Annotated in this window: 50 protein-coding genes, 2 pseudogenes and 1 CRISPR repeat array (2 of these 53 only partly in view); of the genes and pseudogenes, 22 read left to right on the top strand and 30 right to left on the bottom strand. The window is 70.6% G+C overall.

All coding sequences use genetic code 11. The features are described from left to right. Positions 1-446: the 3' portion of a hypothetical protein gene (locus ACZ6CL_RS22350; RefSeq protein WP_468937921.1), read on the top strand. The gene continues 358 nt to the left of window position 1, outside the view; only the last 446 of its 804 coding nucleotides appear in the window; its start codon lies off the left edge, out of view; the stop codon is at positions 444-446. A gap of 125 nt (positions 447-571) precedes the next feature. Here ACZ6CL_RS22350 and ACZ6CL_RS22345 read toward each other — a convergent pair whose 3' ends face one another. The 3 genes from ACZ6CL_RS22345 to ACZ6CL_RS22335 all read right to left on the bottom strand — a co-directional run bounded on the left by ACZ6CL_RS22345 (position 572) and on the right by ACZ6CL_RS22335 (position 2746). Then, positions 572-802, bottom strand: coding sequence for a chaplin (locus ACZ6CL_RS22345; protein WP_468937920.1), 231 nt, complete (start codon positions 800-802; stop codon positions 572-574). Positions 803-939: 137 nt separating this feature from the next. Further along, positions 940-1596 carry a response regulator gene (locus tag ACZ6CL_RS22340; RefSeq protein ID WP_468937919.1) on the bottom strand — a complete coding sequence of 219 codons (657 nt, stop codon included), beginning with the start codon at positions 1594-1596 and terminating at the stop codon, positions 940-942. Continuing rightward, the gene (locus ACZ6CL_RS22335) at positions 1589-2746 is read right to left on the bottom strand and encodes a GAF domain-containing sensor histidine kinase (RefSeq protein WP_468937917.1); all 1158 of its coding nucleotides are present in this window, start codon (positions 2744-2746) and stop codon (positions 1589-1591) included. The genes ACZ6CL_RS22340 and ACZ6CL_RS22335 overlap by 8 nt, the downstream gene beginning before the upstream one ends. A gap of 447 nt (positions 2747-3193) precedes the next feature. Here ACZ6CL_RS22335 and ACZ6CL_RS22330 point away from each other — a divergent pair, with 447 nt between their 5' ends. Beyond that, complete coding sequence (locus ACZ6CL_RS22330; RefSeq protein WP_468937915.1) at positions 3194-3961, top strand: transglycosylase SLT domain-containing protein; 768 nt, start codon at positions 3194-3196, stop codon at positions 3959-3961. Positions 3962-4050: 89 nt separating this feature from the next. Here ACZ6CL_RS22330 and ACZ6CL_RS22325 read toward each other — a convergent pair whose 3' ends face one another. After that, positions 4051-6714 (bottom strand): ABC transporter ATP-binding protein/permease, encoded by a 2664-nt coding sequence (locus ACZ6CL_RS22325; protein ID WP_468937913.1) that lies wholly within the window; start codon positions 6712-6714, stop codon positions 4051-4053. A 276-nt stretch (positions 6715-6990) separates the two neighbouring features. Here ACZ6CL_RS22325 and serB point away from each other — a divergent pair, with 276 nt between their 5' ends. Next, the gene (serB, locus tag ACZ6CL_RS22320) at positions 6991-8226 is read left to right on the top strand and encodes a phosphoserine phosphatase SerB (RefSeq protein ID WP_468937911.1); all 1236 of its coding nucleotides are present in this window, start codon (positions 6991-6993) and stop codon (positions 8224-8226) included. A 131-nt stretch (positions 8227-8357) separates the two neighbouring features. On the opposite strand, the gene ACZ6CL_RS22315 is transcribed toward serB, so the two are convergent. From ACZ6CL_RS22315 to ACZ6CL_RS22300, 4 genes are all read right to left on the bottom strand, one after another. After that, positions 8358-8876 (bottom strand): SixA phosphatase family protein, encoded by a 519-nt coding sequence (locus ACZ6CL_RS22315; protein ID WP_468937910.1) that lies wholly within the window; start codon positions 8874-8876, stop codon positions 8358-8360. Positions 8877-8973: 97 nt separating this feature from the next. Continuing rightward, entirely contained in the window at positions 8974-9189 is a 216-nt protein-coding gene (locus ACZ6CL_RS22310; RefSeq protein ID WP_468937909.1) for a hypothetical protein, read from the bottom strand. Positions 9190-9363: 174 nt separating this feature from the next. Further along, the gene (locus tag ACZ6CL_RS22305) at positions 9364-9480 is read right to left on the bottom strand and encodes an SGM_5486 family transporter-associated protein (RefSeq protein WP_468937908.1); all 117 of its coding nucleotides are present in this window, start codon (positions 9478-9480) and stop codon (positions 9364-9366) included. 23 nt (positions 9481-9503) lie between these two features. Then, entirely contained in the window at positions 9504-10802 is a 1299-nt protein-coding gene (locus tag ACZ6CL_RS22300; protein WP_468937906.1) for a CynX/NimT family MFS transporter, read from the bottom strand. A 154-nt stretch (positions 10803-10956) separates the two neighbouring features. On the opposite strand from ACZ6CL_RS22300, the gene ACZ6CL_RS22295 reads away from it, so the two are divergent. Next, positions 10957-11637: a FadR/GntR family transcriptional regulator gene (locus ACZ6CL_RS22295; protein WP_468937905.1), complete on the top strand. Its 681-nt coding sequence runs from the start codon at positions 10957-10959 to the stop codon at positions 11635-11637. A gap of 49 nt (positions 11638-11686) precedes the next feature. Here the strand turns inward: ACZ6CL_RS22295 and ACZ6CL_RS22290 are convergent, their stop codons facing one another. From ACZ6CL_RS22290 to ACZ6CL_RS22235, 12 genes are all read right to left on the bottom strand, one after another. Beyond that, on the bottom strand, positions 11687-12022 hold the full coding sequence (locus ACZ6CL_RS22290) for a hypothetical protein (RefSeq protein ID WP_468937903.1): 336 nt from the start codon (positions 12020-12022) through the stop codon (positions 11687-11689). A 229-nt stretch (positions 12023-12251) separates the two neighbouring features. Continuing rightward, complete coding sequence (fabI, locus tag ACZ6CL_RS22285) at positions 12252-13022, bottom strand: enoyl-ACP reductase FabI (protein ID WP_468937901.1); 771 nt, start codon at positions 13020-13022, stop codon at positions 12252-12254. Between the two features lie 5 nt (positions 13023-13027). Next, positions 13028-13732, bottom strand: coding sequence for a 3-oxoacyl-[acyl-carrier-protein] reductase (gene fabG / locus ACZ6CL_RS22280; RefSeq protein WP_358623479.1), 705 nt, complete (start codon positions 13730-13732; stop codon positions 13028-13030). A gap of 385 nt (positions 13733-14117) precedes the next feature. Continuing rightward, positions 14118-14432, bottom strand: coding sequence for a type I-E CRISPR-associated endoribonuclease Cas2e (cas2e, locus tag ACZ6CL_RS22275; protein ID WP_468937900.1), 315 nt, complete (start codon positions 14430-14432; stop codon positions 14118-14120). 21 nt (positions 14433-14453) lie between these two features. Further along, entirely contained in the window at positions 14454-15443 is a 990-nt protein-coding gene (gene cas1e / locus ACZ6CL_RS22270) for a type I-E CRISPR-associated endonuclease Cas1e (RefSeq protein WP_468937898.1), read from the bottom strand. Positions 15444-15451: 8 nt separating this feature from the next. After that, positions 15452-16171, bottom strand: a complete 720-nt coding sequence (locus ACZ6CL_RS22265) for a type I-E CRISPR-associated protein Cas6/Cse3/CasE (protein WP_468937896.1) — start codon at positions 16169-16171, stop codon at positions 15452-15454. Then, a complete protein-coding gene (cas5e, locus tag ACZ6CL_RS22260) occupies positions 16168-17052 on the bottom strand; it encodes a type I-E CRISPR-associated protein Cas5/CasD (protein ID WP_468937894.1) in 885 nt (294 codons plus the stop codon). Before cas5e ends, ACZ6CL_RS22265 begins: the two co-directional genes overlap by 4 nt. Next, positions 17049-18212 (bottom strand): type I-E CRISPR-associated protein Cas7/Cse4/CasC, encoded by a 1164-nt coding sequence (gene cas7e, locus ACZ6CL_RS22255; protein ID WP_468937893.1) that lies wholly within the window; start codon positions 18210-18212, stop codon positions 17049-17051. Before cas7e ends, cas5e begins: the two co-directional genes overlap by 4 nt. A 54-nt stretch (positions 18213-18266) precedes the next feature. Then, entirely contained in the window at positions 18267-19034 is a 768-nt protein-coding gene (gene casB / locus ACZ6CL_RS22250; protein WP_468937892.1) for a type I-E CRISPR-associated protein Cse2/CasB, read from the bottom strand. Further along, on the bottom strand, positions 19031-20707 hold the full coding sequence (casA, locus tag ACZ6CL_RS22245) for a type I-E CRISPR-associated protein Cse1/CasA (RefSeq protein ID WP_468937891.1): 1677 nt from the start codon (positions 20705-20707) through the stop codon (positions 19031-19033). Before casA ends, casB begins: the two co-directional genes overlap by 4 nt. 280 nt (positions 20708-20987) lie before the next feature. Beyond that, complete coding sequence (gene cas3, locus ACZ6CL_RS22240; RefSeq protein ID WP_468937889.1) at positions 20988-23960, bottom strand: CRISPR-associated helicase Cas3'; 2973 nt, start codon at positions 23958-23960, stop codon at positions 20988-20990. Between the two features lie 565 nt (positions 23961-24525). After that, entirely contained in the window at positions 24526-25623 is a 1098-nt protein-coding gene (locus tag ACZ6CL_RS22235; RefSeq protein WP_468937952.1) for an IS4 family transposase, read from the bottom strand. Positions 25624-25900: 277 nt separating this feature from the next. Between ACZ6CL_RS22235 and ACZ6CL_RS22230 the strand changes: the two are divergent. Next, positions 25901-27101 (top strand): annotated as a pseudogene (locus tag ACZ6CL_RS22230) (IS110 family RNA-guided transposase). Between the two features lie 150 nt (positions 27102-27251). Beyond that, positions 27252-29476: a CRISPR direct-repeat array (repeat unit 29 nt; unit sequence GTGGTCCCCGCGCAGGCGGGGGTGGTCCG). A 402-nt stretch (positions 29477-29878) separates the two neighbouring features. On the opposite strand, the gene ACZ6CL_RS22225 reads toward ACZ6CL_RS22230, so the two are convergent. Then, positions 29879-30139: a nitroreductase/quinone reductase family protein gene (locus tag ACZ6CL_RS22225; RefSeq protein WP_468937887.1), complete on the bottom strand. Its 261-nt coding sequence runs from the start codon at positions 30137-30139 to the stop codon at positions 29879-29881. 617 nt (positions 30140-30756) lie between these two features. Between ACZ6CL_RS22225 and ACZ6CL_RS22220 the strand changes: the two genes are divergently transcribed. The 5 genes and pseudogenes from ACZ6CL_RS22220 to ACZ6CL_RS22200 form a co-directional block, all read left to right on the top strand. Next, a complete protein-coding gene (locus ACZ6CL_RS22220) occupies positions 30757-31395 on the top strand; it encodes an HAD family hydrolase (RefSeq protein ID WP_468937886.1) in 639 nt (212 codons plus the stop codon). Positions 31396-31465: 70 nt separating this feature from the next. Beyond that, positions 31466-32638 (top strand): helix-turn-helix domain-containing protein, encoded by a 1173-nt coding sequence (locus ACZ6CL_RS22215; protein WP_468937885.1) that lies wholly within the window; start codon positions 31466-31468, stop codon positions 32636-32638. A gap of 165 nt (positions 32639-32803) precedes the next feature. After that, complete coding sequence (locus ACZ6CL_RS22210; protein ID WP_468937883.1) at positions 32804-33172, top strand: hypothetical protein; 369 nt, start codon at positions 32804-32806, stop codon at positions 33170-33172. Next, positions 33169-33369 (top strand): hypothetical protein, encoded by a 201-nt coding sequence (locus ACZ6CL_RS22205; RefSeq protein WP_468937881.1) that lies wholly within the window; start codon positions 33169-33171, stop codon positions 33367-33369. Before ACZ6CL_RS22210 ends, ACZ6CL_RS22205 begins: the two co-directional genes overlap by 4 nt. Positions 33370-33915: 546 nt before the next feature. After that, positions 33916-34074 (top strand): annotated as a pseudogene (locus tag ACZ6CL_RS22200) (HAD family hydrolase); the annotation flags it as partial. A 110-nt stretch (positions 34075-34184) separates the two neighbouring features. Here the strand turns inward: ACZ6CL_RS22200 and ACZ6CL_RS22195 are convergent. From ACZ6CL_RS22195 to ACZ6CL_RS22185, 3 genes are all read right to left on the bottom strand, one after another. After that, positions 34185-36587, bottom strand: coding sequence for an Orn/Lys/Arg family decarboxylase (locus tag ACZ6CL_RS22195; RefSeq protein ID WP_468937880.1), 2403 nt, complete (start codon positions 36585-36587; stop codon positions 34185-34187). A gap of 502 nt (positions 36588-37089) precedes the next feature. Next, the gene (locus tag ACZ6CL_RS22190; protein WP_468937878.1) at positions 37090-38352 is read right to left on the bottom strand and encodes a CynX/NimT family MFS transporter; all 1263 of its coding nucleotides are present in this window, start codon (positions 38350-38352) and stop codon (positions 37090-37092) included. A gap of 5 nt (positions 38353-38357) precedes the next feature. After that, positions 38358-38531: a hypothetical protein gene (locus ACZ6CL_RS22185; RefSeq protein ID WP_468937876.1), complete on the bottom strand. Its 174-nt coding sequence runs from the start codon at positions 38529-38531 to the stop codon at positions 38358-38360. A 73-nt stretch (positions 38532-38604) separates the two neighbouring features. On the opposite strand from ACZ6CL_RS22185, the gene ACZ6CL_RS22180 reads away from it, so the two are divergent. The 4 genes from ACZ6CL_RS22180 (at position 38605) to tyrS (ending at position 44103) form a co-directional block, all read left to right on the top strand. Continuing rightward, entirely contained in the window at positions 38605-39543 is a 939-nt protein-coding gene (locus ACZ6CL_RS22180) for a LysR family transcriptional regulator (protein WP_468937874.1), read from the top strand. A 124-nt stretch (positions 39544-39667) separates the two neighbouring features. Continuing rightward, positions 39668-41194 carry a TldD/PmbA family protein gene (locus tag ACZ6CL_RS22175; protein ID WP_468937872.1) on the top strand — a complete coding sequence of 509 codons (1527 nt, stop codon included), beginning with the start codon at positions 39668-39670 and terminating at the stop codon, positions 41192-41194. Beyond that, positions 41191-42576 carry a metallopeptidase TldD-related protein gene (locus tag ACZ6CL_RS22170; protein WP_468937870.1) on the top strand — a complete coding sequence of 462 codons (1386 nt, stop codon included), beginning with the start codon at positions 41191-41193 and terminating at the stop codon, positions 42574-42576. The genes ACZ6CL_RS22175 and ACZ6CL_RS22170 overlap by 4 nt, the downstream gene beginning before the upstream one ends. Positions 42577-42684: 108 nt before the next feature. After that, a complete protein-coding gene (gene tyrS, locus ACZ6CL_RS22165) occupies positions 42685-44103 on the top strand; it encodes a tyrosine--tRNA ligase (RefSeq protein ID WP_468937869.1) in 1419 nt (472 codons plus the stop codon). 66 nt (positions 44104-44169) lie between these two features. Here the strand turns inward: tyrS and ACZ6CL_RS22160 are convergent, their stop codons facing one another. Beyond that, a complete protein-coding gene (locus tag ACZ6CL_RS22160) occupies positions 44170-44451 on the bottom strand; it encodes a GlsB/YeaQ/YmgE family stress response membrane protein (protein WP_468937867.1) in 282 nt (93 codons plus the stop codon). A 212-nt stretch (positions 44452-44663) separates the two neighbouring features. Between ACZ6CL_RS22160 and ACZ6CL_RS22155 the strand changes: the two genes are divergently transcribed. Both ACZ6CL_RS22155 and ACZ6CL_RS22150 read left to right on the top strand, forming a co-directional pair. Further along, entirely contained in the window at positions 44664-45113 is a 450-nt protein-coding gene (locus tag ACZ6CL_RS22155; RefSeq protein WP_468937951.1) for a DUF3099 domain-containing protein, read from the top strand. Positions 45114-45306: 193 nt separating this feature from the next. Further along, the gene (locus ACZ6CL_RS22150) at positions 45307-45549 is read left to right on the top strand and encodes a hypothetical protein (RefSeq protein ID WP_468937865.1); all 243 of its coding nucleotides are present in this window, start codon (positions 45307-45309) and stop codon (positions 45547-45549) included. Here ACZ6CL_RS22150 and moaA read toward each other — a convergent pair. The 3 genes from moaA to ACZ6CL_RS22135 all read right to left on the bottom strand — a co-directional run bounded on the left by moaA (position 45532) and on the right by ACZ6CL_RS22135 (position 48691). Beyond that, the gene (gene moaA, locus ACZ6CL_RS22145) at positions 45532-46521 is read right to left on the bottom strand and encodes a GTP 3',8-cyclase MoaA (RefSeq protein WP_468937863.1); all 990 of its coding nucleotides are present in this window, start codon (positions 46519-46521) and stop codon (positions 45532-45534) included. The two genes, ACZ6CL_RS22150 and moaA, sit on opposite strands and share 18 nt — an antisense overlap. Before the next feature lie 102 nt (positions 46522-46623). After that, positions 46624-48243 carry a solute symporter family protein gene (locus tag ACZ6CL_RS22140; protein WP_468937861.1) on the bottom strand — a complete coding sequence of 540 codons (1620 nt, stop codon included), beginning with the start codon at positions 48241-48243 and terminating at the stop codon, positions 46624-46626. 91 nt (positions 48244-48334) lie between these two features. Then, positions 48335-48691, bottom strand: coding sequence for a DUF485 domain-containing protein (locus ACZ6CL_RS22135; protein WP_468937859.1), 357 nt, complete (start codon positions 48689-48691; stop codon positions 48335-48337). A gap of 326 nt (positions 48692-49017) precedes the next feature. Here ACZ6CL_RS22135 and ACZ6CL_RS22130 point away from each other — a divergent pair, with 326 nt between their 5' ends. Both ACZ6CL_RS22130 and ACZ6CL_RS22125 read left to right on the top strand, forming a co-directional pair. Further along, on the top strand, positions 49018-50565 hold the full coding sequence (locus tag ACZ6CL_RS22130; protein ID WP_468937857.1) for a S8 family peptidase: 1548 nt from the start codon (positions 49018-49020) through the stop codon (positions 50563-50565). A gap of 90 nt (positions 50566-50655) precedes the next feature. Continuing rightward, on the top strand, positions 50656-51177 hold the full coding sequence (locus ACZ6CL_RS22125; RefSeq protein WP_468937855.1) for a hypothetical protein: 522 nt from the start codon (positions 50656-50658) through the stop codon (positions 51175-51177). Here ACZ6CL_RS22125 and ACZ6CL_RS22120 read toward each other — a convergent pair. After that, complete coding sequence (locus ACZ6CL_RS22120) at positions 51152-51811, bottom strand: lysoplasmalogenase (RefSeq protein WP_468937854.1); 660 nt, start codon at positions 51809-51811, stop codon at positions 51152-51154. The genes ACZ6CL_RS22125 and ACZ6CL_RS22120 overlap by 26 nt on opposite strands. Next, on the bottom strand, positions 51808-52761 hold the full coding sequence (locus ACZ6CL_RS22115; protein WP_468937852.1) for a sterol desaturase family protein: 954 nt from the start codon (positions 52759-52761) through the stop codon (positions 51808-51810). Before ACZ6CL_RS22115 ends, ACZ6CL_RS22120 begins: the two co-directional genes overlap by 4 nt. Before the next feature lie 152 nt (positions 52762-52913). Between ACZ6CL_RS22115 and ACZ6CL_RS22110 the strand changes: the two genes are divergently transcribed. From ACZ6CL_RS22110 to ACZ6CL_RS22095, 4 genes are all read left to right on the top strand, one after another. Continuing rightward, positions 52914-53909, top strand: a complete 996-nt coding sequence (locus ACZ6CL_RS22110) for a DEDDh family exonuclease (RefSeq protein WP_468937851.1) — start codon at positions 52914-52916, stop codon at positions 53907-53909. A 63-nt stretch (positions 53910-53972) separates the two neighbouring features. After that, positions 53973-54206 carry a hypothetical protein gene (locus ACZ6CL_RS22105; protein WP_385446508.1) on the top strand — a complete coding sequence of 78 codons (234 nt, stop codon included), beginning with the start codon at positions 53973-53975 and terminating at the stop codon, positions 54204-54206. A 78-nt stretch (positions 54207-54284) separates the two neighbouring features. After that, positions 54285-55106 carry an SURF1 family cytochrome oxidase biogenesis protein gene (locus ACZ6CL_RS22100; protein ID WP_468937849.1) on the top strand — a complete coding sequence of 274 codons (822 nt, stop codon included), beginning with the start codon at positions 54285-54287 and terminating at the stop codon, positions 55104-55106. 30 nt (positions 55107-55136) lie between these two features. Further along, positions 55137-55872 carry the beginning of a glycoside hydrolase family 15 protein gene (locus tag ACZ6CL_RS22095; protein ID WP_468937847.1) on the top strand. 1046 nt of this gene lie beyond the right edge of the window, so only the first 736 of its 1782 coding nucleotides appear in the window; it begins with the start codon at positions 55137-55139; the stop codon falls past the right edge of the window.

Raw genomic sequence — 55872 nt, 5'->3', positions numbered from 1 at the left:
ACATCGAGGTGGTGTGGCGCTGTCTGCCGGTGCGGGAGACGCCGCCCGCGGATGTGCCGTCGCTCGGCGAGGCCGAGCGCGAGCTGGCCGAGGCGCTGCGGGAGGCGACCGAGGTGCTGTCCCGGCTGAATGTGGCCGGGGCCGGTCCGGCTGCCCAGGCGGCGCTGGAGGCGTACCGGGCGCGGGCCGAGCGGGGGCGCGAGGTGCTGGCGCCGGGCTATCCGCCGCGGGCCCTGCGGGTGCTGGAGCTGGCGCAGCGGGTGGGCGCCCTGATCGACATCGCGTACGCGCCGGGCGGGGACGGCAAGGACCACGGCGGGGCGGTGAGCGCGTCGGAGATCGCGGCCCGGGCGGAGGCGCTGCGGCCGGTGGAGCGCACGGCGCGGCGGGCGCAGGTGGCGGCGTACAACGCGTATGTGGAGGAGCTGGAGCGGGGCGGCTCCTGACGTCCTGGGCCGGGGCGCCTCAGCGGCATGGGGCCGGCCCCGGAGGCATTGCCTCCGGGGCCGGCCGGTGCTGAGCGGTGTATCTGCCCGTAAATCTGCCCGTGTATCTGCCCCGAGGGGACGGCTCAGTCGCAGAAGCTCGGGTTCATCGCCCCGATGACCGAAACGGTGTTGCCGCAGACGCCGACCGGCACATGGACGGGCACCTGGGCGTTGTTGCCCGAGACAACGCCCGGGGACATCGTCGCCCCGCCGTCGGCCATGGGACCGTCCTGGGCGGAGGCGACACCCGCACCGGCGACGGCGAGACCGCCGGCCGCGATGGTGATGGCAGCGATCCTCTTGATGTTCTTCACTTCTCAAGACCCTTCGTCCATAACGCGTCGCTGCGGCGAAGCACCGCAGTACGCCGTGAAAAACGGCCCGGGGCGGGCGGAGTTGCGCTGTTCGGGTGACATACACACGTTGGTGTGATTGCACGGAGAAACGCTGTTCATGCCCCGATTCCATGGCGTACCGCCCAGAGTGCGGCCTGAGTGCGGTCGGCGAGGTCCAGCTTCATAAGAATGTTGGACACATGTGTCTTTACGGTCTTTTCGGACAGTACGAGCGCACGGGCGATCTCCCGGTTGGACCGGCCGTCCGCGATCAGCCCCAGCACTTCCCGCTCCCGGTCGGTGAGGGATCCCCCGCGCCCCTGGCCGCCGCCCGCCTCGTCCTGCGAGAGCAGCGCGTCGGCCACCTCGGGCTGGAGCACCACGTGTCCGGCGCGGACGGACCGTATGGCGCTCGCGAGGGCGTCGGGGTCCACGTCCTTGTAGACGTACCCGGCCGCTCCCGCGCGCAGGGCGGGGACCACGGTCCGCTTCTCGGTGAAACTCGTCACGACCAGCACCCGGGCCGGGTTGCCGAGGTCACACAGCTTGCGCAGCGCCTCGATGCCGTCGACACCGGGCATCTTGACGTCCATCAGGACGATGTCGGGGCGCAGCTCCTCGGCCCGGGCGATGCCCTCCTCCCCGTCCGAGGCCTCGCCGACCACCTCGATGTCGTCCTGCACCTCCAGGAAGGTCCGCAGGCCGCGCCGCACCACCTGGTGGTCGTCCACGAGCAGCACCCGGACCGCCGCTCCGTCCCGTCGCTCAGCCACCGGGCACCTCCATCTCGATCACGGTTCCCTTGCCGGGCGCCGACTCCACGGTCAGCCCGCCGCCGACGCCGCTCGCCCGGTCGCGCATCGACACCAGTCCCAGATGCCGCCCCGCCTGGCGCACCGCCGAGGGGTCGAAGCCGCAGCCGTCGTCGCTCACCCGCAGCAGGGCGCCCTGGCCGCGCCGGGCGAGGGTGACGCCGACCTGGCCCGCTCCGGCGTGGCGCAGCGCGTTGTGCAGGGCCTCCTGGGCCACCCGCAGCAGCGCCTCCTCCTGGGCGGCGGGCAGCGCCCGTACACCGCGGGCCTCGAAGGTGACCCGGGCGGTGTGGGCCCGGTCCAGGACCTGGACCTGGGTGCGCAGGGTCGCGACCAGGCCGTCCTCGTCGAGCGCGGCGGGGCGCAGCTCCACGACGGCGGCGCGCAGCTCGTCGGCGGCCTCCGCGGCGAGGGCCCCCACCTGCTGCAGCTCCTCCTTGGCGCGGGCCGGGTCGCGGTCCACGAGCGCGGCGGCGGCCTGGGCGGTCAGCCGCAGCGAGAAGAGCTTCTGGGAGACGGCGTCGTGCAGCTCATGGGCGAGCCGGGCGCGCTCCCCCGCGATGGTCAGCTCGCGGCTGCGCTCGTAGAGCCGGGCGTTGGTGAGGGCGATGGCGGCGTGCTGGGCGAGGATGCCCAGCAGCTCCTCGTCCTCGGCGGTGAAGCCGCAGCCGCCCCCCGGTTTCGCGCATCGCTTGTTGGCCAGGAAGAGCGCGCCGAGGACTTCCTCGCCGTCCGCGATAGGGAGTCCAATAAAGTCGGACATGTCCGGATGCGCGGTAGGCCAGCCCTCAAAGCGCGGATCCCGCCGGACATCGGCCAGCCGCTGCGGGGTGGCGTCCTTGAGCATCGCGGCGAGGATCCCGTGCTGGCGGGGCAGCGGCCCGATGGCCTTCCACTGCTCATCACTGACGCCATCTACTACGAACTGGGCGAAACCCCCGTGGTCGTCCGGGACCCCCAGCGCCGAGTACTCCGCGTCCAGCAGCTCACGGGCGGACACAACGATTGTCTTTAGGACATCACGGACTTCCAGATGTCTGCTCATCGCGAGGAGCGCACTGCTCACCCAGGCCAGGCCTGCCCCGGCTCCACCGCCCGGTCCTTTGGTCATGCACGTCACCGTACCGGCGCCGCCGAACAGTGCGTATAGGCCTTTCAGCAGCACTTCATTGCGACCTGAGACCTAGGACGAGGGAAGCAGCGAAGGCACCAGAAGAGGCCGTTACACGGCCCGGAAATTCCGCCACACTCCGCATTTGCGCAGGCACACCTCGCAATATTAAAGACTCGGCAATGTGACGCCTGACACAGGATCTACATCACTTACGAAGTCAGTTAGTGGATGTTTTAACCGGGCGTGAGCGGGGACAACGCCCGCCCGCATGGCCAGCGAAGACCTCCTTACCCACTAAGCAGCATCGTATGTCACACCTTTGCCACAGCATTTTGCGACCGCTAAGAATTTCCCCCAGTCGCACGGCGCCGTAGATCCAGACACGGCGCACAAGGCGCCGATTTGGCCTGCGACACATAGCGATTGGAAGAGGTCTACTCCGCCATGCCCCTCCCCAGCATCTCTGGCTACAACCGCCTGAACAAGAAGACCAAGTACTCCGCCGCCGGCATCGCCGCGGCCGGCGCTGCCGCCCTGGCCGTCGCGCTCGTCCCCGGCGGCAACGCCGACGCCACGTCGACGGCCCAGGACCTTCCGGCCAAGCCGGTCGCCTTCACCTCGCAGAAGGTCGACAGCAAGGCCCAGCAGGAGGTGCTGCTCAAGCAGGCGACCCTTGCCAGCAAGCAGGCGCAGGCCGAGGCCGCACAGAAGAAGGCCGCGGAAGCGGCCGCGGAGAAGGCCGCCGCACAGGCGGCCGCCAAAAAGGCCGCCGCCAAGAAGGCTGCCGCGGTGAAGGCCGCAGCGGTGAAGGCCGCCAAGGAGCGCGCCGCCAAGGAGGCCGCGAGCCGTGCCGCCGCGCGCGCCAAGCTGGCCGCCGCCAAGAAGGCCTACCCGAACAACCTTGACGGCTGGATCCGGGAATCCCTCGACATCATGAAGAAGCACGACATCCCGGGTACCTACAACGGCATCTACAAGAACGTCATCCGGGAGTCCGGCGGTAACCCGCGGGCCATCAACAACTGGGACATCAACGCCCAGAACGGTGTCCCCTCGAAGGGTCTGCTCCAGGTCATCCTGCCGACGTTCCAGACGTACCACGTCAAGGGCACGCCCTTCGACCAGTACGACCCGGTCGCCAACATCGTCGCCGCGTGCAACTACGCGGCCGACCGGTACGGCTCCATCGACAACGTCAACGGCCCGTACTAAGCCCGGCGTTCACACGCCGAAGGGCGGCGGCACCCCCTGTGTGCGAGGGGTGCCGCCGCCCTTCGGGCGCTTCGTTCCGGGGCCTTGCGCTACTTGCGCATGACCTCCGGCTCATGGCGGCGCAGCAGCCGCGCCACCACGAACGCGCAGATGATGCCGAGCGCCAGCAGGACGGCCATGTCGATGCTCCACTGGGCGGTGGTGTGCTCCCACAGCGGGTCCGTGTCCAGCGGCTTCTTGCGGTCCCACGGCGCCATCAGATGGCCCGGGCCGGGGCCGAGGTCCACCGTCGCGCCGACCGCGCCGACCGCCCAGCGGGCGGGCATCAGATACGCGAACTGCTCGATGCCGGGCGATCCGTAGATCTTGAACAGGACGCCGGTGAAGACGACCTGGATGATCGCGAACATGACCAGCAGCGGCATGGTCTTCTCGGCGGTCTTCACCAGCGAGGAGATCACCAGGCCGAACATCATCGAGGTGAAGCCGATCGCGATGATGGCCACGCACATCTCGACGGCCGGCGGCATGATCAGCGCTTCCTCGGGCAGCTCGCGGGGCGCGAAGCCGATGGCACAGATGATCACGCCCTGAATGGCGGTGATCACGCCGAGCACGATCACCTTGGACATCAGATAGGCGGATCGGGACAGGCCGACGGCCCGTTCCCGTTCGTAGATCACACGTTCCTTGATCAGTTCTCGTACGGAGTTGGCCGCGCCCGAGAAGCACATGCCGACCACGAGAATCAGGGTGATCGTGCCCGAGTCCTGGTTGAACATGCCCTTCGGCGCCTTGACGAAGCCGAAGTCCGACGGGATCACGGTACTGACCGCGCCGAGCACGGCGGGCAGGATCACCATCAGCGCCATGAAGCCGCGGTCGGACGCGATGACGGAGACGTAGCGGCGTATCAGCGTCCACAGCTGGGAGCCCCAGCTCTGCGACTTCTGCATCCGCGCGGGCGGCGCCTGCACGTCCACGGACTGCGGGGCGACGGCGTCGATGTCCGCGGCGTACATCTGGTAGTGCTGCGAACCGCGCCAGCGGCCCGACCAGTCGTAGTCGCGGTAGTTCTCGAACGCCGAGAAGACATCCGCCCAGCTGTCGTAACCGAAGAAGTTGAGCGCCTCGTTCGGCGGGCCGAAGTAGGCCACCGCACCGCCCGGCGCCATCACCAGCAGCTTGTCGCACAGCGCCAGCTCGGCGACCGAGTGGGTGACCACCAGGACGGTGCGGCCGTCGTCGGCGAGGCCGCGCAGCAGCTGCATGACGTCGCGGTCCATGCCCGGGTCGAGGCCGGAGGTCGGCTCGTCCAGGAAGATCAGCGACGGCTTGGTGAGCAGCTCCAGCGCGACCGAGACCCGCTTGCGCTGACCACCGGAGAGCGCGGTGACCTTCTTGTCGCGGTGGATGTCGAGCTTCAGCTCGCGCAGCACCTCGTCGATCCGGGCCTCGCGCTCGGCGGTCGCGGTGTCGCCGGGGAAGCGGAGCTTGGCGGCGTACCGGAGGGCCTTCTGAACGGTCAGCTCCTTGTGCAGGATGTCGTCCTGCGGGACCAGACCGATGCGCTGACGCAGCTCGGCGAACTGCTTGTACAGGTTCCGGTTGTCGTAGAGGACGTCGCCCTCGTTGGCCGGACGGTAGCCGGTGAGCGCCTTCAGCAGCGTGGACTTGCCGGAACCGGACGGGCCGATGACCGCGATCAGCGACTTCTCCGGAACGCCGAAGGAGACGTCCTTCAGGATCTGCTTGCCGCCGTCGACGGTCACAGTGAGGTGGCGGGCCGAGAAGGAGACGTCACCGGTGTCGACGAACTCCTCGAGCCGGTCGCCGACCAGCCGGAAGGTGGAGTGACCGACGCCGACGGTGTCGTTCGGGCCGATCACCTGATGGCGGACCGGCTGACCGTTGACGTACGTACCGTTGTGGCTGCCGAGGTCGCGGATCTCGAAGCGGCCGTCGGGCAGCGCCCGGAACTCGGCGTGGAGGCGGGAGACCTGGAGGTCGGAGACGACCAGTTCGTTCTCCAGCGCACGGCCGATGCGCATCACCCGGCCCGCGTCCAGCTGGTGGAACGTCGTCGGGCTGCGGTCGCCCTGTCCGGTCCGTCCGTCGTCGGAACCACCGGAACCAGCGGGTCCGCCGGGTCCTCCGGGTCCGCCACCGGCGCCGTTCTGCGCGAGGTTGTCGCGCGGGCCCTGCTGCTGCGGTACGAACGGCTGGTGCGGGGCCTGGGGCTGCTGCCACCCCTGGGGCTGCTGGCCCTGCTGCGGCCAGCCCGGGCCGGGCTGCTGCTGATACGGCTGCTGCGGAGGTTGCTGCTGATACTGCTGGGGCTGCTGCTGGGGCTGCTGCGCCTGCTGGCGCTGCTGGGCCTGCTGAGGGGCGCCCATGGCCGCCTGCGGGCTGTACGCGGCCGCCGCGCCCGCGTTCGCATCCGCGCCAGACGCGCCAGAAACGTTCAGGCGGGGACCGTCGGACGCGTTGCCGAGATGCACGGCCACGCCCGGGCCGATTTCCACCTGTTGGATTCGCTGGCCTTGCACATAAGTGCCGTTGGTGCTGCCGTGATCCTCAACGATCCAACTGCGCCCGCCCCAGCGCACCGTGGCGTGCCGCCAGGAGACTCTGGCGTCGTCCAGCACCATGTCGCCCTGTGGGTCACGCCCCACGCTGTATGACCTGGATGGATCAAGTGTCCAGGTCCGTCCGTTCAATTCCAGTACGAGTTCCGGCACTCCATGCCCCACTAGTTGTCCCCCGAGCTACCCCCTGCACAGGGAGTCTAGGGATGGCGAACATCGTGAGGAACTATTTCAGGCTCAGTCGCTTAACCGGAAGTCGGGTTTTGACAAGACCACATGCTGGCCATCTCGCGTCCGACTGGGACGATCACGAACAGCGGCGGGATACGGACCGGCGGTGACGGAGCGGCGTCCGGTAGATGAACGTTCCGCACCGTATGGCCGTCCACGACCTGGGCTGCCGCGCGCCGGGCGGAGGCCTCCGGATACGGTGGGAAGACCATGAGCGCATCGCAGATTCCTCCTGCCACCGCCGTCCCCGCCGACGACGACCCCACCCTCCTTGTCAAGATCTTCGGCAAGGACCGCCCCGGCATCACCGCCGGGCTCTGCGACACCCTCGCCGCGTACGGCGTGGACATAGTCGACATAGAGCAGGTCGTCACCCGGGGCCGCATCGTGCTGTGCGTGCTGGTCACGGCCCCGAAGGCCGACGGGGCCGAAGGGGAGCTGCGGGCCACCGTGCACAGCTGGGCCGAGTCGCTCCGGATGCAGGCCGAGATCATCTCCGGCCGGGGCGACAACCGGCCGCGCGGCACCGGCCGGTCCCACGTCACCGTGCTGGGGCATCCGCTGACCGCCGAGGCGGTGGCCGCGATCGCCGCCCGTATCACCGGCACCGGCGGCAACATCGACCGTATCTTCCGGCTGGCGAAGTATCCGGTGACGGCCGTGGAGTTCGAGGTCTCCGGCGCCGAGACGGAGCCCCTGCGCACCGCGCTGGCCACCGAGGCCGCCGACATCGGGGTCGATGTGGCGGTCGTGGCGTCGGGGCTGCAGCGCCGGGCCCAGCGGCTGGTGGTCATGGACGTCGACTCGACGCTGATCCAGGACGAGGTGATCGAGCTGTTCGCGGCCCACGCGGGCTGCGAGGCCGAGGTCGCCGAGGTCACGGCCCGGGCGATGCGCGGTGAGCTGGACTTCGAGCAGTCGCTGCACGCCCGGGTCGCGCTGCTGGCGGGGATCGACGAGTCGGTGGTGGACAAGGTGCGTACGGAGGTCCGGATGACGCCCGGCGCCCGCACCCTGATCCGTACCCTCAAGCGCCTGGGCTACCAGGTGGGGGTGGTCTCCGGCGGGTTCACGCAGGTCACCGACGACCTCAAGGAGCGGCTGGGGCTGGACTTCGCCTCCGCCAACACCCTGGAGGTCGTGGACGGCAAGCTCACCGGCCGTGTGATCGGCGAGGTGGTGGACCGGGCGGGCAAGGCCCGGCTGCTGCGCCGCTTCGCGGACGAGGCGGGGGTGCCGCTGGTGCAGACCGTCGCGATCGGCGACGGGGCGAATGACCTGGACATGTTGAACGCGGCGGGGCTCGGGGTCGCCTTCAACGCCAAGCCGGTGGTGCGGGAGGCCGCGCACACCGCGGTGAACGTGCCGTTCCTGGACACCGTGCTGTATCTGCTCGGCGTGACCCGTGACGAGGTCGAGGCCGCGGACGCGCACGTGGAGGACTGACCCCCTCCGCTGACTGCCCTGCCTACCGCCCCGTCCCGCCCGCCTCACTGCCGGTGAAGCACTGCCGGTGAAGCGGGCGAGGCGGGCGAAAACCGGGGCCGGGGCGGTCGGGCGGCGGGCTGGCGGCCTGCTTACTCGTGCGGCGCCCAGAAGTCGTCAAGGCGGCCGACGCCGTGCTCCACCGACTTCCACGAGCCGCTGAAGGTCACCACCGCGATGCCCGAGGTCGGGAATCCGGTGCGGGCCATCCGCTCCCGGGCGCCCTCCGCCGCCTGGCCCGCGAGGGCGTCGGCGAGGGCGTGCACCCCGGGGTTGTGGCCGACCACCAGCAGGTCGGTGATCTCGTCGGACGTCTCGTTGAGGACCGCGATCAGTTCGCCGAGCGAGGCGTCGTACAGCCGCTCCTCGTAGACCGTCTTGGGGCGCTGGGGCAGCTCGTGGACCACGAGCTTCCAGGTCTCCCGGGTGCGCACGGCCGTGGAGCAGAGGGTGAGTTCGGGGACGAGCCCGGTTTCGGTGAGCCGGCGCCCGGCGAGTGGGGCGTCCTTGCGGCCGCGCTCCGCGAGCGGCCGCTCATGGTCTGCCACCTGGGGCCAGTCGGCCTTGGCGTGTCGGAGAATGACAATCCTGCGGGGCACATCGACGCTCATGCGTCCCAGCTTCGCATGAAACGGCTGGCGAGGCGCAGGGTGTTGAAACGGTGCTCACCTAAGTGAGCACCAGACGGGTCCCCTCGCACACCGTCGGTCACGCCCCCTGGCGGCCGAGGATCTGGCGCAGCAGCTCCAGGAACTGCGAGAGGGCGCCGGACCCGCTCGCGGCGTGCGCGTCGGAGGGCCCGGCGAGCAGGAGCAGCAGCGATACGAAGGCGAGGGCGGGCAGCGCGACGGCCCACCACGGCAGCCGTACGTCCGTGCCGCCGTCCGCCGGGGTCGCGGGCCGGGTGGGGGTGCGGGCGGACATGGGGATCGCCTCCGGGTCGGTGAACCGTGGTGCTTCCTATGGTTCGACGCTACGGAGCGGGCGGGGCGGTTCCCATCCGGTGATCCACCCAGTTCCCCCTGACCCTCACCCCCTAGGGGATGGTGGGGCCAGCCCCACCCCCGGATCGGCGGCCCGGGGCGGCGGGAGCGGGGTTCAGGGCGAGGCGATGGTGGCGACCACGCCGATGACCACCGTGATCCCGAGCATCACGCCCAGGATGAGGAGGAGCTTCTTCTGGCCGTTCGGCGGGTTCTCATCGAGCACTGGCATGGGGCCAGTGTCCCACCCGCCGGTCAGATCTCGTCTTCGAGGGTACGGTCACGCCCGGCCAGCAGGCCCGTCACGATCTGCGGCACCATCAGCCCGGCCATCAGCGCGAGCGGCGGCCCCCAGCCGCCGCTGTGCTGGTACAGCGTGCCGACCAGCAGCGGGCCCGGGATGGACAGCAGATAGCCGGTGCTCTGGGCGAAGGCGGAGAGCCGGACCACGCCCGCGCTGGTCCTCGCCCGCATGCTGATCATGGTGAGGGCGAGCGGGAAGGCGCAGTTGGCGACGCCGAGCAGGACGGCCCATACCCAGGCGCCCTCGGCCGGGGCCAGCCACAGCCCCGCGTAGCCGATGAGCCCGCAGACGCCGAGGACCACGGCCAGCACGCCCTGGTTGCGCAGCCGGGCCGCCGCCCGGGGCAGGACGAAGGCCAGCGGGACGCCCATGGCCATGATGACCGCGAGCAGCACCCCGGAGGTGGAGGCGGAGACCCCCGCGTCCCGGAAGATCTGCGGCATCCAGCCCATGGTGATGTACGCGGCCGTGGACTGGAGGCCGAAGAAGACGGCCATCGCCCAGGCAGTGGGGCTCCGGGTGATCCGGGTGATCCGGGCGGCGGACTCCGGCCCGGGCGGTGCGGCCTCCGCGGCGGGCTGTGCGTCCTGCGCCGCGGGCTGCTCGCTACGGTGCGTACCGCCCCGGGCGAGGAACAGCCAGGGCAGCATCGCGACCCCGGCGAGCACCGCCCACGCCCCGAGCCCGGCCCGCCAGCTGCCGCCCAGCGCGTCGGTCATGGGCACCGTGGCGGCGGCGGCGCTGGCCGTGCCGAGCGACAGCCCCATGGAGTAGAGGCCGGTCATCGAGCCCACCCGGTCCGGGAACCAGCTCTTGACGATCACCGGCATCAGGATGTTGCTCACCGCGATCCCGGCGAGGCCCAGCGCGCTGGCGCACAGGAACGCCACCGTCCCGCCCGCGAACGGGCGCAGCGCCAGGCCCGTGGCGATGGCCGCGAGACCGGTGCAGACGACGGCTCCGGGCCCGAAGCGGCGGGCCAGCCGGGGCGCGGTGATCCCGAAGACGGCGAAGCAGGCGGCGGGCATCGAGGTGAGCAGTCCGGCGACGGTTCCGCTCATGCCGAGGTCGTCCCGGACCTCCTTCAGGAGGGGGCCCAGGCTGGTGACGGCGGGGCGCAGGTTGAGCGCGGCCAGCAGCAGGCCGACGACCACGACGCGACGGCGCCACGGCGAGGGCGCGGGGCGCTGTTCATGGTCCCGTCGGGCGGGGGCCGCGGCGTCGAGCGTCGCGAGGTCGTCGTTGGACATGCCGACCATCATAGAATCATGGGATGAATGACTGTCCAGTTGATCTGTGACCACCAGATGACAACGGGACGGCATCATGGAACGACCCGCTATCGAACGGCTCGTTGCTCAGCCCCCGCAGTTCCAGCAGCCCCCGGCACAGCACAGGAGAGTCATGCCGCTGACGTCGCCCCAGCGCTCCGCCCTCGCCGACCAGGTGATCTCCCAGCTGCGCGCGCAGATCACCTCGGGCGACTGGCCGGTGGGCTCGCGCATCCCGACCGAGCCCGAGCTGGTCGAGCAGCTCGGGGTGGCGCGCAACACGGTGCGCGAGGCGGTGCGCGCGCTGGCGCACAACGGCCTGCTGGACATCCGCCAGGGCTCCGGTACGTACGTCCTCGCCACCAGCGAGCTGGCCGGGGTGATGCACCGCCGCTTCGCGAGCGCCGAACCGCGGCACGTGGCCGAGCTGCGCAGCGCCCTGGAGACGAAGGCCGCGCAGCTGGCCGCGGAGCGCCGTACCGAGCAGGACGTCAAACAGCTCGACGCGCAGCTCGACCGGCGCGAACGGGCCTGGGAGTCCGGCGACGCGGAGGCGTTCGTGGAGGCGGACGCGACGCTGCACATGGCGATCGTGGCCGCCGCCCACAACGACGTGCTGGCGGCGCTCTACGCGGACCTGGGATCGGTCGTACGGGACTTCCTGCGCGCCGATGTGGCGGGCGGCCTGAGCCCCGACGCGTACGTGGACCACGCGCGGCTGGTGGAGGCCATCCGGGAACGGGACGGGGAGCGGGCGGCGGCCGAGGCGAGCACCCACCCGTTCGCCTGCCGCCTCGCGCCCGACGCCGGCTGAACACGTGCGCGTAGGCGTACGCGTACGCGCACGCGCACGGGCAGGCCGCTCAGCGACGGTGGCTCACCCACGCCTTGCGGATCTCCTTCCAGCAGCGCTCGCCCAGCTCCACGCGCTGCGCGGGGCCCACTTCCACCCGGCGGCTGTCCATGTCCGGGTCCCACCAGCGGGCGCATTCGACGTGCAGCTGCACCCGGTCGGCGCCCGGGTAGGGATTGAAGCAGCTGGCGGTGGCGTGCGAACCGCGCACCGAGGTGGAGCAGGCGGCCTCGCGCGGCCGGGGGCGTTCCTGTGCGACGGACGCGACGGAGCCGGAGGCGGCGAGTACGCACCCGACCGCGGCGGCGAGCAGCGAGGCGGCCGCGAAGCGCCGGGGCGTACGCATGGCAGGACCTCCTCGGCCGGGCTGTCGCTCCGCGCGTCGTGCCTAGTCGTGTCGTGCCTGGTTGTGCCTTGCCTGGTCGTGCCGTCTCTCCACCCTGCGTGCCGCGCCACCCGCGCGCCCGCCCGCTCGTCCGAACGGGTGACCGCTGCCATACGAACGGCCGCCGCCCCGTGCCCGCTTGCGCGCGGGACGGGACGGCGGCCGTGTCGACGAGCCCGGGTGACGGCGCTCAGGCGCCCATCATGTGCACGCCACCGTCGACGTGCACGATCTCGCCGGTGGTGCGGGGGAACCAGTCGGACAGCAGGGCGACGACGCCACGGCCGGCCGGCTCCGGGTCGGTCAGGTCCCAGCCGATCGGGGCCCGGTGGTTCCACACGTCCGCCAGCTCCTCGAAGCCCGGGATGGACTTCGCGGCCATGGACTTGATGGGCCCGGCCGAGACCAGGTTGCAGCGCACGTTCTTCTCGCCCAGGTCGCGGGCGAGGTAGCGGCTTGTCGACTCCAGGGCGGCCTTGGCCACGCCCATCCAGTCGTACTTCGGCCACGCGAACTGGGCGTCGAAGGTCAGCCCCACGATGGAGCCGCCGCGCGGCATGACCGGCAGGCAGGCCGTGGTGAGCGCCTTCAGCGAGTACGCCGAGACGTGCACGGCGGTGCCGACGTCCTCCCAGCTGCCCTCCAGGAAGTTGAACGCGCCCTGCGGGCCGAAGGCGATGGAGTGCACGACCCCGTCGAGGTCGACGCCCTCCCCCAGGTGCTCGCGCACCTTGTCGGCGAGCCCGTCGAGGTGCTCCTGGTTCTGCACGTCCAGCTCGATGACCGGGGCGGGCTTGGGCAGCCGCTTGGCGATCCGCTCGACGAGGGAGACCCGGCCGAAGCCGGTCAGGATGACCTCGGCGCCCTCCTCCTGGGCGAGCTTCGCGGCGTGGAAGGCGATCGAGGACTCGGTGATGACGCCCGTGACGAGGATGCGCTTACCGGCGAGAATTCCACTCATGACGTTCAGTGACCCATGCCCAATCCGCCGTCGACAGGGATGACGGCTCCAGTGATGTACGCGGCCTCGTCGGAGGCCAGGAAGCGGACCGAGGCGGCGATCTCCTCGGGCTGCGCGTAGCGCGCGAGCGGCACCTGCTTGACGATGCCCTCACGCTGCTCGTCGCTGAGCGCGCGCGTCATGTCGGTGTCGACGAAACCGGGCGCGACCACGTTGACGGTGATGTTCCGCGAGCCCAGCTCACGGGCGAGCGACCGGGCGAAGCCCACCAGGCCCGCCTTGGACGCGGCGTAGTTCGCCTGCCCGGCGGAGCCCATGAGCCCGACCACCGACGAGATCAGCACCACGCGCCCCTTACGGGCCCGCAGCATGCCCCGGTTGGCCCGCTTGACCATGCGGAACGTACCGGTGAGGTTGGTGTCGAGGACGGCGGAGAAGTCCTCCTCCGACATCCGCATCAGCAGCTGGTCGCGGGTGACCCCGGCGTTGGCCACCAGCACCTCGACCGTGCCGTGCTTCTCCTCGATCTCCTTGTACGCCTGCTCGACCTGCTCGGGCTCGGTGATGTCGCACTTCACCGCGAGGAAGCCGGCCGGCGGCTCACCGGACCGATAGGTGATGGCGACCTTGTCGCCTGCGTCGGCGAAGGCCCGGGCGATGGCGAGGCCGATGCCGCGGTTGCCTCCGGTGACGAGAACCGAGCGGCTCAAGGGACCACCCTCTCTTGTAGATGCCGTGCTCGACGGCACGCCGTGTCCGTACGTGTGTCGACCCTGGTGGTAGCAAAAACTACCGGGCTACGGACGGGTTCGGAGAATCGAGCACGCACAGGGGCGTGGGGCCGACCCTGTCGACTTCCTACATAAGCCGCCCCTCTGGCTGCCGACGCCCAACCTGCCCGGGGAGCACACCGCCCCTGGCCTGGGTCGGACACCCCCGCCTGCGCGAGGAGCGCCGAATGTCCGCGGGCGGGGTGGGTATCGGCGTCGGACCACCCCCGTCTGCACGGGGAGCGCCCCAGGTAGTCACCCCGCAGACCGTGCGCGCGCGGACCACCCCCGTCTGCACGGGGAGCGCACTTGCTGACGTGCGGGTCTACGAGGGCTTTGCCGATTCTTGGCATTCATCCGGACGGAAGGCCACCAACGCGAGTCCGTCGAAGTCGACCGGGACGCGGCGGCGTTCGCCCGCCGTCTGGAGGGTGAAGCCTTGTTCGTTGGCTTCGGGGTAGATCAGGACCGCCGCTCCAGGGCCGATCGAGGCGCTTACGACGGACCACAGCTCGTCACGGACGCGGGCGGAGAGGGTGCCGATGTAGAGGCCTGGTGTCGGCTCGATCATCCAGCGGGTCAGAGCACCCCGGACATGGTCAGGGACGGCGGTTGTGGTCAGGACGGTCATGGATGGCATGTGTTCTCCACACGGCGGGTGTCATTCCGGATCGGCGTCGGCGGCGTAATTGACGCCTGCGGGAACGGCGCCCGCCGCAGGGTCCCAGAGGCTGACCATGTCGACGGAGTACCCGTCCGGCAAAGGCTCGGCCTCGTCGGGCGCGAGCAGGGTCTGGACGTCGGCCACGATCCTCGGCAGCAGCTTGAAGAGCCGCAGGCCTTCCCGGAACCGCCGTCGCGCGTCGCCTTCCGGCTGCGGCGAGTCGTGCAGGGAGAACGCCAGCGGCACGGTCAGCTCGGCCTTATAGAGGTCCGCGATGTCGTACACGAAGGCGTGTTGCGCCCCTTGGTGGACGAAGCCAAGTGCGGGTGAGCAGCCCAGAGCGACGAGCGCAGCGTGAACGATCCCGTAGAGGCAGGTGTTGGCCGAGGACAAAGCAGTGTTCACCGGGTCCTGGTCGTCCCAGGAGGCCGGGTCGTAGGCACGGCGGAAGCGGCCGATACGGTGCTGCTGCGCGAGCAGCTTGTACAGGGCCTTCATGCGCTGGCCCTCCATGCCGCGCATCTGCTGCAAGGAGGTGGAGGCCGGGACGGGAGCCTTGAACCTCATGAGGTACATCCGCCTGGACACGGCCAGACGGCGTTCCGGATCGCTCCACTGGTGGACCTGGTGCTCAAGCCAGCGGGTGGTGAGCGAGTCAGGCGTGGTGGCGGAGTAGCAACGGACGCCGCCGGAGCCGGTGCACACGACACTCGTGCCGTGGCGGGCGAAGGTGGTGAGGGCGGGTTGGGTGATGGAGGTGCCGGGGCCGAGCAGCAGGCAGGAGAGCGCCGATGCCGGGAGGTAGACGCGAGTCACGTCACCGTCGGCGGAGGTCGTTTCGGCGCAGACCCCAGTGTCGTCCTGCACGATGCGTACGACGTCCGCGTAGAGAAAGGACAAGGAGTCGCCGATGCGCGGAAGCATCGCGAGGGTCGGTGCGGCGATCCGGCGCCGTGCGGAGGACTTCGTGTGCTGGGTGGCGGTCATGGAGCGCGTCATGCCTCCCGGGCGCCAGGGGCGAGGCTGAGCAGCCCGCAGCCGTAGGACTTGCCGCGGCCGATGCCGTGCAGCAGAGCGCCGCGCAGCGCGGCGGCGTCGCGGACGGTGGCGGCGCCCTCGAAGAGGATCGCCGCGTGAGCGACCCGGACGGTCTCCTTCGTCTGCGTCCGGCCCTCGTCGTGCCGTTTGGGCTGGTGCCACGCAGTGGGGGCGTCGGCGCTCCGGGACAGGATGGTGTGCAGGTCCAGTCCGGCGACAGCCGCACGGTCGGCCCACCATCGGTCGGCGTCGTCTCCGTACAGCGGGATGGCCTGCTTCCACTTGCCTGCGGTGCTGTTGCGGCCGCAGCGCCGTACGGCGTTGCCGAGGAAGCGGTAGCGGACCGGCGTCCCGGGCCGCAGGGCCACGAACATGCCGTGCATCGTGCGCGTCTGCGCCTGCGCGTAGCTGGTGGGCAGCAGGGCCGGATCCGGCGGCAGCTGGGTCTGGACGAGGAGGACGGGGGCGCCGATGCCGTCGGTGTCCAGTCGGAAGAGGACCCCGGCCCGGGCTCGCGGGGCGTCGCCGAGCCCGCTGGGCACGAGCGTCATGACGCGGCGGTGGAGAGCGGCGGCGTTGCGCAGGTCGTGCTGGACCTGCCTGCTGGCCGGGTTGAGCAGGAGCCGGGTCAGCCATGCCTGCTCGGCAACCGTTTCGGGAGACGCTGTGGTGGTCATAGGGCGTTTCCTCCGTTTCCCCCGAGGCGCGGAGCGTTCAGGTAGGCGTCGAGGGCATCGAGGTAGTCGATGCCATAGCCGCCGCACAGGTCGGCAGGCAGCCGTCGGCTGGTGGTGTACACGGGGCGCGCATGGTGTACGCGGTCGCGTGCGGTGAGGCGGACCGGCTCGTCGTTCAGCGTGGTGACGGAGGTCCGGCTGGACGGCGCGTCACCGGACCCCGTCGGGAACGGCACGTCCGCTGTGAAGCGCACCAGGACGGTGGCGGGCCCTGCACTGCCATCCTCTGCCGAGGTCCGCGGCACCTGTCGGGCGAGGGGGACGCGGTTGAGTTCGGCGACCGGGTCAAGGACGCCGGTACGGAGCAGGAGCAGCGCGCCAGGCGGGCAGGAACGGCGGCCCAGGTGGAGCGGCCAGCGCGGGGCGGCCAGCGCCTCCGCGCAGGCGGTGAGGAGAGCACCGTCCGGCTGGGAAGCGGTGACCGCGACGGTGAAGACGGCATCGCTCAGATAGTGGCGGCGGGAGACGATGGTCGCCGTATCACCACTGCGCCGGGCGCCCTTGGCAGTGGGAACGGTCCGGTGCTGGGGGTATCCGCCGCCCACGGTGTGGAAGTCGCGCAGCCGGACCCCGGGGCGGTCGGTCCGTATGGTGAAGCGAAGCCGGGTGAGCCCGGCGAAGTCCGGCGCGGAGTCGCCTAGGGCGTCCGGGGCGGCGGCCGCGTCCACGGTCGCGTCGGCGCGCGGGATGCCGAGGGCAGAGGCGAACATCCCGATCAGACCCGAGCGGGTGGGGTGCGCCACCGTGTCGCGATCGGTGAAGGCGCTGTGCTCGCCCCAGGACTGGAGCGGCCCGCCGAGCTGCAACAGGAGCCCTGTCACGTCCGGTCGGTCCCTTCCGCGGGCCAGACGGCGGAGACGGCTCCGGCGACCAGTTCGGGGTAGGAGGCCGCCTGCTCGCCGAGGCCGTCCCACTCCTTGTCGTCAACGGAGGCGTGCGCGCTGTGGATCAGCCCGGTGTCACCGAGGAGTCGCCGCACACGGGTGGCGTAGTCGCTGAGGGCGTCACGGGAAGAGCATGCCCAGCCCTCCGACCGGGCCTGCACCGGCTTCTCGAAGGCGGCAGCGAGGGAGAGCGGCCGGTCGGATCGGACGCAGATGTGCACCAGGTCGGGGACGGTGTGCGGGGCGGTGGAGTTCTTCTTGGCCGACGGCAAGGTGCTGATGAACGCAGTGGCGAAGGCCGCGGCGAGGGTGCGTGCGGTGTCGGGTTCCGGAATGTTCTTGGCGAGGTCGCGCAGGTCGAGGGTGGCGTACCGGTAGAAGACGCCGCTGCTGTACTCGCCGGTGTTCATGTGCGCGCTTCCCGCGTCCGTGGCCCACTGGTCGGCGTCGTCGACCGCGGTGAAGAAGTCCGCCTCGACGGAAGTGCTGTGGGTGGTGAAGGCGTGCGCGACCTGGACCGCGCCGTCCACTCCGGCCCCGGGGATCTCGGCGAGCATCCGGCCGAAGAGCGCGATGGAGCCGTTACGGGAGCGCAGCACCTCGTGCACGGCTTCCTTGGGCAGTAGGGCCTTGGCGGAGGCGGCCTTGTTACCCAGAGCCTTCTCCAGGGCCTGACGGTGCTGCTCGGCGATGTCGGCGAGCGCGGCTGCCGCGGTGTCGGGAAGGAACAGCAGGGAGGCGGTCGTCGTGTCGCCCTTCTCCAGCGCGAGCTTGGAGTCGGTGGAGCGGATGACCTGCGCGCCTGCGAGGGCGGCGAGGTCGGCGGGCCAGTTGCGCTTGTCCTCAAGCTCCCCGGCGACCTGCTGTGGCAGACGGCGGGTCCGTAAGGCCTGCTGGCCGATGTGCTCCTCCACGGCGAGCCGGGTGGGCCGCTTCCATGCCTGGCTGGAGACGCGGGTACGAGTGGTGCCGCCGAAGGTGACGGTCTTGGGCGAGCCGAGATCGTCGCGGTTGACGTTGCTGTACGGGAGCGTCTGAGTGATGTGAATGTCCAGGAAACGGGGTTCGCCGGACGCTGAGACGGCGGATGCGGTCATCGCGAGTGGTCCTTTCGGTGGAGCAGAGGTGCGTGGGCAAGGGGTTCGGGCGGGTCAGGCAGACCGGGCTTCGTCCTCCGCCTTGTCCCCGGTCGCGGCGGCCTTCTTACGTCGCAGCGTGCGGTAGAAGCCCTCCAGCCACCGGGTCGCCACCTGGTCACGGTGGTGCTCCCACGCGATCAGGTCACGGAGGAGGCACGCGTAGTCGGCCGCGACACCGGCGGAGCCCAGTTGGCGGAGCACGGCCGGGAGCATGCGATGAATGCCGTCGGTGTCCTGCCGGACCATCAGGTGGAGCCGGGCCTCCGCCCCGCCCTCTTTGAGTCCGTCGGTGTCCTGGCATGCGACGGCCAACGCCAGGCTCTCCCCCAAGCTCGTGCGAGAGGGCCGGGATCCGGTGGCGGCGGCGGGGCTGCCGGGGGGCGTTGTTGTCTGGACCGCCTCGGCACCGTCGGCCGCGTGGTCGAGGCCCGGTTCGGCCGCGAAGTCCAGGTCCGGTTTCGAGGCGTCCGCGCTGTCGGCCTCAGCCGTGCGCTGGGCCCGGGGGCGGGCCGCGATGAGGGCGGCCACGGCGTAATAGGCCCGCTTTCTGGACCCTTTCGCCTTGTCCGGGACAAGACCGTGGCGCAGCAGGGCAGCATGGGTACGGGCAGGCATCTCGTCCACCGGTTTGGCCAGCCCGCGCCGGAGTGCCTGCTGGGTGCCGGGGTCGGCGCACTGGGCGAAGACGTTGGCCACGAAGGTGTCGTAGCGGTCCAGCGAGGAGATTCGAGATGCGGGACGGGTTCCATCCCCGGTGTCCCGTGGGGCAGTCGTGGTCATGCCGGTGTCCTCTCCGTGTCCGGTGCCCCCGTGGTCCCTGCGGTCCCTGCGGGGTGATGGGGCGGCCGGCCGGCCTGGCCGAAAAGGCTGCGTACCAGCCCCCGGGTGCCCTCGCGGGCCTTCGCGCCGCGTGGGGTGCCCGCGACGGGCCTGGTCACGTCGTCGTAAACGCATAGGGCAAGACGGCCGAACGCCCGCATCGCGTGGGTGAAGTCGCGAGCGTCCAGGGAGTCCCAGAAGCGCTCCTCCGCCACCGGCCAGTACGCCGCCAGCGCTGCGCTGGGCCAGGGGCCACCGTCCCTGTTCTTCCTGCCCGGCTTGTCGTCGGTAAACGGGGTGGTGTATGAGCGCCAGGCGACGCGCAGCGCGAACACCAAGCGCTGTGCGGCCTTCTCGGCTGCCTCGCGCCCCTCTTTCGCCCCGAGCGCGAGGGCGTTGTCCGTCGACTCGTCCGAGGATTCGAGCAGGGCGAAGAGGCTTGGTGTGGTGGCGCTGAAATAGGTGCGGTCCCGGGTCTGGCCGTCCTGGTCGAAGCCATACGCGCGCACCCGCAGCGCACGCAGGGGGGCTTCCGGGATCTGCCCGCCAACCAGGCCGTCCAGGACGAGCGGCCGTTTCCCTCCGTCGCCCCGGTTCAGCAGGACGAGCGCGTCCAGATCTCGCCACAGCGACCGCTCGGCATCGGCATCGCGGGAGCGCAGTGCGCCGTCCTTGCCCTCGTCCCAGATCAGGTAAGGGTCAGTGTGCGACGACGCGCGGGGCATGCGGAACGCCCAGGTGATTGTGGCGTCCGTGACGCTCTCGCCGTCCGGTCCGGGCTGGAGCAGGATGGTGTGCTGGTACTGCTCGGTGAGGGCAGTCAGCGGGCCGACCGCGCCGGAGGGCGGAGCCAGGGGCTCGGGGAGTTCTTCGCGCTCCCACGGGCAGGCGTCCTCCACCGCCGCTCCCCCGGTCCCGCCGACCGCTCCTGCTTGGCTCGGCTGGGGCCAGGCGCTGGGGGCCGGGATGCCGAGCAGCAGCGTCTCGAACAGCGACCGGCCCTCCGGGTGGTACGACATCACCCGGCGCAGCGGCCCGGCGAAGGAATTCCCGAACCGCTTGCCGGAGACGGTGCGCGGTGTGCACTGGCCGGACGGGCCGTAGTAGAGCTGCGCGATGAGGTGCAGGGCCGCTTCGGAGGATGGGATGGCCACCTGCTCGGCGTCGGTGAAGTGCCCGAAGAAGACCTGGTTGCTCCCGGCAGGGCGAGCCATGACCAGCTTGTTGACGCCCGAGCGGCTGGGACACTCGTCGGCCAGCCGGGGGTCCTGGAGGAAGGGCCGGACCGGATCGTGGAGGCGGAGCCGACTGCCGTGCTCGGTGAGGTAAGCGTCGACCGCGGCCGGATCGAAACCCTGCGCCGCCTCCAGTAGGTCGTAGCGCAGGTCGAGCCACGCGGCGGTGTTCGACGCCGTGTCGAGCCCGGTAATGCGTGCGGCCATCGCGCACAGGATGCGCATCAGCCCCGAGGCGGCTGGTGGGAGCGCCACGGTGAGCCCGTCGATCTGGTGGGCGTTGAGGAAGAGTTCGCGCAGGCTGACGCTTGTTGCGCCCCCTTCCCTCGTACGGACGGGGATCCAGGGGCGTGTGCGGAGGTCGAAGTGGTCGTGGTGGGAATGGGGGCGGGCAGGCATGGCGAGGATGCACCTCGATTGATGAAGGAGCGTGTGCGACGGACGCGCTCGGGCAGCGCGATGCCGTAGATTTGAGGTCTCCGCGCAGGCGGAGGTGGCCCGATGCTGATGTGCGCGAGCGCCAGACGATGCGCCCCTCTCCCCGCGAAGGTGGGGGCTGATGGCGGGATCCCCCTGGCTGGCTGCCAGGGAGATCCCGATCCGGATGTTGATGACCGTATGGGCAACTTCGCGTGCTTGTCCGGCAGTTGGATCCAAGATGCTGATGTGCGCGAGCAATTTACGCCGTCTTGCGGACGACGAGCCCCAGCGAATGGTCGAGCGTCAGCAGCCGATCCCCCAGTACCGCCCCGGCCGGAGCGCCCCCGTCAGTCATTCGATGCGGCAGCAGGACCAGGCGGGCCAGCCGTGGTTCCTCGCGCCAGGCATCCGGGGGTTCATGCGCCTTGGTGCATGCCTGCCGCCACGGTCCGTGGGCGAGGGGCACCACATGACCCAGCAGCGCGCGGACCTCGGCACGGGTGAACCGGCCGCCGCGTCCGTTCCCCGAATCCGGCAACGGGATCGTGCACGCCTCGTCCAGCCAGCGCTGCCCGGAGTCGTTATCGAAGACCGGCAGCAACTGGACGGTCTCCGCTCCTAGCCGGGTGGCGACCAGATCCTCGTCCGCGTCGCTAGTGGTCAACCGGTGCAGGGAGTCGACCATCGCGGGCGGCGGCAGCATGACCATTCCCGCAAGACCGGCACGCGCCATGTCGTCGGTGAGACGATCGATATCCCGCTGCATCAGCGCCTCGGGGTCAGCGGAGGCGAACGCCTCGTCGTATACCTCATCGACCAGCCGCTGTACATCCTCCGGAACCCGGACCGGCTCGGCTCCCCTCCGCTCAAGGAGTTCCAGCGTGCGCTGGAGCAAGGACGGTGCGTATACGTCGCCCCAGGCGGTCGGTACCAGGAGATTCCCGTCGTCCCCGACCGGGGCGAGGACCGCGAGCCGGGGGCCTGTGCACCAGGCCGGGCGCGCGGGGCCGGGCGCGGAGTGCCGCCAGACCCGGCCTGCTCGCTGCAACAGCAGGGCCATCGGCGCGAGGTCGGAGACGATCAGGTCGAAGTCGAGGTCGAGGGACTGTTCGATGACCTGGGTGGAGACGAGCACGGCACCGCGCGGACGCTCTGGCCGCCGTACGCCCTGTTTCCCGATCCGGCCGAACCAGCTTTCGGCTTCCGCCGTGAGCGCGGCCCTGCGGCGGGCAGGGAAGCGGGCGTGCAGCAAGCGCAGCCGTGGCCCCGCCTCGGCGTCGTCTCGCGCCGCGTCCTCGAGCGAGCGGTCGTCCCAGCCCGCGTAATCGGGGCCGTAGACGGTCCTGTAGTGCTCGCGCAGCGCCTCGTAGGTCTTCTGCGCCTCGGCGACAGTGGTGCAGATCACCGCCGCGCAGCCGCCGCCTTCCGTCACGCCCCGGAGTTCCGCGATCAGCGCGGCGAGCCGCCCGTCCGCCACGGTGGCGTCGTAGGTGTGGGTGACCGGCAGGACGCGCACGGCCAGGTCTTGCCTTCGCTCGCTACCCACCCGCTTCTCGGGCATGGTCACTTCACCGCTTCGTGCGTCGACGTACATCCAGCCCGGGTAGGACGGCGGCGGAAGCCGGTACGTGCCGGGGGCGCGCCCAGTACCCGAGAGATACGCCTCCACCAGACCCGCGGCCGTCTCGCCGGTGACCGTGGCCGAGAGCAGCACCACCGGCACGCCCATGGCGCCCAGCCACACCAGCAGCCGCAGGAGCAGTGCGTGGGTGTACGCGTCGTAGGCGTGGGCCTCATCGATGACTACCGTCTTGCCGGAGAGCCCCAGGTGGCGCAGGGCGTTCCGTTTCAAGGGCAGAACGCCCATGAGAATCTGGTCGACGCTCCCCACGGCGATCGGGGCGAGGATCCCGCGGCCGCGAGACCGCAGCCAGTGGCTGGCCACGACGGAGATGCCGGTTGCTCCACGTGGTTCGTCTTCGTGCTCCGACAGCACCCGGGGCTCGGCGTCGCCCTCGCCCGGCGCGCCCTGCTTCCGCGGCGGCTGCTCGGCGTAGGGTTCGTAGAGGTCCGCGGCGCCGTGCAGCAGGGTCACGTGTGCCGGGTCCAGCAGATTCCGCTCAGCGAAGCCGACGACACGGTGGTACATCTGGTTGGCCGTGGCCTGGGTCGGCAAGGCGAAGAACAACCCGCTTCTGCCGGACGCCGCGCCCATCACCGTCGCGGCGTACAGCGCGGCCTCCGTCTTCCCTTCTCCGGGCGGCGCGGTCACGAGCAGTACGCCGGTGCCGTGCACGGCCCCGGGCAGCGCCTCATCGATACTCGCCTGCAATGAGTAGGGCCGACCAATCTCCGGAAACAGCCCGGTGAACCCCTGAAGCCGGAAGTCCGCCCGCCCCAGACCTGCGTCCGCGAGAAGGGATGGGGCCACGGCTGATGCCCGTCGGGCGTGGGCGCACAACGACTCCCGGGCTGCCAGAGCCCTTTCCTCGTCCCCGGCAACGTGAGCGCCCGCATCCGCGTCCGCTGCGGACTGTTGGGCGGCCACGACGTGTTCCTGGCTCGCCAGCCAGTCGGAGACTACGACCACCCCCGCGGTGGTCACCGCCAATTCCACCGGCATGGCTCGTACGGTGGGCGCCTCCGGCCGCCCCAGTACGTCGTGAAGGGCGGCCACATGCTCGCGCCGCTGCTCGGCCCAGCCGCCAGACCCCAGCTCGGGAAGGTTGCACAGTGGGTCGCGGATGTCGCGTGCCTCGGCAGTTTCGGGATACCGACCGTGGTGCCCGCCGAGCAACTGGGCCACCTGCGTGAGCAACAGACTGGCAGGCCGCCCGGAGGCCGGGTATCCGAGCGCCGCCAGGAGCTGTGGGAGCGCCCGGTTCGTGGCGACCTCATGGCGGATCTTCCGCGCCTGGCTGTCGTTCCGGCGGTCGTGCGCGTACGTGTCCTCACCGAGGAACGCACAGTGTCCGGGACTGTCCTGGACCGCCATGTCCTGGAACCGCGGAAGGATCTTCCCGATGTCGTGCAGCCCCGCCCAGAACATCACCAGCCGCCTGGCCGCATCCGCTGCGACCTCCAGCGCGTCGGCTATCGCTTCACGCTGCGGAACAGCCAACACCGAGTCCCACACGGCCCCGGCGACCATGGCCGTGTCAAGGAGATGGCCAATGACCGGGTAGGGCTTCTCGAGCCCCCTGGACTTTCCCCACAGCCGCGTATCGATCACGGTCTCGTCCCTTCTGCATGCGCATACTCCGGCCTCCGCGCGCCGCGTTGGGTACCGGTCCGCACATCTTTGGGGGCTGGAAGGGCAGTACAGGCAGAAAACGAAAAAGATCCCCTGAGCCGACGATCGCGCACTAGGATCCGCGCGCGGCGCCAGGGCCCGGCGCGTGTGCTGCGCGGCTCCCCACCCGAAAGCGCCACGGGCCGCCCGGCCAACGCACGCCTCCCACTCCCAGCCACCCGGCAGCAGCGCAGCCACTCCACGGCGACGCCGGACGCGCGCGCTCCCCCCCATTACCGTCTTCGTAGCCCTGCAACAGGGCTACCAGCCTTCGGAGTTGGCATGACTACCTCCCCTTGTCGAGTGCATGGCAATGCCGTTGCTTTTGGGTCACTCCCATCGATGGTTCAGGGTGACTGTGACCGGGGGCCGGCGTCGGCTGGCTGGTTCGCCTGGGGCTTTGCTGCCGTATGGGGTGATGCACGATCTCACCTTGCGTGGGCAGTCACGGGGCCGACGTGGTGGCAGCAGGCTGCGGCCGATCTCCGTGCAGGCAAGACGACGGTCACGCCTGCGGGCGGAGGGGGGAAAATCCGCCGGGCGCGATCACGGTGCGGCGGACAACGTTCAGGGCCCGGGTGAACGAGGTCCGCTCGGCGACACTTTGGTGGAGCCGGGCCGCCTCGTTCAGCAGGTCCCTGGTCGCGTGGTGCACGATCAGGTGCGCGTAGATCTCCTGCCGCACCCCGTCCGGGGTCTGGGACCGCAGGACTGGCCTGCCGCGCTGATGGGTCTTGATCTCGTCGAAGGCGAGCTCGATCTCCCATCTGCGCGCATACAGTGCCGCAAGCTCGGCGGCCGGATACTGCTCGTGGTCGAGCAGGCTGGTGATGAGTCGGACCACGTCGGCCTGGCCGTCGACCCGGTACTCGATCACCCGGACCCGGACCGGCGGGGCCTTGACGGTGCCGGCGGCCTTGCTGTGCTTGTTCGCCTCGATCCGGGCCAGGTAGCTGCCATCGGGCAGGACGTCCTCGACCCGACGAGCCTTACGTCGCTCGATCCGCCACAGCAGGTGAGCTCCCCGGTCGCGCAGCCGGTGCCAGCGCGCCAGGCCCCACAGACCGCGGTCAGCCAAGACCAGGGAGCCTGGGCCGATATGGGCTTCCAGCTCGTCGGACACGATCCGTTCGGAGTCCTTGAAACCGCCGATCACGGCGTCCAGCACCGCGTGCGTCGAGCACTCCGCCACCGCGACCACCCGTGCCTGCGGGTATCCCATCGGACTGCACTGAGAGCCGGACTTGCCGAAGGTCTCCAGATTTCCGGCGGAGTCCGGCACGGCCAGGAGCGTTCCGTCCAGAGCGAGTACCCGCATCCCGCAAAATAGCTCCGGACCCGCGCCCAGCGGCCGTGCCACCGCGCGGAACAGTTCACGCATCACCGTCCAGCCCAGCCGCTGCCGAGCCCTGGTCAGCGAGGACTTGTTCACCCCGGTCCATGGCCGGAGAGTCGACTCACCAGCCTTCACCAGCCGCAGCACCTCAAGGTAATCCGCCTGCAGGAAGAGACACATGGCGAGGACGAAGTACACGGTGAACCGCGCGGACAGCAACCGGCGGCGTTTCTCCTTTCGGCCTTCGTCCCCGACGCCCCGGTCCACCAGCTCTGGAGGGCAGGACTGGGTCAAGATCCCCAGCCCCAACCGCTCCAGCCTCGATATCAGCACACCGGCTTAACCGGCCGGACCCCACAATGGCAACGGCATTGGAGTGCATGGCCTGGGGGGGGGTGGTGTCACCAGCTCCGGAGGCACTGACAGACCGCTGATTAGGGGCATGACCACCGACGTTTTCGCAGGTCGGGAGGCTCTTCGTAATGTGGATGTGGCGATCAGTGCCGTGGCAGGGCCGGACGAGTACGACCGGAAGACACACGACGTGATCGACACCGACGGCATCGACGTCTACCTCGGCCTGGACGTCGGCAAGGGCGAACACCACGCCACCGCCGTCACCCCGGCCGGCAAGAAGGCCTTCGACAAGCGACAGCCCAACAGCGAACCCAAACTCCGCGAGGTCTTCGCGAAACTGCAGGCCAAGCACGGCACCGTGCTCGTCATCGTCGACCAGGTCGCCTCCATCGGCGCCCTGCCGCTGGCCGTCGCCCGTGACCTTGGCTGCGAGGTCGCCTACCTGCCCGGCCTGACCATGCGACGGATCGCCGACCTCTACCCCGGCGAGGCCAAGACCGACGCGAAGGACGCGTTCATCATCGCCGACGCCGCCCGGGCGATGCCCCACACGCTGCGGTCAGTCGACCTCGACGACCAGACGATCGCCGAGCTGCAGATGATCGTCGGCTTCGACGACGACCTCGCCGCCGAGGCAACCCGCCTGTCCAACCGGCTGCGGGGCCTGTTCACGCAGATCCACCCACATCTGGAACGGGTCCTGGGCCCACGCATGCAGCACCCAGCCGTGCTCAGGCTGTTGGACCAGTTCGGCTCGCCGGCCCAGATCCGCAAGGCCGGACGCCGACGGCTGATCACCCTGATCCGTCCGAAGGCGCCCAGAATGGCCGAACGACTGATCGACGACGTATTCAACGCACTCGACGAGCAGACCGTCGTCGTCCCGGGCACCGATGCAGCCGCACTCATCGTCCCCAGCCTCGCCTCCTCACTCCAGGCAGTGCTCGACCAGCGCAAACTGCTCGCCCACCGGATCGAGGAACTCCTGGCGGCCCACCCTCTTTCCAAGGTCCTGATGTCCATGCCCGGCATCGGCATCAGGACTGGAGCCCGCATCCTCATCGACGTCGGCGACGGCACGGCCTTCCCATCCGCCGCCCACCTCGCCCTACGCCGGCCTCGCCCCGGCAACCCGAAGCTCCGGCTCCTCCATCCGCGACGAACAACCCTCACGGAGAGGAAACAAGCAGCTCAAGCGGGCCTCCTTCCTCTCAGCGTTCGCCGCGCTGGCTGACCCGGCCTCCCGCACCTACTACGACAAGAAGATCACCCAGGGCAAGCACCACACCCAGGCCATCCTCTGCCTCGCAAGACGCCGAGCCGACGTGCTCTTCGCAATGCTCCGCGACGGCACCTTCTACCAACCACCAACCCCGATCACCCCTTGACCAAAGTCATAGGGGCACCCCCCGCTTGCATCGCGTCAACGGGTGCCTGAGTCCCCGCGGGTAGCGAGGAGTGTCTGCCATCATGGGTGGGAGATGACGGCGCTTGGTCAAGAAACCGCAAAGGGCTTCTGAATCCGCAGGTGGCGAAGTGTGGTCCCCGCGCAGGCGGGGGTGGTCCGGTCGGCTTGGAAGCGCACGGCGTCGGCCACCCGTGGTCCCCGCGCAGGCGGGGGTGGTCCGATCGATTCCTTCGAAATCCTGGAGGCACGATGGTGGTCCCCGCGCAGGCGGGGGTGGTCCGTCCACGAGGTTCCTCCCAAGGGTTCGTGGATCGTGGTCCCCGCGCAGGCGGGGGTGGTCCGACACCGCAGGACACGGCGCCGGTCACGGAGGTGTGGTCCCCGCGCAGGCGGGGGTGGTCCGGCCGAAGCGCTCGCCCTTGCGGTTCGAGCCGAGTGGTCCCCGCGCAGGCGGGGGTGGTCCGTCCCGGGCGCGGGTCGCCGAGCTGGAGCAGCAGTGGTCCCCGCGCAGGCGGGGGTGGTCCGCACCCCGAGACCGGGCTGAAGCTCACCGCCAAGTGGTCCCCGCGCAGGCGGGGGTGGTCCGGCGAGGCTCCAGACGAGGTCGAGCACGACGGGGTGGTCCCCGCGCAGGCGGGGGTGGTCCGGCCGACTGGGAGAAGGTCTACCGGCACTACCGGTGGTCCCCGCGCAGGCGGGGGTGGTCCGCCGAAGACGCCTTCGAGGCTCCGCGGACCGTGGTGGTCCCCGCGCAGGCGGGGGTGGTCCGATTCCGGAGTTATTGAGGAGCTGGACGCGGCCGTGGTCCCCGCGCAGGCGGGGGTGGTCCGGCGGACCTCAGGTACCTGGACCGTGTGGGGGAGTGGTCCCCGCGCAGGCGGGGGTGGTCCGCAGTGCGCGGACCGCGTCCGCCTCCTTCGCCAGTGGTCCCCGCGCAGGCGGGGGTGGTCCGACGGCTAGCGGGAGGGGAGGGGTGGCCTGCGGGTGGTCCCCGCGCAGGCGGGGGTGGTCCGTAACTGATCAGCATGCCGCCCGCTTGCTCAGAGTGGTCCCCGCGCAGGCGGGGGTGGTCCGAGTTCTCCAACGAGCAGACGACGGCGAACATGGTGGTCCCCGCGCAGGCGGGGGTGGTCCGAGAGCGGCGACCAGGCCGACGCGGCTGAGCCCGTGGTCCCCGCGCAGGCGGGGGTGGTCCGGGTCGATGGGAGTTCGCGTCTGAAGTGCGCCTGTGGTCCCCGCGCAGGCGGGGGTGGTCCGGTAAGGAGACGCGCGATGCCGATGATCGTGGAGTGGTCCCCGCGCAGGCGGGGGTGGTCCACTGTCTGAGTCCTCTGCCACCTGGACGCCGGGGTGGTCCCCGCGCAGGCGGGGGTGGTCCGGGCAGGAAGCGGTAGTGGGCGATGAGGCGCTGGTGGTCCCCGCGCAGGCGGGGGTGGTCCGGACCAGCGGATGTCCGCGTACCGGGCCGCGTTGTGGTCCCCGCGCAGGCGGGGGTGGTCCGTCGTTCCCGAAGTGGAAGCGGCGGCGGCGTTTGTGGTCCCCGCGCAGGCGGGGGTGGTCCAGATCATGCACCGGCGGCCCCAAGGCTTCGAGCGTGGTCCCCGCGCAGGCGGGGGTGGTCCGACGATGAAGGGCGCGGCCGGGCCGTTCACCGAGTGGTCCCCGCGCAGGCGGGGGTGGTCCGTGCACCCTGTGGGAGACCGCTCGGGTTGCCGTGTGGTCCCCGCGCAGGCGGGGGTGGTCCGACGACACCACCGCCGAGGGGCCCGCGCCACAGGTGGTCCCCGCGCAGGCGGGGGTGGTCCGCTGTTCACCGCGCAGGGCCGACCGGTCAAGCCGTGGTCCCCGCGCAGGCGGGGGTGGTCCGCTGCCCCACCTCGCTGTTCCCGCGGGCACCGCGTGGTCCCCGCGCAGGCGGGGGTGGTCCGATCCGAGGACGCCGATGACGCAGACGACCGAGGTGGTCCCCGCGCAGGCGGGGGTGGTCCGGTGACTGCGCCGCCGCGGGTGGCGTAGATGCCGTGGTCCCCGCGCAGGCGGGGGTGGTCCGTTGCCCGCGCCGAATGAGGCCAACGTGGACGGGTGGTCCCCGCGCAGGCGGGGGTGGTCCGGCCGCCCCCGTCGACGAGCTGCCCGCTCTCAGGTGGTCCCCGCGCAGGCGGGGGTGGTCCTCATTCCAGTCCGGCACCTGCATTCCGGGGAACGTGGTCCCCGCGCAGGCGGGGGTGGTCCGGTTCTCGGCGCCTGGAGCGAAGAGAAGTACCTGTGGTCCCCGCGCAGGCGGGGGTGGTCCGTCTGCCGACGAGGACGCCAACCGGATCTGGCAGTGGTCCCCGCGCAGGCGGGGGTGATCCCCTCCACGCGGTGGCGGTGTGCTTGCCCAGGCCGTGGTCCCCGCGCGGCACGGCGGCCCGCACGTCTGTGCCCCACGTTCAATCTGTGAGCGGAGAGAGGGCCACTTTTAGCGTGTCGGCAGCCTGACAGAGCAGCATTCCCGAGCATCACGACGTGCAGCGCGGGCGACAGGCGGGGTCCGGGCCGTAGCGACCAGGTACGGCAAGCGAGCAACATCGAGCCGATGAGTCTCGTGACCGCAACGCACCAGGCCCCTTGGTCACGCTTTCCGTGCTGCTGCACGGAGCGCGGGGTGAGGCGGATGACAGGCAGTTCGCGATCGGTCTTCTGCTGGTACTGGGCGAAGCGTGCTGACGCGTTGGCGATTCCGTGCCAGGCGCGGTCGCGTTCTTCGCCGTGGAGTTACTCGGCGGCGACGGGCATGGTCCGGCCGCCGAGGGTGACGGACGCCTCGTCGGGGTGGGCGGCGAGGTTGGAGTACCAGGCGGGGTTCTTCGCGGCTCCGTTGGCCGAGGCCACGATCAGCCAGTTGCCGTCTTCGCCGAGGAACCAGCACACCGGGGATTTCCGGAACTCGCCGCTCTTCTTGCCAACCGTGGTCAGTACGAGGGCGTCCAAGCCGCCGAGCATCTTCCCGCCGCCTTTGCGAACGATCTGGCGCATGGTCACCTTATTCAGCCAGCGAACTGCGGCTCCGGGCTGTCGTGCGCCGTACGTTCCGGGCCGAGTCGTGAAGCTCATAAATGTCTCCGCTTCCGGGGAAAGCATTGCCTGTTTTGGCAAATATAAGATTGCGCGCACAGGCAGTGCGGGCGCCTGTGTCGCGGCGGGCACCCGCAGTTTCCCCGCGCAGGGGGTCCGTCGGTGGTCCTGGCGGTCGCCGGTCGAGTCGTGTTGTCCCCGCGCAGGCGGGGTGATCCGCACACGTTTCAGGTGGTGGCCATGGCATTGCTGTGGTCACCGCGCAGGCGGGGGTGATCCGGTGTGCGAGATCGAGGACCGCGTACTCGAGCAGTCGTCCCGCGCAGGCGGGGGTGGTCCGGAGTTCGTCCAGCATTCCGGCCGTCCCGGGGAGTGGTCCCGCACTGGCGGGGGTGAGCCGTGTTCTACGCTGCCCGCATGATTGGTGCAGTCGTGGTCCCCGCGCACGCGAGGGTGGCCCAGTCTGCGGGTCCCGTTCAGAATCGACACCGACGGGGTCCCCGCGCACGCGGGGGTGGTTCGGCCGGAGTCTCTGCGGCGGCCGGTTCCCTGCCGTGGTCCCTGTGAAGGCTGCCCGGATGATTCGCGCAGTGGTCCTCGACGTCGGCGAGACCTTGATCCGGGACGACCGTGGCTGGGCAGCGTGGGCCGACTGGTTGGGGATTCCTCGGCACACCCTCTCGGCTCTGGTGGGCGCAGTCGTGGCGCAAGGGCGTGACAACGCGGAGGCGCTGCGACTCCTGCGGCCCGGAATCGATATCGCTGCCGAGCGCGCCGCCATGGAGGCCAATGGCGTATGCGAGCAGCTGAGCGAGTCCGATCTCTATCCAGATGTACGTCCAGCCCTCGCTGCCGTTCGCGAGACGGGCGTACGCGTCATCATCGCTGGCAACCAGACCGCGCGTACCGGCGCGTTGTTGCGGGACCTCGCGCTGCCGGTTGACGCGATCGCCACGTCGGGAGAGTGGGGCGTGGCCAAGCCGGATCCCGCCTTCTTCATCCACGCCCTTGAGCTGGCGGGAACGGCTCCCGGTGAGACCGTCTACGTAGGCGATCATCCCGCGAACGACACAGGCCCGGCGAAGGCCGCAGGCCTGCGTGCCGCACATCTGCGCCGTGGGCCCTGGGGGCATCTTTGGTCGGGCACGGCCGAGGCGGCTGCCGCTGACTGGCAGGTCGACTCGTTGCACGATCTCGTGCGAATCGCCGCAACCTGAGGCGAAGGGCCCGCTTTCAACGTGGTCGCTCAGTAACGTTCAGTGCGGACGCACCGAACGGAGTACGAGCATGCCCACCCAACTTGGGCGGCGCGTGGCCTATCAGCGCCGCATCGCGCGCATGACGCAGCAAGAACTGGCGGACGCAGCCGGGGTGCACGTGGGGACGCTGCGGAAAATCGAGCGAGGTGCCAGAGGCGCGAGCGACGACGTGGTCGAGTCCCTTGCCGCTGCTCTCGGCGTCGATCCCGCCCTCCTGCTGGGAAGCCGGGACCGAGCGGACGCTCGGGTGCACGCCGCCATGCCGACGCTATCGGCCGTCATCGCCGCGTACGACGGGCCCGACGACGGGCCGGTCCGGCCTCTGGGCGAGTTACGCGCATCAGTGGACGAGGCGGTGACCTGGCGCCTGGCTGCTCAGTACGTCCGTATCGCCCGCCGCTTACCCTCCCTCGTCGCTGAGTTGCTTCGCGGCTTCCACCTCGCGCGTCCCGGGGAGGAAGCCGAGACTGCGGGCCTCCTGGTCTCCGTCCTGCGGACCGCCGACGCCGTGGCCTACAAATACGGCGCCCGGGATTTGTCCGCCCGCCTGGTGGAACTGATGCGGTGGGCAGCGCCGCACGCCAGGGACCCATTGCTGGACGCGGCTGTCGCGTACGTCCGCACCGAGGTCTTCTTCGCCGCGCACGCGTATACCGCTGGTCTGCGCGCGCTTGAGGCCGCTGTGGACAAGGTTCCCGTTGGATGTACTGACGGAGCCCTCGCCGCTCGGGGCGCCCTCTCCATGCGGGCGGCCGTGATCGCAGGGCGCGCCGGTCTGGCAGAGGCCGCGAATCGACACCTCGCGGAGGCCCGACGCCTCGGGGACGCCGTACCGGAGAGCGTCTATCAGGGTACAGCGTTCGGACCGGTCAGCGTCCGCATTCACGAGGTGTCCGTCGCTGTCAGTCTCGGTGACGACCACGTGCGCCGAGCGCTCGATGCCGTCGGTGAATGGGCGCCGCCAGGGGACCTGCCTGCCGAGCGCCGGAGCGGGTTCTTCATCGAGAAGGCACGTGCCGAGTTGTGGTCCGGGCTCCCGCGCGATGCGTTCGAATCGCTGAAGGCTGCCCGCCGGATCTCGCCGCAGCACACCCGCGACCACCCGTGGGTGCGTGAGGACGCGGCGACGTTGCGCCGCCTGCGGCGTGCTGACGCCGACGACCTCAGCAATTTCGCCCAGTGGTGTCACGCGGGCGAGTGACCCTGACTGACCCTCTCTGGGTCACTCTCGGCTCTCGTGGCGGAGAACCATCTACCTGTCCATTCCGACCAGGCAGATGGGACGGCGATAGCCATGTCCAACGCAGACGGGTTCCCGCCGGGGAACAGCCCCGGATCGTGGGCGCCACCGAGCGGAACCGACGTGGTGTTAGTCGAAGTAGGCCCGCACTGGGACGCCGTTCGGGCGCCCTTCGACGTCGGTGAGAGCGCCCTGCGGCTGCTCGGCGGGGCAACCGGTGCCGTCATCGCCGACTACGGCCTCATGTACTGGCTCGTCCCCACGGGCAGTGCCCAGTGCTGGCGACGCCTGCAGAGGAACGTCAACGCCCTCGGCGCGGATGGCACCACCGTCACCTACGTCGGCGTCCCCCCGGCCACCCACACCACCGGGCCCCGCCTCCACTGGCGCATCCCGGTGGGCCCCGGGCGGTATCTCACCGACCCTCATCAGCTGCGCGAGGCGCTTGTCCGAGCGATCGCAGCCCAGCCCTCAAAGGAGGCAGCGACCCGATGACGTCCCAGGTCTGCGCCCGATGCGACAAGCCCACCAATGCCCCGGTCGTCGTGGCGATCAGGCACGGCGCAAGCGCGGGCGGCGGCGCGGTCTACGCCTGCCCCGGCAAGTGCGCCGACAGCTTCCCCCGCCAGCGCGACCCATTCGACCACGGCGCCGCGCCCACCCGGGACGCGGCCATCAGGCGCATCCCATGACTCACGCGACCGCCGCCCCGAACGTCGGCAAGGCTTGGCACGCGGCCCTCGACCATGCCGCAGGCTGCCCCGACTGCCGCGTCACGGCCGAGGGATGCGCAACCGGCCAAGCCCTGGCGGACACCTACCAACGGGCGCGCCGCGCCCACCACGCCGGAGATACGCAATAGCCGCCCAGCCAGCCGGACCGTACCGTCACGAGCACTCACCGTTGTCCAGGTCCCACGGACGCACTGCATGTTGCCGCCATGGCAGCAACAGTTGGCTCGTGCCCCTCGTACAGAGGTGCATCTGCCATCATGAGCGGGAGATGAAGGCACGCGGTCAAGAAGTTGCAAAGGGCTTCTGAATCCGCAGGTGGCGAAGTGGTCCCCGCGCAGGCGGGGGTGGTCCGACCGGGAGGCCGAACAGCTCGGGGTGCTCGGAGTGGTCCCCGCGCAGGCGGGGTCCGATGACAGGGCGGCCGAGCAGGGTCAGGGGTGGGTGGTCCCCCGCGCCGGCGGGGCGCAGACAGCGGGGGGCTTGGGGCTGTTCTACGCGCCTCGGATGATTCGCGCAGTGGTGCTCGACGCCGGCGAGACCTTGATCCGGGACGACCCGCGGCTGGGCGGCATGGGCCAACTGGCTGGGCGTTCCCGCCACACCCTCTCGGCCCTGGTCGGAGCGGTCGTGGTGCAGGGGCGCGACAACGCGGAGGCGCTGCGGCGGCGGTACCGAGGCCGACTGCCTTCCGACATCGCCTTCGACGGGCGCCTCTCAGTGGCCCGCATCGGACCCCAACGACCCCAGACACACAGTCAAGGCCGACAGTCCCGTCAGGACCGCTCATGGCTTTCCTCCGGCTGGCTGCGTTGGGCCGGTGTCACGGCGCGGCGTGCCTGTGCGTCGGCGCTTGTTTCCTCGCTGGCTGCCGGTCGCAGGCATTCGATGAGGTAGTCGCCGGTGTCGGGATCGAGGGTCACACCGTGGGTTTCGCTGCGGAATCCGGGGAAACGACGGTCGAAGGATTCGAGGGCGGTGAGGTAGCGCAGCAGCGGACCGTCGGGGGCGCCGACGCTCTCGCCGGGCATGAGGACGGGGATGCCGGGCGGGGTAACGGTGATCATGGCGGCGGCCACCTGGCCCGGCGCCTCGGTCAACCGTACGCGGTGGGTGCCGCCACGGATCAGGCGCTGATAGCACAGCTGCGGTGGAGCGACCGGTTCCGGCAGCTGCTGGAATGCAGTGTCCAGCAGGTCGACGAGGCGGACTGAGCGCAAGTGGTCGTGCATGTCCTGGCACAGCTCGCGCAGGGTTTGGCCGGCGTATCGCCTGGAGTGCTCGGCGACCAGGGTGGGCAGGACCCGGTCGAGGGGAGCGTCCTCGTCGTAGAGGGCCTTGAAGTCCATCAGGGCGTCGAGGAGAGTGCCCCATTTGCCCTTGGTGATGCCCATGGAGAACAGGACGAGCGTCGTATAGCTGTCGGTCTTTTCCACGACGATGTGGCGGGTGGCCAGGTACGCGGTGAGCACCCGTGCCGGGATGCCCCACTCGCCGGTCTCTCCTGTCGCGTCGATGCCCGGGCACGTCAAGGTGACTTTGATCGGGTCGAGCATGCAGTAACCATCGGTCAGCCCCGGGAAGCCGTGCCAGGCCGCGCCGGGTTCCAGGTGCCAGCAGGTTGGCTCGGTGCGCAGCAGGTCGGCCGGGGTCTCGTCGAACGAGAATTGGGTGCCGGTGCTCGGGTCGGTGACCGTCTCGGGTTGCCACACGCCGAAGAACCACGGCGGTCGGTCGCCGGCCTCCTCGATACGGCGCCGGATGCGGACCATCTCCTGACGGAAGCGGACCGCCTCGGTCACGGCCTCGTCGATCAGCCAGCGGCCCTGCGGCCCGTCCATCATCGCTGTCGCCACGTCCAGCGAGGCGATCATCGGGTAGAGCGGGGAGGTGGTGCCGTGCATCATCAGCGCCTCGTTGAACCGGTCGTGTTCGACGGGCGCCCTCGGGGCGGGCTTGACGTGGATCATGGCGCTCTGCGAGAGCGCGGCCAGCAGTTTGTGGGTGGACTGGGTCGCGAAGACCGTCGGCCGGTCCGGGCCGGGGAAGGTGTCCTCGTCCACCGACATGCCGTACCGGCCCGCGTAGAGCGGGTGGAAGCGGGCGTACGCGAACCAGGCCTCGTCGAAGTGCAGCCGGGGCGTGCTCGTGGCGAACGCCTGTGCCGCCGCCGGGGCGTCGTAACACAAGCCGTCATAGGTGGAGTTGGTGAAGACGGCGTACTGGGGGTGTGGCGACACGGCATCCTGGGTGAGCGGGTTCGCGGCGATCCGGGCCGCGACGGAGTCCGCGGCGAGCTCCGCCGGGGGCAGCGGCCCGGCCAGGCCGTAGCCGTTGCGGGTGGGGATCAGGTAGACCGGGCGGGCGCCGGAGACGACCAGCCCGTGCAGCACCGACTTGTGGCAGTTGCGGTCCACCAGCGCGATCTCGTCGCGGGTGATGCTGAAATGGCCGACCACGCGGTTGCAGGTGGAATCCCCGTGCAGCACGAAGTACGTGAGGCCGGCGCCGAAGACCCGGGCGGCGTTGCGCTCCGCCTCGCCGATCGGGCCGGTGTGCTCGAACAGTGAGCCCAGCTCCCCCACGGAGATCGACAGGTCGCTGCGCAACAGTCGTTCCCCGAAGTAGTCGTGGAAGGCCCGGCCCGCGGGCGACTTCAGCAAGGCGACACCGCCGGAGTGGGCCGGGGTGTGCCAGGAGTACTCGTGCGCGTCGTCGAAGCGGCGCAGGGCCCGGAAGAAGGGCGGCAGGACGGCTTCTTGGTAGGTGCGCGCGGCGGTGGTGATCCGGCCCGCGATGAACCCGGGAGTGTCCTCCAGCGGCCACACATAGCCCACGACCGACTCCGACACCCACAGCGGCAGGTCTCGTACGCCGTCGCCGGTCATGACCAGGAAGACCGGCAGGTTTTGGAACCGCCGGCCGATGGAGCGCAGCACCGCGGCGCCCCCGGGCTCGCCGTCCGCGCACTCTGGGCCCGGAAGTTCCCAGGCGACCAGTGCCGCGGTCAGCCCCGCCTCCGTCCGCAGCACCGCCTCGGCGTCCGCGGTACCTACCGCCCACCGGACGTCGAACCCCCGCTTCTCGATCGCCTCACCGATGCGCACCAACTGCTCAGCACCGGCACCGCCATCGTGTGAACGTTCCCGTACCGCGACCAAAACCCTGCTGTCCGCCATGAGACCCCTCCCGGCGGCCGACGCCGCCCCGCCCAGTCTCCGAACGGACCGGCTGAACCCGCAGCCTCACAGCCGTAAACCACCCGCAAGACGGAACCACGGCAGCTTCCGCTGACCAAACACGGCCGGCCCTGGAAGACGCTCTCCCAGGTCGAGCTCGCCACCGCCGAGTGGATCGACTGGTACTGCCACCGCAGACTCCCGCCCACGACCAGCACGAGCACCTCGAAGCACCGCCACGCCCGCCCCGCCGACCAGCACGTTCGAAGATGGCGAAGGCTCAGTGGACGAGGCGGTGACCTGGCGCCTGGCTGCCCAGTACGTCCGCACCGAGCTTCGCCGCGCGGTCTGGCTTTCGCCGCGCGGCCTGGCTTTCGCCGCGCGGTATGGCTGAGGACGCGGCGACGTTGCGCCGTCTGCGGCGCGCACGGCGGCCTGCCCAGCCGGGACGTGTCCGTCAGGCGCACCCCATGCCCCCCATGATCCGGTGGCCGGTCCGGGGTCAGCGCGAACGGTCCGCTTCGGTGGGTCGGGCGGAGGTGTTCGTGGGGGCGGTGGGGTGCGTGGGGGTGTTCGGGGCTACCGCGCCGGGGCGGGCGGCCAGGAGGCCGCATAGCAGTTCGGGTACCACCAGCAGGAGCAGCAGGCCTATCGATGCCTCCCAGCCGCCGGTGGCGCTGTGCAGTACGCCGAAGGTCAGCGGGCCGGACGCGGCGAGGAGGTAGCCGCCGGACTGGGCCATGCCCGAGAGGCGGGCCGTGATCGCGGCGGTGGGTGAGCGCAGGTTGAGGAGGGTGAGGGCGATCGGGAACGCGCTGCCGGTGGCGACGCCGAAGATCGCGACCCAGACCCATCCGGCCTGCGGAGCCAGGAGCAGGCCGCCGAGTCCGGTCACCATCAGGGCGATGACCCCGAGGACGAGTGGCCGTTGGTCGTGCAGGCGGGCGGCGACGACCGGGACGACGAAGCCGAGGGGAATGCCGATGATGATGACGACCGCGTTCATCATCCCGGCGGTGGCGGGCGTGAACCCGTGGTCGCGCATGATCTGGGGGAGCCACGCCGTCAGCGTGTAGAACATCAGCGACGTCATGCCCATGAAGACCGTGATGGACCACGCGAGGGGCGAGCGCAGGAGGGTGCCCTCCTCCGGGCGGGCGGGCGGACGTTCCGGGGGGTGCTTTCGTCCGCGGAGGGCGAGCGGGCACCACACCAGGGCAGCGATCAGGGAGGGGGCAGCCCAGACGGCCAGGGCGAGCCGCCAGCCGCCCAGGTGGGCCAGGGGGACGGCCAGGCCCGCCGCGGCGGCGCCGCTGACCGACATCAGCATCATCGCCAGGCCGGTGAGCGGTCCCACGCGGTGGGGGAACGCGCGCTTGATGACCGCGGGCACCAGTACGTTGCCCGTGGCTATCCCGGCTCCGGCCAGCACGGTGCCGGTGAACAGCGCCGCCTGGGCGGGGACCACGCGCAGCAGCAGGCCGATGGTGATCACCAAGAGCGCCGCGGTGATCGCCGCCTCGGTGCCGATACGGCGGGCGAGCGCGGGGGTGAGCGCGGAGAAGATGCCCAGGCACAGCTCCGGCAGGGTGGCGAGCACCCCCGCCTCGACGCCGGTGAGGCCGAATTGATCCTGGAGTTCGCTCAAGGCCGGGGGGACGCCGGTGATGGCCGCCCGCAGGTTGAGGGTCAGCAGCACCAGGCCGATGAGGGACCAGAGGGCCAGGAAGCGGGGGATGCGAGGGAAGTGGGGCGGGGACGTCATCGCGGCTAGCGGCCGCAGCTTGGGCAGTGGAGGTCGTGGCCGCCCGCGGCGAGCCCCTTGCCGCGGGCGCCGTAGGGAATGAGGGCCATCTGCAGCCGCCCGCAGTCGCAGCGGCTCCAGATCACGACGCCCTCGCTGGTGGTGTGCCGGGAAACGATGGTGTGTGTGTTGGTGCGCATGACAGCAGGATGAGCCCGGACGACCGTTGCGGTCTATTGCACATTTTGCTGGTGGTGTGTGCAAGATAGTTTCATGATTGACCTGCGTCGGCTCCACATGCTCCGCATGGTGCACCAGCAGGGCACGGTCACCGCGGCCGCCGAGGCCCTGCACCTCACCCCGTCGGCGGTCTCTCACCACATGCGCGAACTCGCCCGCGAGCTGAGGGTTCCGCTCATGGAACCGCAGGGCCGGGGCGTCCGGCTGACCCCGGCCGCGCTTCTGCTCATCGATCACGCCGACGCGCTGCTGGCCCGGTGGGAGGAGGCGCAGGCGGAGCTGGAGTCCTACCGGGCGGGCATGACCGGGCCACTGCGCATCGCGGGCTTCACCACCGCGATCAGCGGCCTGGTCGCGCCCGCCGCCGGGCGGTTGCGGCAGAGCCATCCCGACCTCCTGGTGCGGGTGCACGAGTGCGACTCCGTGGAGAGCATGGACCTGCTGGTGGCGGGCGAGGTGGATCTCGCGGTCGTGGAGCCCATCGAGGGCGGGCCGCAGCCGGATGACACGCGGTTCGAGCAGAGCCCCCTGCTGGAGGAGCCGTATCTCCTGCTGGTGCCCGCCGACCACCCGCTGGCGCGGGCCGGGTCGGTGCGCCTGGAGGACGCGGCGGCCGAGGACTGGATCGTCTCCGACCCGGGCGCCTGCGACCACGCCCAGCGGGTGCGGGTGCTGTGCGCGGCGGCCGGGTTCTCGCCGCGGATCGTGCACGCCGCCGCCCACTGGCCGGCGATCTGGTCGCTGGTCGGGAACGGGCTGGGCGTCTCGCTGATCCCACGGCTGGCCGAGGGCCCGGCGGGCCAGGCGGTGGCGCGGGTGCCGGTGTCGAGCGAGAACATGCCGACGCGGCGGATCCTCACCTGTCTGCGCCGGGGCAGCCGTCGGAGCCCGCTCATCGACCTCGGGATGCGGGCGCTGGAAGAGGCGGCGCGCGACCACCAGAGCACGGGCGACTGGCTCCGGTCCGCCTGAGGGTCCGCCTGAAGGGCCGCCTGACGGTTCGCCGGGCGCGCCGGTGGGTCATGCGGGGGACGCCCCCGGTGTCGTAGCGGCGTGGTTCACTTCCCACGGACACTCAACAGACGAAGGGGTCGCCGTGGCGCACGAGATCGATCCGTCCTTCCTCGCGCTGCCGCTGCGCGCGCTCGCCGACGCGGCGCTCGCGCGGGCGCGGGCGTTGGGGGCCGAGCATGCGGACTTCCGGTTCGAGCGGGTACGGAGCGCCTCATGGCGGCTGCGGGACGCACGGGTCGCGGGGTCGTCCGACATCACGGACCTCGGGTATGCGGTGCGGGTGGTGCACGGGGGCAGTTGGGGATTCGCGTCCGGGGTCGACCTGTCGATGGACGCGGCGGCGCGGGTGGCCTCGCAGGCGGTGGCGATGGCGAAGCTGTCGGCCAAGGTGATCGAGGCGGCGGGGTCGGACGAGAAGGTCGAGCTGGCGGATGAGCCGGTGCATGCGGACCGGACGTGGGTGTCGTCGTACGAGGTCGATCCGTTCGAGGTGCCGGACACGGAGAAGACGGGGCTGCTGGCCGAGTGGAGTGGGCGGCTGCTGGCGGCGGACGGGGTGGCACATGCGGACGCGTCGCTGCTGACCGTCCATGAGAACAAGTTCTACGCGGATACGGCGGGCACCACGACCACCCAGCAGCGGGTGCGGCTGCATCCGCAGCTGACCGCGGTGGCGGTGGATCCGGTGAGCGGGGAGTTCGACTCGATGCGGACCCTGGCCCCGCCGGTCGGCCGCGGCTGGGAGTACCTGACCGGGACCAACAGGTGGGACTGGGACGCGGAGCTGGCCGAGCTGCCCGCGCTGCTGGCGGAGAAGATGGCGGCGCCGTCGGTCGAGGCGGGCGCGTACGACCTGGTGATCGACCCGTCCAACCTGTGGCTGACGATCCATGAGTCGATCGGGCACGCGACCGAGCTGGACCGGGCGCTGGGGTACGAGGCGGCGTACGCGGGGACGTCGTTCGCGACCTTCGACCAGCTGGGCAGCCTGCGCTACGGCTCGAAGATCATGAACGTCACCGGTGACCGGACCGCCGAGCACGGACTGGCCACGATCGGGTACGACGACGAGGGCGTGGCCGCGCAGTCCTGGGACCTGGTGAAGGACGGCAGGCTGGTGGGGTATCAGCTGGATCGCCGGATCGCCCGGCTGACCGGTTTCCAGCGGTCCAACGGGTGCGCTTACGCCGATTCGCCGGGGCATGTGCCGGTGCAGCGGATGGCCAATGTGTCGCTGCGGCCCGACCCCGGGGGGCCTTCGACGGAGGCGCTGATCGGGGACGTTGAGAACGGGCTCTATCTGGTCGGCGATCGCTCATGGTCGATCGATATGCAGCGCTATAACTTCCAGTTCACGGCGCAGCGGGCGTATCGGATTCGGAACGGGGTGCTGGCCGGGCAGGTGCGGGACTTCGCCTACCAGGCGAGCACCACCGACTTCTGGGGCTCGATGTCGGCCGTCGGCGGCCCTCAGACGTACGTCCTGGGCGGCGCCTTCAACTGCGGCAAGGCCCAGCCCGGCCAGGTCGCGTCCGTATCGCACGGCTGCCCGTCCGCGCTCTTCCGCGGCGTGAACATCCTCAACACCACCCAGGAGGCGGGAGCATGAGCGTGAAGCCGCACGAGATCGTGGAGCGCACCCTGGAGCTGTCCCGCGCGGACGGCTGTGTGGTGATCGCGAACGAGACGTCGACCGCCAATCTGCGCTGGGCGGGCAACGCGCTGACCACCAACGGTGTCACCCGCGGCCGCACCCTGACCGTGGTGGCCACCGTGGACGGCGCGGAAGGCACCGCCTCCGGGGTGGTGTCCCGGTCGGCCGTGACCGCCGAGGAGCTGGAGCCGCTGGTACGGGCCGCCGAGGCGGCCGCGCGGGACGCGGGACCGGCCGAGGACGCCCAGCCGCTGGTCGAGGCGGGGCCCGTCTCCCCCGGCTTCACCGACTCCCCCGCCGAGACCTCCTCGGAGGTGTTCGCGGCGTTCGCCCCGGCGCTCGGCGAGGCGTTCGCCGCCGCCCGGGCGGGCGGCCGGGAGCTGTACGGGTTCGCCAGCCATGAGGTGATCTCCAGCTATCTGGGCACCTCCAGCGGGCTGCGGCTGCGCCATGACCAGCCGAGCGGCACGCTGGAGCTGAACGCCAAGTCGCCGGACATGACGCGCTCGGCCTGGGCCGGGCGGGCGACCCGCGACTTCCGGGACGTCGACCCGGCCGCGATCGACGCGGAGCTGGCCCAGCGGCTGCGCTGGGCCGAGCGGAAGGTCGAGCTTCCGGCGGGCCGCTACGAGACGCTGCTGCCCCCGACCGCCGTCGCCGACCTGCTGATCTACCAGCTGTGGTCCGCCTCGGCGCGGGACGCGGCCGAGGGCCGTACGGTCTTCAGCAAGCCGGGCGGCGGCACCCGGGTCGGCGACACGCTGTCCAAGCTGCCGCTGACGCTGCGCAGCGACCCGCACGCGCCGGGTCTTGAGGCGGCGCCGTTCGTGATCGCGCACTCCTCCGGGGACGACGCGTCGGTGTTCGACAACGGGCTGCCGCTGCCCGCGACCGACTGGATCCGGGACGGGGTGCTGAAGCACCTGGTCACCACCCGGCACTCGGCGGAGCTGACCGGACTGCCGCTGGCCCCGGGGATCGACAACCTGATCCTGGACGCGGGCGGCACCCGCTCGCTGGAGGAGATGGTCGCCTCGACCGAGCGGGGCCTGCTGCTGACCTGCCTCTGGTACATCCGCGAGGTCGACCCGGCCACCCTGCTGCTGACCGGGCTCACCAGGGACGGGGTGTATCTGGTGGAGGGCGGCGAGGTCGTCGGCGAGGTCAACAACTTCCGCTTCAACGAGTCGCCGGTGAGCCTGCTGTCCCGCGCCACCGAGGCGGGGCGCACCGAGCCGACCCTGCCGCGCGAGTGGGGCGACTACTTCACCCGTGCCGCGATGCCCGCGCTGCGCGTCCCGGACTTCAACATGAGTTCGGTCAGCAAGGGGGTGTGAGTGAGGGGGTGTGAGTGAGGCCGGACGATATTGCGTCCGGCCGCAGGGGACCGGCGAATAGACTGGTCCCCGCCCATCCGTCCGCTCCCCACTCTCACCAGGAACCCCATGACACGCCTCGGCGCATCCGTCGCCCGCGCCCGCGAGCTGCTCGACCAGGACCTCTCCTCCGACAAGACCGTCGAGCAACTGCTCGCCGAGACGTCCGCCCGGCGCTCCCTCGATCTGAGCGATCTGTCGGCCCAGGAGCAGGCCGAACTGATCGCCTCCCGTACCGTCGAGGTCCTGCCGGGGGTCAAGGAGCTGGCCGAGCGGATCGAGGAGCGGCGGGCTGCGGGCAAGGGCCTCGCGATCAAGCTGGGCATCGACCCGACGGCCGCCGATGTGCACCTCGGCCACACCGTGCCGATGATCGTCCTCAACCGCTTCCAGCGGATGGGGCACGACGTCACCCTGCTGATCGGTGACTTCACGGCCAAGATCGGCGACCCGTCGGGGCGTACGGCCGAGCGCCCGCCGCTCACCGACGACGACATCGCCCGGAACCTCGCGGGCTACCAGCAGCAGGTCCGGCCGTTCTTCGACTTCGAGAAGGTCAGCTTCCGGCAGAACAGCGAGTGGCTGGCGCCGTACACCTTCCCGGAGCTGCTGGGGCTGCTCGCCCAGGTGCCGGTCTCCCAGCTGCTACAGCGCGAGGACTTCCGCAACCGGCTGGCCGCGGGGTCCGGGCTGACCATGTCCGAGCTGCTGTACCCGATCGCGCAGGGTCTGGACTCGGTGGCGCTGGAGAGCGACGTGGAGCTGGGCGGCGCCGATCAGCTGCTCAACCTGCAGATGGGCCGCAAGCTGATGGAGCTGCGCGGCCAGCAGCCGCAGCTGGTCGTCACCATGCCGCTGATCGAGGGCACGGACGGCACCGGCGCGAAGATGTCCAAGTCCAAGGGCAACTACGTGGCGCTCAGCGCGACCGCCGAGGATGTCTTCGGCAAGATCATGTCGATCCCGGACCGGCTGATGAAGCCGTACCTGGAGGCATGGACGGAGTGGACGGACGCGGAGATCGCCGCCGCGACCACCCGGCTGGAGACCAAGTCGCTGCACCCGATGGACCTCAAGAAGGTGCTGGCGGGCGAGGTCGTGGCGGCGCTGTACGGCATCGAGGCGGCGATGGCGGCGCGCGCGGGCTTCATCGCGCAGTTCTCCAAGAAGAGCTTCACCGACGTCGGGACGCTTCCGGTGGTCGACGCCGCGGAGCACGGCGGCGAGACCATCGCGACCGTGCTGAGCAAGGTCCTGGAGTTCCAGCCGAGCGCGTCGGCGGCCCGCCGGGTCGCCAAGCAGAACGGTCTGCGGCTGGTCGTCGAGGCCGAGGACGGTCAGAAGGCGATCGTGCTCGCCGAGGCCCAGGCGGTACGGCCGCTGGCCGAGGTGGTCGCGGAGGTGCTGGCGGACGCCGGGCTCACCGCGCCCTCCGGCGGGGTCTACCTCAAGGCCGGACGGAAGATCGCCCAGCTCCAGGGCGTGTGACCAGGGAGCCGGTGAGCCAGGAGCGGCGGCCGGTGCGCTTCCACCACGCGCGCCGACCGCCGCGGCTCAGGCCCGCTCTCTCCTGCCGCCGTGGCGGATCGTCTGCCACAGCGGGGTGCCGAGGGCGACGATCACGATGGCCCCGGCCAGCTGCAGCAGATGCCGGATCCAGTCGAATCCGCCGGTGTGCCTGACCCCGATCCACCCGGCCACCGCGTTGCCGATGATGGCCCCGAGGATGCCGTAAATGCAGGTCAGCCACAGCGGGATGTCTTGCTTGCCCGGCAGGATCGCTCTGGCGATCACACCGAGAATGATTCCTACGACGATCGCCCACAGCCAGTTCATGTCGCCTCCTGACGCGGCGGGGGATGCGCGTTTCCTCCCAGTGTTCGACCGTTTTCGGTACGGCGCATGTCGAAGCGTCCCGTACGCGCCCTGCCGTACCGGGCTCGCCACCCGTCGGGGTGCCCCGGTCTCGAACCGTATGGGGGCGCGGCGTAACGTTGAGTACGTATCGAAGCGGGGGTACCTGCTCGGGGACCAGGTGGTGGAACGTGATGCGGAAGCACAGTGAGGCCGAGGTCTTCCGGATCACCGGGGCCCGCCAGGGGCTGGCCGATGATGTGCGCGGCCGACAGCGGCGCTATGTGATCTCGATGTCGGTGCGGACGGTGGCGGTCGTGCTCGCGGCCGTGCTGTGGAATGTCGAGCGCCATGTGGCCATCGTTGCCCTGGTGCTGGGTGTGCTCCTGCCCTATGTCGCGGTCGTGATCGCGAACGCGGGCCGGGAGAACGCCACTTCGCTTCCCTCGACCTTCATCCCGACTCCCTTGCGACCGATGCTGGGCTCCGGCCGGGACGAGGCGCCCTCGGACGCGGAACCGCATTCCGCGCCGCGAACGGAGCCGGATTCGGGGGCGCATTCGGAGGCACATTCGGGGACGGCGGAATCTGTCCCGGAAGATGCCGCACATACCAGCGAGGATGGACGCGGCGGATACGGCTGACCTGCCGCGTTTCCGTAAGCTCAGGAAAACCTCAGATCAATCGTGCAGTTCCGGTGCACCGCGCCCTATCCCTCGTGACATACTTCGTACGCGCTCCGCATCCCCCGTCGGAGCGACGGACCGACGCCGGGCGGCTCCCCCCGTGGCTGCCCGGCGTCGTCATGTCCGCGCCGGTTTCCGTAGCATCTGCGGTGTGAACATCCTCAACGCCGCCACCGAGACCGAGACCGACACCCCGATCTGCTCCGCCAAGGGCTGCCGCGCCACCGCCGTCTGGGTGCTGGCCTGGAACAACCCCAAGTTGCACACCCCGGAGCGGCGGAAGACCTGGCTGGCGTGCGAGGAGCACCGCGAGCACCTGTCGAAGTTCCTGGGGATGCGCGGCTTCCTCAAGGACGTCGTGACCCTGGAGGACTGGTCAGCCACCGATCGCTGACATCGGGCGGTCCGGCTGCAGGAACGACGGGTCGTCCAGCCCGGACCCCGCCTTCTTGCCCCACATCGCCAGCCGCCACAGCCGGGCGATCTCCTCGTCCGGTGCGCCGGAGCGCAGCGCGCCCCGCAGATCGGACTCCTCGCGCGCGAACAGGCAGGTCCGCACCTGTCCGTCGGCGGTGAGCCGGGTGCGGTCGCAGGCGCGGCAGAAGGGGCGGGTGACGGAGGCGATGACGCCGACCCGGGCCGGGCCGCCGTCGACCAGCCAGCGCTCGGCGGGGGCGGAGCCGCGCTCGTCGTCGCCCTCGGCGGTGAGAGTGAAGCGGGTGCGCAGGCTCTCCAGGATGTCCCCGGCGGTGATCATGCCCTCGCGCTGCCAGCCGTGCTGGGCGTCGAGCGGCATCTGCTCGATGAAGCGCAGTTCGTAGCCGTTGTCCAGGGCCCAGGCGAGCAGATCGGGGGCCTCGCCGTCGTTGAGCCCCGGCATCAGCACGGCGTTGACCTTGACCGGGGTGAGCCCGGCGGAGTGCGCGGCGGCGAGGCCGCGCAGCACGTCGCCGTGGCGCTTGCGCCGGGTCATGGTCTGGAAGACGTCGGGGCTCAGGGTGTCCAGCGAGACGTTGACCCGGTCGAGACCGGCGTCGCGCAGGGCCACGGCGGTGCGCTCCAGGCCGATGCCGTTGGTGGTCAGCGACATCTCGGGGCGCGGCGTGAGCGCGGCGCAGCGCTCGACGATGGAGACGAGCCCGGGACGCAGCAGCGGCTCACCGCCGGTGAAGCGGACCTCGGTGACGCCCAGCTCGGTGACGGCGATCCGGATCAGCCGGACGATCTCGTCGTCGGTGAGCAGATCCGGCTTGGCGAGCCATTGAAGCCCCTCTTCCGGCATGCAGTAGGTACACCGCAGGTTGCACCTGTCGGTCAGGGAGACACGCAGGTCGGTAGCGGTCCGACCATAGGTGTCGGTCAGCATGTCGGCGGCCCCTCACGGTTCGCTTGCGTGCGCTGAGGTCAATTGTCCCGCAGCGTACGTCAAAGCAGTGACATCGAGGGGCCGCCGGGGGTGCGGACGGCGTCAGTGGGCGCCGTGTCCGGTGAGCGAGCGCACCTCCAGTTCGGCGTATTTGCCCTTGTCCGGCTCCTCCTTGGAGACGAGGGTGCCCAGCCAGCCGAGCAGGAAGCCCAGCGGGATGGAGATCAGGCCGGGGTTCTCCAGCGGGAACCAGTGGAAGTCGACGTCCGGGAACATCGAGGTCGGCTTTCCGGAGACGACGGGCGAGAAGAGCACCAGGAAGACGGAGGAGATGAGTCCGCCGTAGATCGACCAGAGGGCGCCCTGGGTAGTGAAACGTTTCCAGAACAGGCTGTACAGGATGGTCGGCAGATTGGCGGAGGCCGCGACCGCGAAGGCGAGGGCGACGAGTCCGGCCACGTTGAGATCTCGGGCGAAGACCCCGAGGACGACGGCGACGGTGCCGATGCCGACGGTGGCCCAGCGGGCGGCCCGGATCTCCTCCTGCTGCGTCGCCTGGCCCTTGCGGATCACGTTGGCGTACAGGTCGTGGGCGAAGGACGACGAGGAGGCGAGGGTGAGCCCGGCGACGACGGCGAGGATCGTCGCGAACGCCACCGCGGAGATCACCGCGAGCAGGATCGCGCCCCCGGTGGAGTCCGCGCCGCCGCCGATCTCCTCGGCGAGCAGGGGCGCCGCGGTGTTGCCGGACTTGTTGGACGCGATGATCGCGTCCCGGTCCAGCAGGGCCGCCGCGCCGAAGCCGAGCGCGATCGTCATCAGGTAGAAGCCGCCGATGATGCCGATCGCCCAGTTGACCGACTTACGGGCGGCCTGGGCGGTGGGCACGGTGTAGAAGCGGATGAGGATGTGCGGCAGTCCGGCGGTGCCGAGCACCAGCGCGATACCGAGCGAGAGGAAGTCGAGCTTGGAGGTGGCGTTGACGCCGTACTTGAGGCCGGGCTCCAGGAACGAGCTGCCCATACCGCTGTTCTTGGCGGCCTCACCGAGCAGCGCCGAGACGTTGAAGTCGAACTTGAGCAGCACCAGGAAGGTGATCAGCAGTGTGCCCGCGATGAGCAGGACGGCCTTGACCATCTGCACCCAGGTGGTGCCCTTCATGCCGCCGATGGTGACGTAGAGCATCATCACCACGCCGACCAGTACGACGATGAGGATCTTCCCGGCCTCGCTGGTGATGCCGAGCAGCAGCGAGACGAGGACGCCCGCGCCCGCCATCTGGGCCAGCAGGTAGAAGATCGACACGACGATGGTGGAGACGCCCGCGGCGGTGCGCACCGGACGCTGGCGCATCCGGTAGGCGAGCACGTCGCCCATCGTGTAGCGGCCGGAGTTGCGCAGCGGTTCGGCGACCAGGAGCAGGGCGACCAGCCAGGCGACGAGGAAGCCGATGGAGTACAGGAAGCCGTCGTAACCGGAGAGCGCGATGGCCCCGGCGATGCCGAGGAAGGACGCGGCGGACATGTAGTCGCCGGAGATCGCGAGCCCGTTCTGGAAGCCGGAGAACTGTCGGCCACCGGCGTAGAAGTCGTTGGCGTCCTTGGTCTGGCGGCCCGCCCAGACGGTGATCGCCAGGGTCGCCACGACGAAGAGCGAGAAGAGCGTGATGATCAGCGGCCGGTTGTCCGAAGCGCTCTCGGCCGCGAGCAGCTGGATGCTCATGCCGTGCCCCTTTCAATCGCTTCTCCGCCCACGCGGCGCAGAGGCGCGGCATTGCGTGTCGTCTGCGGCCCGGCGGCCGCGCGTGCGTCGCTCATGAGGTGTCCCCCAGACGGGCCTTGATGGCCTCCGCGCGCGGGTCGAGCTTGGCGGCGGCGTGCCGGGAGTACCACCAGGCGATCAGGAAGGTGGTCAGGAACTGGGCGAGGCCGAACACCAGCGCGACGTTGATGTTGCCGACGACCTTGGTGCCCATGAAGCCGCCCGCGTAGTTGGACAGCAGGACGTAGAGCAGGTACCAGCTGACGAACGCTATGGTCAGCGGGAAGGCGAACGAGCGGTGTGCGGTGCGCAGTTCGCCGAACTCGGGGCTCGCCTGCACCTCGTCGTACGGGGGGCGTTGGTGCTGCCGCTGATCGTCGGGACGATCGCTGGCCGGTGCGGTATCCACGGTCTCTCCTGGTGAGTGGGTCTGACGGTGCGTACGGCGGTGCGAGGGTGATCCGGATCACGCATCGTAAGGGCGGTAGCGAAGTGAGCGACAGGGTCTGGTGGTTGAAAGACGGAGAGAGATTCGCTGATGCGTTTGGATCCGGGCGCTGTGGCGGGTTTTCTTCCGGAATGTATTGATACTCGGCGATGATCAGCGATAGCTTCGCTCGTCATGTACCCGCCCACGCGCATCCGCGCTGCGGCGGTCGCTACGGATGAGGTGGAGACCCCATGGCTCAGCTGAGATCGGATGCTCCCAGACCCGGGACGAGTTCCACTGCGCGAATGAAGTCTTCCGGATCGCGGGGGCTGACGCCGCGCGCCGTCGCCATACCCGCCGCCCTGGCGCTCACCGGCGCGCTGGCGTTCCTGCCGACCTCGGCGGGCGCCACCGGGCAGGACAACCACCAGCCCGCCGCCCCGGCCGCGACGACCGCCGACGGCCCGTCGCTCAGCTACGTCGTCAACGTCCGCCCGGGCCACCGCGACAGCTCGCGGATCGAGAAGGCCATCAAGCGGGCCGGTGGCACGGTGGTCATCTCGTACGACCGGATCGGCGTCATCGTCGCCCACTCGGCCAACCCGGATTTCGCCAAGACCCTCCGTACGGTCCGCGGCGTCGCCTCCGCCGGTGCCACCCGCACCGCGCCGCTGCCCGCCCAGTCCACCGGCGACGTCGGCACCCCGAAGCTGCTCAGCGAGAAGGAGCGCAAGGCGGTCGCGGCCAGCGCCAAGGCCGGTCAGGACCCGCTGGAGCCGCTGCAGTGGGACCTGCCCGCCATCAAGGCGGACAAGGCCCATGAGAAGACCCTCGGCAGCCGCAAGGTGACGGTCGCGGTCATCGACACCGGCGTGGACGACACCCACCCGGACCTCGCGCCCAACTTCGACCGCAAGGCCTCGGCCAACTGCGTGTCGGGCAAGGCGGACACCACCGAGGGGTCCTGGCGGCCGAGCGCCGAGGAGAGCCCGCACGGTACGCACGTCGCGGGTGAGATCGCCGCCGCGAAGAACGGCGTCGGCGTCACCGGGGTCGCCCCGGGCGTCAAGGTGTCCGGCATCAAGGTGTCGACGACCGCCGGGTTCTTCTACACCGAGGCCGTCGTCTGCGGCTTCATGTGGGCGGCCGAACGCGGTGTCGACGTCACCAACAACAGCTATTACACCGACCCGTGGTACTTCAACTGCACCGGTGACCCGGACCAGAAGGCCCTGGTCGAGGCGGTGCGCCGGGCCTCGTCGTACGCCGAGCGCAAGGGCGTGGTCAACGTCGCTGCGGCGGGCAACGAGAACTATGACCTCACCTCCGACTCGATCACCGACACCTCCAGCCCGAACGACACCACCCCCGGTGAGCGGGTCATAGACCCCAGCACCTGCCTGGACATCCCGACCCAGCTGCCGGGCGTCGTCACCACCGCCTCGACCGGCGCCAAGGGGATGAAGTCCTCGTTCTCCAACCACGGGCTCGGGATCATCGACGTCGCGGCCCCCGGCGGCGACAGCACGGTCTACCAGAAGCCCGCGCCCCCGGCCCAGGACGGCCGGATCTACAACACCCTCCCGGGCGGCAAGTACGGCTACATGGCGGGCACCTCGATGGCCTCCCCGCACGCGGCGGGCGTCGCGGCGCTCATCAAGAGCACCCACCCGAAGGCCTCCGCCGCCATGGTGAAGGCCCTCCTCAAGGCCGGGGCCGACGACACCGCCTGCCCGACGTCGTACGACATCGACGGCGACGGCAAGATCGACGCGGTGTGCGAGGGCGGCAAGAACAACAACGGCTTCTACGGAGCCGGAATCGTGGACGCCCTGGACGCGGTCAAGAAGTGACCCGCTGACAGGATGTACGGGCCGCCGGGCAGCGCTTCCGCCCGGCGGCCCGTCACGTGTTCCCGGGAAGTCGCGAGAGGATCCGCCACCGTGCGCCACGACGACTCCTGGGGCCCGCTGCCGCCACGGCCGCTCACCCCGCTGGTGTTCCGGTTCGTTCTGAGCGTGCTGATCCTGCCGCTGTGGTGGCTGCTGCTGGCGGTGCTCTTCCTGGCCCTCCTCGCGTTCGCCCTGGTGGCCGACATCTTCGCTCTGGTCCCCGGGTTCGAGAAGGGGTTCGGCAAGCAGATCGACCGCTCCCGCGCGGCGCTGGAGCTGTGGCCCGCCTGGTCCGTGACCTGGCCGGAGCTGCGGCACGAGGGGGACGCGGACTACTACCGGGCGCGGGCGGAGGAGAAGGTCGCCGGTCTGACCGACCAGCAGCTGGCCGCCCGGGAGGCCGGGAAGCCGCCGCCGCCCGGCCCGTACGACATCCCGGTGCGCGACTACCGCGCCGTGGGCGCGGGTCATGTCGTCGAGGTGGCACGGGCCCGGGGCTGGGACCTGAGCCACGACCTGCCCTCCGACCCGGCCCGGATCGTCCGGCTCAGGCGGCTGCCGGAAGCGGCCTGAGCGGCGCCTCGCGGGCGGTCGCGTGCAGCAGTCCCGTGGTCAGCAGGAACTGCGCGGCGAGATAGGTGGCCATGATCCAGAACTGCGGTACGGGCGGCCGCGGCCAGTCCGCGAGACCGGCCGCGATCAGGCCGTCGGACAGCAGGAACAGCGCCCCGCCGAGCCCGGCCCCGTGGACTGGGCCCGCCCGCAGCGCGCCCAGCGCCATCGCCGTCAGCAGCAGGCTGTACGCGGCGACCGGCACGCGCAGCGCGGCGTCGAGCCCGGGCCACAGCGCGGCCGTGCTGCCGAGCCACACCGCGGCGTAACCGCACGCCACCCAGGGCACCGTACGGCGCGACCCGGACCGCGCGAACAGGGTGAGGTAGCAGAGGTGTCCGGCCGCGAAGCAGCCCATTCCGGCCAGGAAGGCGGTCTCGCCGCCGAGTTGCAGCAGGACGTCCCCGCCGCAGCCGCACAGCAGGGCGGCGACCAGCGGGCGCGGCCCGCCGCGCAGAGCCGCGTACGCCGCGAGGACCGGCATCAGGGCGGGCTTCGTCAGATGGACGAGCGTGGTGGCGTCCGCGAGCAGCGCGCCCAGGTGCACGGCGGCCAGCAGCACGATGAGCCCGCCCAGGGCGCGCGGCGCGCTCATACGGCACGCTCCGGTGCCCGCTCCGGCGCGTGAGGCGCGTCGGGCGCGTGAGGCGCGGCAGGCGCGTCGGGCGCGTGAGGCGCGTCGGGCGCGTGAGGCGCGCCAGGCGCGTCGGGCGGCGGCGCGGGCGCCCAGCCCGGGCCGCCGAAGACCCGCCCTGCGCGCTCGCGCCAGTCGCGGGCGGCCGCGACGTCCCGGGCGATGGCCGCGTACTCATGGGTGGCCACGCGCAGCGGGTTGTAGGTGTCGATGTTCTTGGTGAGCCCGAAGACCGGGCGCTGGACCTCCGGGACGAACGACCGGAAGAGCCGGTCCCAGACGATGAGGATCCCGCCGAAGTTGCGGTCCAGATAGCCCCCTTGGGAGGCGTGGTGGACGCGGTGGTGCGACGGCGTGTTGAAGACGAACTCGATCGGGCGCGGCAGGGTGCCGATCCGCTCGGTGTGGATCCAGAACTGATAGACGAGGTTCACCGACGAGCAGAACGCGACCGCCGCCGGATGCACCCCGAGCGCGATCATCGGTACGTAGAACGGCCACACCGTCCAGGTGGTCCACGGCTGCCGCAGCGCGGTGGTGAAGTTGAACTTGCGGCTGGAGTGGTGCACCACATGACAGGCCCACAGGACGCGGATCACATGGTGCCCGCGGTGCGACCAGTAGTAGAAGAAGTCCTGCGCGAGCAGCATCAGCGGCAGCGTCCACCACTCCACCGGGACGCGCAGCGGGGTGAGTTCGTACACGGCGGAGTAGACCGCCACGATCGGGATCTTCCACACCAGGTCGAAGACGAGGCTGCCGAGCCCCATGGTGACGCTGGTCGCGGCGTCCTTGGCCGCGTATCCCTCGGCGTCCTCATCGGGGTGCAGGCGGTAACTCACCATCTCCACGACGGTGAGCAGCACGAAAGCGGGTATCGACCACAGCACGGCGTTGGGCAAATGCGGCATACCGGCAACATAGAGCCGCTTTCGCCCCACCGCCAGAGGTAGTTACCAACAAGTATGCTAGACACGTTGTCAACAACGAGCCGCGATCGGAACGCTGACGGCACGTACCCGGCGGTCCGCGGTGTCCGAGCGGGCCCGTATCCTCATGGACCATGCTCGAAGACCCCACGGCAGCCGTCCCGCGAACCGCGTCAACACCCTCGTGGCCGGAGGCCTATCCGCAGGGGTACGCGGTGGTCGACGTGGAGACCACCGGTCTCGCCCGCGACGACCGGATCGTCTCCGCGGCGGTCTACCAGCTCGACGCCCGGGGCGCGGTGCAGGACACCTGGTACACGCTGGTCAACCCGCAGCGCGATCCGGGACCCGTATGGATCCACGGCCTCACCCGGGAGACGCTGAAGGACGCCCCGCTCTTCCCGGACATCGCCGCCGCGTTCTCCGAGCGCCTCGCCGGGCGCGTCCTGGTCGCGCACAACGCCGCCTTCGACTGGTCGATGATCGCCCGCGAGTTCGCCCGGTCGAAGACCGAGGCGCCGGTGCGTCAGCGGCTGTGCACCATCGCCCTCTCCAAGGAGCTGCGGCTTCCGCTGGCCAACCACAAGCTGGAGACCCTGGCCGCGCACTACGGCGTCGTCCAGGAGCGGGCCCACCACGCGCTGGACGACGCGCGCGTGCTCGCCGAGACGTTCCGGCCGAGCCTCCGGCGGGCCGCCGAGGCCGGGCTGCGGCTGCCCCTGCTGGCCTGTCAGCCGCTCACCGAATGGTCGGACCCGCCGGCCCGCTCGGTCGGCCCCCAGCGCTCGTACCGGCAGCAGAGCTGGCGCCCCAGCCGTAAGCGCCCCGCCTGCCCCTACCCCAACCCGGGGCGCTACCAGCCGGGCGGGCTGCTGACCCAGGGCATGCGGGTGGCGTTCTCCGGGGACACCTCGGTCGACCGGGAGCTGCTGGAGGACCGGGCCGTCGAGGCCGGGCTGCACGTGGCGACCAGCGTGTCCCGGCTCACCAGCCTGCTGGTCACCAACGATCCGGACGCGGCCACCTCCAAGACGGCCAAGGCCCGCTCCTTCGGGACGCCCATCGTCGACGAGGCCGCCTTCACCCACCTCCTGCTCGACGTCACCCCTGCCGAGCCGACAATCAGGTGAAGTACGCGCGACGCGCCCGCCCGCCGCTCGCCCGGCACCGTCCGGGCCCGCACGCTGAGGCGCATGGCACGCTGTGAGGTCTGCGGAAACGACTACACCATGACGTTCGAGGTGCACGCCCAAGGGCAGGTGCACGTCTTCGACTGCTTCTCCTGCGCCATCCACCGTATGGCGCCCATCTGCGAGCACTGCCGATGCCAGATCATCGGCCAGGGGGTGGAGGTGGACGGCCATTACTACTGCGGCGCCCACTGCTCCCGCGCGGAAGGGAAGGAGGGCATCGTCGACCACGTATGAGCCCGGGCCGGATGCGTGGATTGTCGTCCGGTGCCCCCCACGGCCGGGGGACAATCCACGCCGAGTAGTGTCAAGGACGTGTACCGCTTCCTGTTGACCCGACAGTGGGTGATCCTCACCCTGATCGGGCTCGCGCTGATCCCCACCATGATCAGACTGGGCTTCTGGCAGCTGCACCGCCACGAGGCCAAGGTCGCGCAGAACCAGCTGATCGGGAACAACCTCGGCGCCCCCGCCGTGCCGGTCGACCAGCTCACCGCCCCCGGCCGCACCGTCCCCCGCGACGACACCTTCCGTACGGTGACCGCCACCGGGACGTACGACACGGCCCACGAGGTCGTCGTCCGCCAGCGCACCGGCTCCGACGAGCAGAGCATCGGCTACTTCGTCCTCACCCCGCTGATCGAGGGCAAGCGGGCCGTCCTCGTCAACCGGGGCTGGATCCCCGCCGGGGCCGACCTCACCAAGTTCCCCGAGGTCCCGGCCGCCCCCCGGGGCAAGGTCACCGTCACCGGCCGCCTCAAGGCCGACGAGACCAGCGCGGGCAGCGGCATCAAGGACAAGTCGGGGCTGCCGCCGCGCCAGGTCATGCTGATCAACAGCGAGCAGCAGGCCAAGGCGCTCGGGCGCCCCCTCCAGGGCGGCTACATCGAGCTGACCTCGTCCTCCCCCAAGGGCGGCAAGCAGCCCGACCCGGTGCCGGAGCCGGAGCACGACGACATCGGCCCGCACATGGCGTACGCCGTCCAGTGGTGGCTGTTCACCGCCGGAGTGCCCGTCGGCTGGTTCGTCCTGGCCCGCCGGGAGCGCCGCGACCAGGCGGCCGAGGCCGCCAAGGCCGCCGACGCCTCCGCCGGGACGGCCGAGCCGAAGACTCCCGCCGCGGCCAATGCGGAGTAGCCTTCCCGCTCCCCGGGAAGATGCTCCGACGTGCCACAGGACATCGACGACTACGCACTCATCGGGGACCACCAGACGGTGGCCCTGATCAGCCGCGAGGGCTCGGTCGACTGGCTGTGCCTGCCCCGCTTCGACTCCGCCGCCTGCTTCGCCGCCCTCCTCGGCGACGAGGACAACGGCCACTGGCGGCTCGCTCCCAAGGGCGCCGGGGTCTGCACCCGCCGCGCCTACCTCGAGGACTCCCTCGTCCTGGAGACCATCTGGGAGACCGGCTCCGGCACCGTCAAGGTCATCGACTTCATGCCGCAGCGCGACCGCGCGCCCGACCTCATCCGCATCGTCGAGGGCGTCTCCGGCAGCGTCGAGATGGCGGGCGTCCTGCGGCTGCGCTTCGACTACGGGCGCGTCATCCCCTGGGTGCGGCGCACCGACGGCCACCGCATCGCCGTCGCCGGGCCCGACTCCGTATGGCTGCGCTCCGAACCCGAGGTGCACACCTACGGCAAGGACTTCAGCACCCGCTCCGAGTTCACCGTCTCCGCCGGTGACCGGGTCGCCTTCGTCCTCACCTGGCACCCCTCCCACGAGCCCCGGCCCCGCCTCGTCGACCCGTACGAGGCCCTGCGCTCCAGCCTGCACGACTGGCGCGCCTGGGCCGCCCGCTGCCGCTACCAGGGCCCCTACCGGGACGCCGTCGTACGCTCCCTCATCACCCTCAAGGCGCTCACCTACGCGCCCACCGGCGGCATCGTCGCCGCCCCCACCA

It is taken from the genome of Streptomyces sp. NPDC041200 (genome assembly GCF_055591805.1).
The sequence above is the reverse complement of the archived record's forward strand: the minus strand, read 5'-3'. Positions and strand labels throughout refer to the sequence as shown.

Excerpts from the sequence above, each read along its gene's own strand:
- ACZ6CL_RS22225 (WP_468937887.1), bottom strand. The coding sequence starts at position 30,139 with ATGCGCCAGATCGTTCGCAAAGGCGGCGGGAAGATGCTCGGCGGCTTG.
- ACZ6CL_RS22155 (WP_468937951.1), top strand. The coding sequence starts at position 44,664 with ATGCGGAAGCACAGTGAGGCCGAGGTCTTCCGGATCACCGGGGCCCGC.
- moaA (WP_468937863.1), bottom strand. The coding sequence starts at position 46,521 with ATGCTGACCGACACCTATGGTCGGACCGCTACCGACCTGCGTGTCTCC.
- ACZ6CL_RS22190 (WP_468937878.1), bottom strand. The coding sequence starts at position 38,352 with ATGACGTCCCCGCCCCACTTCCCTCGCATCCCCCGCTTCCTGGCCCTC.
- cas2e (WP_468937900.1), bottom strand. The coding sequence starts at position 14,432 with ATGCCATCCATGACCGTCCTGACCACAACCGCCGTCCCTGACCATGTC.
- ACZ6CL_RS22130 (WP_468937857.1), top strand. The coding sequence starts at position 49,018 with ATGAAGTCTTCCGGATCGCGGGGGCTGACGCCGCGCGCCGTCGCCATA.
- casB (WP_468937892.1), bottom strand. The coding sequence starts at position 19,034 with ATGACCACGACTGCCCCACGGGACACCGGGGATGGAACCCGTCCCGCA.
- fabI (WP_468937901.1), bottom strand. The coding sequence starts at position 13,022 with ATGAGTGGAATTCTCGCCGGTAAGCGCATCCTCGTCACGGGCGTCATC.
- ACZ6CL_RS22295 (WP_468937905.1), top strand. The coding sequence starts at position 10,957 with ATGCCGCTGACGTCGCCCCAGCGCTCCGCCCTCGCCGACCAGGTGATC.
- ACZ6CL_RS22305 (WP_468937908.1), bottom strand. The coding sequence starts at position 9,480 with ATGCCAGTGCTCGATGAGAACCCGCCGAACGGCCAGAAGAAGCTCCTC.
- ACZ6CL_RS22185 (WP_468937876.1), bottom strand. The coding sequence starts at position 38,531 with ATGCGCACCAACACACACACCATCGTTTCCCGGCACACCACCAGCGAG.
- cas7e (WP_468937893.1), bottom strand. The coding sequence starts at position 18,212 with ATGACCGCATCCGCCGTCTCAGCGTCCGGCGAACCCCGTTTCCTGGAC.
- ACZ6CL_RS22105 (WP_385446508.1), top strand. The coding sequence starts at position 53,973 with ATGGCACGCTGTGAGGTCTGCGGAAACGACTACACCATGACGTTCGAG.
- ACZ6CL_RS22120 (WP_468937854.1), bottom strand. The coding sequence starts at position 51,811 with ATGAGCGCGCCGCGCGCCCTGGGCGGGCTCATCGTGCTGCTGGCCGCC.
- tyrS (WP_468937869.1), top strand. The coding sequence starts at position 42,685 with ATGACACGCCTCGGCGCATCCGTCGCCCGCGCCCGCGAGCTGCTCGAC.
- ACZ6CL_RS22195 (WP_468937880.1), bottom strand. The coding sequence starts at position 36,587 with ATGGCGGACAGCAGGGTTTTGGTCGCGGTACGGGAACGTTCACACGAT.
- ACZ6CL_RS22330 (WP_468937915.1), top strand. The coding sequence starts at position 3,194 with ATGCCCCTCCCCAGCATCTCTGGCTACAACCGCCTGAACAAGAAGACC.
- ACZ6CL_RS22115 (WP_468937852.1), bottom strand. The coding sequence starts at position 52,761 with ATGCCGCATTTGCCCAACGCCGTGCTGTGGTCGATACCCGCTTTCGTG.
- ACZ6CL_RS22170 (WP_468937870.1), top strand. The coding sequence starts at position 41,191 with ATGAGCGTGAAGCCGCACGAGATCGTGGAGCGCACCCTGGAGCTGTCC.
- ACZ6CL_RS22300 (WP_468937906.1), bottom strand. The coding sequence starts at position 10,802 with ATGTCCAACGACGACCTCGCGACGCTCGACGCCGCGGCCCCCGCCCGA.
- ACZ6CL_RS22315 (WP_468937910.1), bottom strand. The coding sequence starts at position 8,876 with ATGAGCGTCGATGTGCCCCGCAGGATTGTCATTCTCCGACACGCCAAG.
- serB (WP_468937911.1), top strand. The coding sequence starts at position 6,991 with ATGAGCGCATCGCAGATTCCTCCTGCCACCGCCGTCCCCGCCGACGAC.
- ACZ6CL_RS22310 (WP_468937909.1), bottom strand. The coding sequence starts at position 9,189 with ATGTCCGCCCGCACCCCCACCCGGCCCGCGACCCCGGCGGACGGCGGC.
- ACZ6CL_RS22220 (WP_468937886.1), top strand. The coding sequence starts at position 30,757 with ATGATTCGCGCAGTGGTCCTCGACGTCGGCGAGACCTTGATCCGGGAC.
- ACZ6CL_RS22215 (WP_468937885.1), top strand. The coding sequence starts at position 31,466 with ATGCCCACCCAACTTGGGCGGCGCGTGGCCTATCAGCGCCGCATCGCG.
- ACZ6CL_RS22335 (WP_468937917.1), bottom strand. The coding sequence starts at position 2,746 with ATGACCAAAGGACCGGGCGGTGGAGCCGGGGCAGGCCTGGCCTGGGTG.
- ACZ6CL_RS22265 (WP_468937896.1), bottom strand. The coding sequence starts at position 16,171 with ATGACCACCACAGCGTCTCCCGAAACGGTTGCCGAGCAGGCATGGCTG.
- ACZ6CL_RS22110 (WP_468937851.1), top strand. The coding sequence starts at position 52,914 with ATGCTCGAAGACCCCACGGCAGCCGTCCCGCGAACCGCGTCAACACCC.
- ACZ6CL_RS22160 (WP_468937867.1), bottom strand. The coding sequence starts at position 44,451 with ATGAACTGGCTGTGGGCGATCGTCGTAGGAATCATTCTCGGTGTGATC.
- ACZ6CL_RS22205 (WP_468937881.1), top strand. The coding sequence starts at position 33,169 with ATGACGTCCCAGGTCTGCGCCCGATGCGACAAGCCCACCAATGCCCCG.
- ACZ6CL_RS22180 (WP_468937874.1), top strand. The coding sequence starts at position 38,605 with ATGATTGACCTGCGTCGGCTCCACATGCTCCGCATGGTGCACCAGCAG.
- cas1e (WP_468937898.1), bottom strand. The coding sequence starts at position 15,443 with ATGACCGCCACCCAGCACACGAAGTCCTCCGCACGGCGCCGGATCGCC.
- ACZ6CL_RS22140 (WP_468937861.1), bottom strand. The coding sequence starts at position 48,243 with ATGAGCATCCAGCTGCTCGCGGCCGAGAGCGCTTCGGACAACCGGCCG.
- casA (WP_468937891.1), bottom strand. The coding sequence starts at position 20,707 with ATGCCTGCCCGCCCCCATTCCCACCACGACCACTTCGACCTCCGCACA.
- ACZ6CL_RS22290 (WP_468937903.1), bottom strand. The coding sequence starts at position 12,022 with ATGCGTACGCCCCGGCGCTTCGCGGCCGCCTCGCTGCTCGCCGCCGCG.